The sequence below is a fragment of the Streptomyces sp. NBC_01750 genome, assembly GCF_035918095.1.
Lineage (GTDB): Bacteria > Actinomycetota > Actinomycetes > Streptomycetales > Streptomycetaceae > Streptomyces.
Genome location: NZ_CP109137.1, coordinates 1428996 through 1484060, shown reverse-complemented (window position 1 = coordinate 1484060; position 55065 = coordinate 1428996). Strand labels below are relative to the sequence as shown.

The following is a 55065-nucleotide window of genomic DNA, read 5'->3' as shown; positions in this document are numbered from 1 at the left end:
GGGGGCCCCAAGAGCGATGGCTGGGCGTTGCTGGTGCTGATGCTCAGCGGTGTCACTGACTATCTCGACGGCAAGCTTGCCCGCCGATGGAACCAGATCAGCACCCTCGGTCGGCTTCTGGATCCGGCCGCCGACCGTCTCTACATCCTCTCCACCCTCGTCGGACTGACCTGGCGCGAGATCCTACCCATCTGGCTCACCGCGGCCCTATTGGCTCGGGAACTGATGCTGCTGGTGATGGTGGGTATCCTCCGCCGGCACGGTTATCCGCCGCCCCAGGTGAACTTCCTGGGCAAGGCAGCCACGTTCAACCTGATGTATGCCTTCCCGTTGCTGCTCCTCAGCGACGGCAACGGGTGGCTTGCGTCACTCGCTGCTATTTTCGGATGGGCGTTCGCGGTATGGGGTACAACACTGTATTGGTGGGCAGGGATCCTCTATGTGGTCCAGGTCCGCCGCCTCGTCAAGGCGGATGCAGTAGCCGATTGACCTCGTCGATGCGTTGCCGTGCAGTGTTGCCGGCCGCGCATGACGCCAAAGCGGCTCTTTGGACGGGTGAAGTCGGCTAGACCGTCGTCTCTTCAAGGAGGACGCTTCCGACATGAAGGCCGTCGTGATGGCCGGTGGCGAAGGAACTCGACTTCGCCCCATGACCTCGAGTATGCCCAAGCCGCTCCTGCCGGTGGTCAACCGGCCGATCATGGAGCATGTGCTGCGGTTGCTCAAGCGGCATGGGCTCAATGAGACCGTCGTAACCGTGCAGTTTCTCGCCTCGCTCGTCAAGAACTACTTCGGCGATGGTGAAGAGCTCGGGATGGAGCTCACCTATGCCAATGAGGAGAAGCCACTCGGCACTGCGGGGAGCGTGAAGAACGCCGAGGAGGCGCTGAAGGACGATACGTTCCTCGTTATCTCCGGTGATGCGCTGACCGACTTCGACCTCACCGATCTGATCGCCTTCCACAGGGAGAAGGGCGGACTGGTCACGGTCTGTCTGACCCGGGTGCCGAATCCACTGGAATTCGGTATCACCATCGTGGACGAAGGTGGAAAGGTCGAGCGATTCCTGGAGAAGCCGACCTGGGGACAGGTTTTCTCTGACACCGTCAATACCGGCATCTATGTCATGGAGCCCGAGGTATTCGACTATGTCGAGGCCGATGTTTCCGTGGACTGGTCCGGTGATGTGTTCCCGCAGCTCATGAAGGAAGGCAAGCCGATCTACGGCTATGTCGCCGAGGGCTACTGGGAGGACGTGGGGACGCACGAAAGCTACGTAAAGGCACAGGCGGATGTCCTCGAGGGCAAGGTCGATGTGGAGATCGACGGGTTCGAGATCTCGCCGGGTGTCTGGGTCGCGGAAGGGGCGGAAGTACACCCCGACGCCGTGCTCCGCGGTCCGCTGTACATCGGCGACTACGCCAAGGTCGAAGCCGATGTGGAGATCCGCGAGCACACGGTCGTCGGGTCCAACGTGGTCGTCAAGAGCGGCGCCTTTCTCCATAGGGCCGTGATCCACGACAACGTCTACATCGGTGATCATTGCAATCTCCGGGGCTGCGTGATCGGTAAGAACACCGACATCATGCGTGCCGCGCGCATCGAGGACGGCGCCGTGATCGGCGACGAGTGCCTCGTGGGCGAAGAATCGATCATCCAGGGCAATGTGCGGGTCTACCCGTTCAAGACGATCGAGGCAGGCGCCTTCGTCAATACCTCCGTCATCTGGGAGTCGCGGGGCCAGGCGCATCTCTTCGGAGCTCGCGGAGTCACCGGAATCCTCAATGTGGAGATCACGCCCGAGCTGGCGGTACGGCTGGCGGGTGCGTACGCCACCACCCTCAAGAAGGGGGCGACGGTCACCACGGCGCGTGACCACTCCCGGGGTGCCCGCGCGCTGAAGCGGGCCATGATCTCAGCGCTGCAGACCAGTGCCATCGATGTACGGGATCTGGAAAACGTGCCGCTGCCGGTCGCGCGACAGCAGACCGCGCGGGGAAGCGCCGGCGGCATCATGATCCGTACGTCGCCGGGTGTGCCGGACTCCGTGGACATCATGTTCATCGACGAGCGCGGAGCGGACCTCTCGCAGGGCGGGCAGCGAAAGCTGGACCGGGTGTACGCGCGCCAGGAGTACCGGCGTGCGTTCCCGGGCGAGATCGGGGATCTGCACTTCCCGTCCAGCGTCTTCGACTCGTACACCGGCTCACTGCTGCGCAATGTCGACACCTCGGGCATCGCCGAATCGGGGCTCAAAGTCGTCATCGACGCGTCCAACGGCAGTGCCGGACTTGTGCTGCCCAACCTGCTCGGACGGCTCGGTGTGGACGCCCTGACGATCAACCCGGGGCTCGACGAGTCGCGGCCCACCGAAACGGCGGACACCCGCCGCTCCGGGATGGTGCGGCTGGGCGAGATCGTGGCCTCCGCGCGGGCGGCCTTCGGTGTGCGCTTCGACCCCGTCGGCGAGCGGCTGTCCCTCGTTGACGAGCGGGGGCGGATCGTCGAGGACGATCGCGCACTGCTGGTGCTGCTCGACCTGGTCGCGGCCGAACGGCGCAGCGGGCGGGTGGCGCTGCCGGTGACGACCACCAGGATCGCCGAGCAGGTGGCGGCGTACCACGGCACTCAAGTGGAGTGGACGACCACATCGCCCGACGATCTGACGCGTGTGGGCCGGGAGGAAACCACCATCTTCGGCGGAGACGGCCGTGGTGGCTTCATCGTTCCGGAGTTCAGCAGTGTCTTCGACGGCTTCGCGGCCTTTGTCCGGCTGGTCGGCCTGGTGGCTCGTACGCAGCTCACGCTGAGCCAGATCGACGCCCGGATTCCGCGGGCGCATGTGCTGCGGCGTGATCTGGCGACGCCGTGGGCGGTCAAGGGTCTCGTGATGCGACGTGTCGTCGAGGCGGCCGGCGACCGGGATGTCGATACGACCGACGGTGTGCGGATCGTCGAGCCCGACGGCCGCTGGGTCATGGTGCTTCCCGACCCCGCGGAGGCCGTCACTCATCTGTGGGCCGAGGGTCCGGACGACGCCTCGGCGCAGGCGCTGCTCGACGAGTGGTCCGCCGTCCTGGACAGCGCAGGTCTCTAGCGTGGGGCCGGTGTGTCGGGAGTTGTCCGTGGACGGCTTCCGGCACACCGGTGGGGCCATTCGGCGGTAGCAGCCGCGACGTGCGACGATGTGCGGCATGTCGCAGCAGCCCCCCGTTCGGAGCACCGGCTCTCCACCTCCGCGTCCCGATGCGTCCATGTCGCTGCTGACGAACGTTATGGAGCACAGCCTCGACGACGGATACGCGGAGGCGACGGCCCGCCGGGCGGCGGAAGGCGGCGGGCTGCCCCGTCCGCTGCGTGCGAAGCTCGGTCTCGCCGCCGGCCTGGTACTCGCGGCCCTGGTCGTGACCGTCGGAGCCGCGCAGGCGCGGATATCCGCACCGGTCGTGGCGAAGGAGCGCGAGGAGCTCATCGACCGTATCGACGCGGAGACCACCGCGGCGGACGAGCTCGAGCGCAGTGTCGACACGCTCCGTGAGCAGGTGGGGGCCCGGCAGCGGAAGGCGCTCAAGACCGGGGGCGGGGGCCAGGGGGAACTCGTAGCGCTGCTCTCCGGTGCCACAGAGGTCCAGGGGCCGGGCGTGAAGCTCGTCGTCGACGACGCGAAGGACACCGAGCAGGGCGGCGACGGCCCGCGGGAGAGCAGCGGCTTCAACGACACGGGCCGGGTGCGGGACCGCGATATGCAGCGGATCGTCAACGGCCTGTGGGAGTCCGGCGCGGAGGCTGTCGCCATCAACGGTCAGCGGTTGACCGCCCTGTCTGCGATCCGTGCGGCGGGCGACGCCATACTGGTCGACAACAAACCGCTGGTGCCGCCGTACACGGTGCTTGCGGTGGGGGACGGGAAGAAGTTGAGCACCGCCTTCCAGGACAGTGCCGACGGGCAGTATCTGCACGCGTTGCAGGAGAACTTCGGTATCCGCACGAGCATTTCCAACCAGGAAAAGGTGCGTCTGCCGGCGGCGCCCAGCTTGATCGTACGTACAGCAGAGCCGAAGACCGCCGACGCCGGAAAGGGCACCGGGCAGGGTACGGCTGACACAGGGAAGGGCACATCGTGATCGCCGTACTGGGCCTCGTCGTGGGAGTCGTGGTCGGACTGTTGGTCCGACCCGAAGTACCGGCGGTGGTCGAGCCCTATCTGCCGATCGCCGTCGTCGCGGCTCTCGACGCGGTATTCGGTGGCCTGCGGGCCATGCTCGACGGCATCTTCGTCGACAAGGTCTTCGTTGTCTCCTTCTTGTCGAATGTGGTGGTGGCCGCGCTGATCGTGTTCCTGGGCGACAAGTTGGGCGTCGGTGCCCAGCTGTCCACGGGCGTGGTGGTCGTGCTCGGTATCCGGATCTTCTCCAACGCTGCCGCGATCCGCCGGCATGTGTTCCGGGCGTGAGGCAGATGAACAGCGAAGAAAACCCGAAGGGCGAGGAGCCGGAGGCGGTGGCGCCCCCTGCCGAGGAGCAGACCGGTGAGCAGCCCGGCGAGCAGTCTGGTGAGCAGACCGGCGAGCAGACCGGCCGGCAGCGGCTCGTCGCGGTGTTGTGGCCGCCGCGGGTCACGCGCGCTCAACTCATCGTCGCCGTGCTGCTGTTCGTCCTCGGTCTTGGACTCGCCATCCAGGTCCGTTCGAACAGCGACAACAGTGCGCTGCGTGGCGCCCGCCAGGAAGACCTGGTGCGCATCCTGGACGAGCTCGACAATCGCACCCAGCGGCTCGAGGACGAGAAGCAGCGTCTGGAGGATCAGCGCACCGAGCTGGAGAGCAGCTCCGACCAGGCCGAGGAAGCGCGCAAGCAGACGCTGCAGAAGGAACAGCAGCTGGGCATCCTGGCCGGCACAGTCGCGGCGCAGGGACCGGGCATCACGCTGACCATCGAGGACCCGTCCGGCACCGTCGAGTCGGACATGCTGCTCGACACGATCCAGGAGCTGCGGGCCGCGGGTGCGGAGGCGATCCAGGTCAACGACACCAGGGTCGTGGCGGACACGTATTTCACCGGCACCGGCGGCGACATCCAGGTGGACGGCAAGCGGATCTCCGCGCCGTACACGTTCAAGGTCATCGGCAAGCCGCAGGATCTGGAGCCCGCCCTGAACATCCCGGGCGGTGTGGTGCAGACGCTGGAGAAGGAGCAGGCCACGGCCACGGTAGCGCGGTCGGAGAAGATCGTTGTGGATGCGTTGAGACCTGCGAAGCGGCCTGACTACGCTCGGTCGTCATCGCAGTGAGGCGGAGAGTATGAGGTCCGGCGGACGAGGGCATGAGGGTTCGGGGGGTCGGCACATCACAAGCGTGGCGCGTGGTGGAAACTGTCTTGCGGTTTCGGACGTTGTGATGATGTCCGGGTCGGCAGGTCTGATCATTGAGGGTTCGTCCTGCCCCACGGGCGGGTCTATTTCGGTCAAGGGGAATCGCCCGTGAAGTTGTTTGGGAAGTTGTTCGGCAAGAGCGCACGCGAGGACGGCGGCAACGCCCGGCACCGCGCGCCACGCCACGGCCAGAGTGAGGAGCAGGGCGCGGAGCGGCCGCTCTTCCGGGATGAGGTGGGTGGTCCGGGTGGTGACATTTCGGGCGGTCAGGGCGCGTCATCTGTTGACCCTGCCGGTCCCGGCCGCATAGGTTTCGGGGAACCATCAACCTCAAGTACGGGTGGAGGGTTTGCCTCCGACCCGTATGCGACCAATCCCCACGCGGGGCAGCCGCGGCAGGAGGACCCGTCCATGTCGGCCTTGGTTTGTACGAGGTGTGGGCACCGCAATGCCGAGGCCAGCCGGTTCTGCTCCAACTGCGGTGCGCCGCTGCGGGGCGGAGCGCCGGCGGAGCGCGCCTCGGAGACGACCTCGACGATCTCCATCTCCGGCATCGAGGCCTACGACGCCGAGGTGACCGGACAGACCGCCGTTCCTTCGCTCTCGCCCGAGGCTCAGGCGGCCGTCGACGCGCTGCCGCTCGGCTCGGCGCTCCTCGTGGTGCGCCGCGGTCCGAACTCCGGCAGCCGCTTCCTGCTGGACGGTGAGCTGACCACGGCCGGCCGTCACCCGCAGAGCGACATCTTCCTCGACGACGTGACGGTCTCGCGGCGTCACGTGGAGTTCCGCAGAGGGCCGGACGGCCGTTTCGGCGTCGCCGACGTCGGCAGTCTGAACGGCACGTATGTCAACCGCGAGCGGATCGACTCGGTCCTCCTGTCGAACGGCGACGAAGTCCAGATCGGCAAGTACCGGCTGGTCTTCTACGCCAGCCAGCGGGGCGTGTGACCTCCCCCAGACTCCGTCCGGGGGGACCCCCAGGAAGGTACATGCTACGAACACCGACGGGCGGTGCCGGTCACGGCACCGCCACCGCGGGCAACCGGCTGATGAGTATCGGCACGGTGCTCAGTCAGCTGCGCGACGAGTTTCCCGAAGTCACCATCTCCAAGATCCGTTTTCTGGAGGCCGAAGGACTGGTCGAGCCGCGGCGGACACCGTCCGGGTATCGCAAGTTCAGCCCGGAGGACGTGGAGCGGCTGGCACAGGTGCTGCGGATGCAGCGGGACCACTATCTTCCGCTGAAGGTCATCCGGGAGCATCTCGACGCCCTGGGGCGCGGTGAGCAGGTAAAGCTGCCCGCGCAGGGCGCGCAGCGGGAACTGCTCGACGGCCCCTGGGATTCGGAGCCCGAACGTCCGACCGCTGCCCGGGTGGGTCGCGCGGAGCTTCTCGCGTCCGCCGAGGTGAGCGAGGACGAGGTGGCCGAGTGGGAGTCGTACGGCCTTCTCGCGGCGGACGAGGACGGCGCCTACGACGCCGAGTCGGTCACGGTGGCCAGGCTTGTCGCGGATCTGGGGAGATTCGGACTCGAGCCGCGGCATCTGCGTGCCATGAAAGCCGCTGCCGAGCGTGAGGCCGGGCTCGTGGAACAGGTGGTTGCACCCTTGCGGCGGCACCGCAATCCGCAGACCAGGGCCCATGCCGAGGCGACCACGAAGGAGCTTGCGGCCCTTTCCGTACGGCTCCATGCGGCCCTTGTGCAGACGGCGCTCGGGGTACGGCTCCACTGATCATGGGGGAGCCCGACTACCCAAACCGGTCGGGCACGTCCTAGGGTTGCTGTGTGAACGAGCTCGACGTTGTGGGTGTCCGGGTCGAAATGCCCTCGAACCAACCGATCGTGCTCCTGCGTGAAGTGGGAGGCGACCGGTACCTCCCCATTTGGATCGGTCCCGGGGAGGCGACCGCCATTGCCTTTGCCCAGCAAGGCATGGCTCCTGCCAGGCCGCTGACCCATGACCTCTTCAAGGATGTGCTGGAGGCGGTGGGTCAGGAGCTCACCGAGGTCCGCATCACTGACTTGCGTGAAGGGGTCTTCTACGCGGAGCTGGTCTTCGCCAGCGGAGTCGAGGTGAGCGCCAGACCGTCCGACGCCATAGCGCTGGCCCTGCGCACCGGTACGCCGATCTACGGCAGTGACGGGGTGCTCGACGACGCGGGAATCGCGATCCCGGACGAGCAGGAGGACGAGGTGGAGAAGTTCCGCGAGTTCCTCGATCAGATCTCGCCGGAAGACTTCGGCACCAACAGTCAGTGACCGCCCAGCCGGGCTCTGTTGGCGCATTCGAGCAGCCTTTCCCCGAATAGGGGCACGGGAAACCACTCTCAAGGTGATTATCACTCGGCGTGCCGAGTGTGGCGATCGTTGACGCACCCCGGGCGACTGCCTACCGTCGAGATGGCAGGTCAAGGACGGAGGTCGGCGTGAGCAGCAGCGGCGACGGTACGGCGGCGGGCGGGCCGTATCCGCTTCACGACAGTGCGGCCGACCTCTCTACGGAGACGATCGGCTACCGCGGGCCCACCGCGTGTGCGGCGGCGGGTATCACCTATCGGCAGCTCGACTACTGGGCGCGTACGGGCCTGGTCGAGCCCAGTGTGCGGTCGGCGTACGGCTCCGGAACCCAACGGCTCTACAGCTTCCGCGACGTGGTCGTTCTCAAGATCGTCAAGCGTTTCCTGGACACCGGCGTCGCGCTGCAGAACATTCGTGCCGCGGTGCAGCATCTGAGAGCCCGCGGCTTCACGGATCTCGAGCGTATGACGCTGATGAGCGACGGCGCGACGGTCTACGAGTGCTCCTCGCCCGACGAGGTGGTCGATCTGCTGCAGGGCGGCCAGGGCGTCTTCGGGATCGCCGTGGGCGTGGTCTGGCGGGATGTCGAGGCCGCGCTCTCGCAACTGCACGGCGAGCGGGTCGACACCGGCGAGACCCTGGTCGGGAACAATCCCGCCGACGAGCTGGCCAGGCGCAGGCGCGACCGGGCCGTCTGAAGCGCCCGTTGTCAGTGGTGTAGGGCAGCATCGGAGATGTGAGAACCGCGCCGACGATTCTGCATCTGGACATGGATGCCTTCTTCGCCGCCGCCGAACAGGCGGCGAAGCCGAGTCTGCGCGGGAAGCCGGTGGTGGTCGGCGGGCTCGGGCCGCGCGGAGTCGTCGCCACCGCCTCGTACGAGGCCAGACGGTTCGGCGTGCACTCCGCGATGCCGATGGCGCAGGCCAGGCGGCTGGCGCCGAACGCCGCGTATCTCGTGCCGCGCTTCTCCCTCTACCGGGCGGTCAGCGAGCAGGTGATGGAACTGCTTGGCAGACTCTCGCCGCTGGTGGAGCCGCTGAGCCTCGACGAGGCCTTCGTGGACCTGGAGGCGGGCGGCTCGGCCGACGACTCGGCGTCGGCCAGGGCGACCGGTGAGCGGCTGCGCGCCGATATCCGAGCGGTCACGGGGCTCACCGGTTCGGTCGGGCTCGCGGGGTCCAAGATGCTGGCCAAGATCGCCTCCGAGCAGGCGAAGCCCGACGGTCTGGTCCTCATAGAGCCCGGCACGGAGCGAGAGCTGCTCGGGCCGATGTCCGTGCGTACGCTGCCCGGGGTCGGGCCGGCGACCGGGGAGCATCTGCGGCGGGCCGGAATGACAACCGTGGCCGATCTGGCGGAGGCGGGCGAGGACGAGCTCGTACGTCTACTGGGCAAGGCACACGGAGCCTCGCTGTTCCGGATGGCGGTGGGGCACGACGACCGGCCGGTGGTGGCCGAGAGGGACGCGAAGTCGGTGTCGGTGGAGGACACCTTCGATGTGGATCTGCACGACCGGGTACGGGTGCGGATCGAGGTGGAGCGGCTCGCCGAGCGGTGTGTGCAGCGGCTGCGGTCGTCCGGGCACTCGGGGCGGACCATCGTGCTGAAGGTGCGGCGGTACGACTTCTCGACCCTGACGCGCTCCGAGACGCTGCGCGGGCCGACGGACGACCCCGCGGTGGTGCGGGAGGCCGCCGGGCGGCTGCTGGAGGCTGTGGACACCACGGGCGGGGTTCGGCTGCTGGGAGTGGGCGTGACCGGGCTCGCGGACTACACGCAGGAGGATCTGTTCGCCCAGGCCGCAGCCGGTGAGCAGGCCGAGGCCGGGGAGCCGGACGGCGGTCCGGAGCCGCACGAGGCCGGCGAACGGGCCGGCGAAGGGGCCGGCACCGCGGGGGCGGAACACCAGCCGCCCGCCGAGCGGCGCTGGCCGGCCGGGCATGACGTACGGCATGCCGAGTACGGGGCAGGGTGGGTGCAGGGCAGCGGGGTGGGGCGGGTCACGGTGCGGTTCGAGGAGCCGTGGTCGCGGCGGCCGGGGCGGGTGCGCACCTTCATGGTCGACGACCCGGACCTGGAGCCGGGCGATCCGCTACCGCTGGTGGCACCGCCCGCGACAGCGGACGCCGCTCAGTCCTCCCGGCCCGCCAGCCGGCCGAAGTCCCGGTCGGGTCGGGAGCCGGGGCCGGAGCCGGAGTCCCCGTCGGACGGGCCGGAGGGGTCGGAGGACGCGGCGGGCGTCTCGGGAGCTTCGGGGAGTTCGAGTCCGTAGTGGTGGTAGAGCTGGAGCTCCTGCTCGGGGGAGAGATGGCGGCCGACACCGAAGTCGGGGGCATCCTTGATCAGCGCGCGCTCGTACGGGACGTGCAGGGTGTCTTTGACGACCTTGCTGGGCTCGAGCGGGACGAAGGCGTCCCGGCTGAAGAGGCCCGTGCGCACGGCCGCCCACTCGGGCGCCCCTGTCGCATCGTCCAGATACACCTCGTCCACAGTCCCGATTTTGGTGCCGTGGCTGTCGAACGCCTTGCGGCCGATCAGGCTGCGCGGATCGATATCGGTCTGCACGGTCCCTCCAATAGGTCGCAACGGGTGTTTAAATACTACAAAAGTGCACATCGGAGGTATCGGCCACTCGAGCGATCGACGACGAGGCGCGCTGGTACGCTGGCTAACGGCTGCTGACCCCGTGCGGGAGAGTCCTCCGGTGAAAGTACCGGCGGCGCCGAAGGAGCAAATCCTCCCCGGAATCTCTCAGGCCCCTGTACCGCACGGACGAGGTCACTCTGGAAAGCAGGGCGGGCGTCGGACGGCATCCGCTCTCACCGACGGTGAAAGTCGGCGTGCCCTGTGCGCGTCGGTGAAGCTCTCAGGTTGAGATGACAGAGGGGGAGGCCGTCCGGGCATCCGCGCCGTGGTGCCCCTCGTAGGTCGTGTCTGACCAGGAGGCCTCCTTAATGACCGCCAACCGCATTCCGCTCTCCCAACTGGAGCGAGGCACCCCCTTCGAGCAGCGCCACATCGGGCCCGACGCCGGGGCTCAGGCCAAGATGCTCGCGCAGGTGGGCTACGGCTCGCTCGACGAGCTGACCTCCGCCGCGGTGCCCGATGTGATCAAGAGCGCCGAGGCGCTGAACCTCCCGGGCGCCCGCACCGAAGCCGACGTTCTCGCCGAGCTGCGCACCCTCGCCGACCGCAATCAGGTGCTGGCGCCGATGATCGGCCTCGGCTACTACGGCACCTTCACGCCGCCGGTCATCCTGCGCAATGTCATGGAGAGCCCGGCCTGGTACACCGCGTACACGCCGTACCAGCCGGAGATCTCGCAGGGCCGGCTCGAGGCACTGCTGAACTTCCAGACGATGGTGGCCGATCTGACCGGCCTGCCCACCTCCGGCGCATCGCTGCTCGACGAGGCCACCGCCGCCGCGGAGGCCATGTCGCTGGCCCGCCGCGTCGGCAAGGTCAAGGACGGCGTCTTCCTGGTCGACGCCGACGCACTGCCCCAGACCCTCGCGGTGATCCGGACCCGCGCCGAGCCGACCGGTGTCGAGGTCGTCACGGCGGATCTGAGTGAGGGCATTCCGGCCGAGATCGCCGAGCGCGGCGTCTTCGGCGTACTGCTGCAGTACCCGGGTGCCTCCGGTGCCGTACGGGACATCAAGCCCGTCGTCGAGCAGGCGCACGAGCTCGGCGCGATTGTCACGGTCGCCGCCGATTTGCTGGCCCTGACCCTGCTCACGTCGCCCGGTGAACTGGGTGCCGACATCGCCGTCGGCACCACCCAGCGCTTCGGTGTCCCGATGGGCTTCGGCGGTCCGCACGCCGGCTACATGGCGGTACGTGACAAGTTCGCCCGCAGCCTGCCGGGGCGCCTCGTCGGCGTCTCCGTGGACGCGGACGGCAACAAGGCCTACCGGCTCGCGCTGCAGACTCGTGAGCAGCACATCCGCCGGGAGAAGGCCACCAGCAACATCTGCACCGCGCAGGTGTTGCTCGCCGTCATGGCGGGGATGTACGCGGTCTACCACGGTCCCGAGGGCCTGCGGTCGATCGCACAGCGCACCCACCGCTATGCCGCGCTGCTCGAGGCGGGACTGCGGGCCGGCGGTGTGGACGTCGTACACGGTTCCTACTTCGACACGGTGACCGCCCGGGTGCCGGGCAGGGCCGCCGAGGTCGTCGCCGCCGCACGCGAGGGCGGAGTGAACCTGCACCTCGTCGACGCCGACCAGGTCTCCATCTCCTGCGACGAGACAACCGGTCGTGAGCAGCTGTCCGCCGTCTGGTCCGCCTTCGGTGTCGAGGGCGACATCGAGGCGCTCGACGCGACCACCGCGGAAACGTTGCCCCAGGCCCTGCTGAGGACCGACGACTACCTCACGCACCCCGTCTTCCACGAGCACCGTTCCGAGACCGCGATGCTGCGCTACCTGCGCAGGCTCGCCGACCGTGACTACGCCCTGGACCGCGGCATGATCCCGCTCGGCTCCTGCACCATGAAGCTGAACGCGACCACCGAGATGGAGCCGGTGACCTGGCCGGAGTTCGGGCAGATGCACCCCTTCGCGCCGGTCGAGCAGGCCGCCGGGTATCTCACGCTCATCCATGAGCTGGAGGAGCGCCTCGCCGAGGTCACCGGGTACGACGCGGTGTCCATCCAGCCCAACGCCGGTTCGCAGGGCGAGCTCGCGGGCCTGCTCGCCGTACGCGCGTACCACCGCGCCAACGGCGACGCCCAGCGCACCATCTGCCTCATCCCCTCCTCCGCGCACGGCACCAACGCCGCCAGCGCCGTGATGGCGGGCATGAAGGTCGTCGTGGTGAAGACCGCCGACGACGGCGAGGTGGACATCGAGGACCTCCGCGCCAAGATCGAGCAGTACCGCGACGAGCTGTCCGTGCTGATGATCACGTACCCGTCCACGCACGGTGTGTTTGAGGAGCACGTCGCCGACATCTGCGCGCAGGTGCACGACGCCGGCGGCCAGGTGTACGTCGACGGCGCCAACCTCAACGCGCTGGTGGGTCTCGCCAAGCCGGGCAAGTTCGGCGGCGACGTCTCGCACCTCAATCTGCACAAGACCTTCTGCATCCCGCACGGCGGCGGCGGTCCGGGCGTCGGCCCGGTCGGGGTACGGGCGCACCTCGCCCCCTACCTCCCGAACCACCCGCTCCAGCCGACCGCGGGACCGGAGACGGGCGTAGGGCCGATCTCGGCCGCGCCGTGGGGCTCGGCAGGCATCCTGCCGATCTCCTGGGCGTACGTACGTCTGATGGGTGGCGAAGGCCTCAAGCGCGCGACGCAGGTCGCCGTGCTCGCGGCCAACTACATCGCCAAGCGCCTTGAGCCGCACTACCCGGTGCTCTACACGGGTCCGGCCGGCCTGGTCGCGCACGAGTGCATCGTGGACCTGCGGCCGCTGTCGAAGGCGACCGGCGTCAGCGTCGACGACATCGCCAAGCGTCTGATCGACTACGGCTTCCACGCGCCGACGATGTCCTTCCCGGTGGCCGGCACACTGATGATCGAGCCCACCGAGAGTGAGGACCTGAACGAGATCGACCGCTTCTGTGCCGCGATGATCGCGATCCGCGGCGAGATCGAGAAGGTCGCGTCCGGCGAGTGGCCCGCGCAGGACAATCCGCTGAGCAACGCCCCGCACACGGCGGCGGCGCTCGGCGGGGAGTGGGAGCACGCCTACAGCCGGGACGAGGCCGTCTTCCCGGCCGGAGTGAGCGCCGCGGACAAGTACTGGCCGCCGGTGCGCAGGATCGACGGTGCGTTCGGCGACCGTAACCTCGTCTGCTCCTGCCCGCCGCTGGACGAGTACGACAACTGACGCGGGGAGCGCATGCATCGGGGCCGGTGCGGAGAGAAGTCTCCGGCCGGCCCCCTTGTCGTACCGACGGCGCCTCAGGCGGCCGTCATCACCTGCCCGGTCTCCCGTGCCCGGTGCGGAGCGATGATCTGCCCGTCGGGCAGAAGCTCACCGGTGTCCTCGAAGAGCAGGACGCCGTTGCACAGCAGGCTCCAGCCCTGCTCCGGGTGGTGCGCCACGAGTCGGGCCGCTTCCCGGTCGGCTGAGTCGGATGTAGGGCAGAGTGGCTGGTGCTGGCACATGGGTGGGTTCTCTCGCTGCGTTGTAGTGAGTGTCCTGCGGCTTGATGAGGTGTTCATGGCCGCCCCCCGTATCTGTCGGTCGGCTCCCAGTGTTGCCCCACGGGCGTCAATCCGCAGGGATTTCGCGGCAGCTCTTCTTACTGGTTAATGACGTATCACCCAGGCGGACGGTTCAGCTCAACTCCACTGTCCTTTCGGGTGGTTCAGGGGGGCCGGTATGGGCTAGTCCGGATGGAGCAGACGTGCGCCCCGCGACCGGCTGGTCACGGGGCGCGACGTGCGGTTTTCAGGCGGGTGAGCCGAGCAGCGGGGCAGGCGCAAGCCGCAGTGTCATCACCGGCAGCAGATCGGCGACGCGGTGCGGACGGTGCGCCGCGATGCCGGGTGGCGCCGGAGCCAGCGGTACCAGTACGTCCGTCGGCCGGGGGGTGCCGGCCGAGGCGTCGGCGTCCGTGTCGCCGTGCAGCCAGAGGGTGAGCATGTAGAGCTCCGGAATGGACAGCAGGCGCGGCTGGAAAGGGGTGTGCATCGACTCGGCCTGGCGCAGCGCCCGTTCGGTGGAGCTGAGGTAGGGGCCTTCGAAGAAGTGCGAGAAGGCCCAGCCGTCGGGGGTGAGCATCGTTTCCGCAGCGGCCACGGCTCGTTCGCCGCTGCGGATCAGGAAGCGCCAGCCGGCGAGGCGGGTGTAGGGGGCGCCGCCGCTCGGCACGATCTGGTCCAGTACGTGGACGGGTAGCGGGAGTTCGGGGCTCAGCGGGCCCTGGGCGGACCTGAGAGCGGGTGTGCGAGCTTCGCGGACGGCGGTGGGAGAACCGAGCGCCGTGAGGACGGTGCGCAGGGCAGGCGCGGGAGCCGGGGGGACATGCAGCGGCATGGTGGGTCGCCTCTCACTTCGGAGACACGTTGGAGCGTGGGCAGGTGCGGACGGCACTGTCAGCGTGCGGGGCCAGAGGGGGGCCGGAAAGGCCACCGGGCGCCAACTCTCTACCTCGTTTGCCGAGTTTATACGACACGTGTTCTCGCAGTGTTTCTGCTAGCGGTCGCACGTATTTCCGGCAAGGTGGTATCAGGCCCTTCTCCGGCGGCCTTTCTACCGATATTTCGTGAAGGCGGGGCCGCGGCCTGGGATTTTCTCTTCGGCGCGGACGGCTGGAACCGGTCGGTGTTTTTCACCAGGCATCGGGCAGTGGTAACTGCGTACTGCACCATGCCTAAGGAATGTGCCACTGGAGCCTCTGCCCACACTACCGGTCGCGCGCTGAGCGCGGGGCGTTATAGATCAGTCAGTCTGGGCATTATCGTCGGTGAGGCGAGCGGTCGATGCTCTGTGGTGCCCACTCGAGGAGGGACGCTTCGATGGGGGAGAAGGTCGTGGCAGGCGGAGCGGACCTGTCCGATCGGCAAAGGTACCGGAGGAAGCTGCAGCAGTGCCTCGCGGGACTGGGGCGGCTGCTGGCCGAGAAGAGGTTCGACCGGCCCAAAAATCTCATGGGTCTGGAGATCGAGCTGAATCTCGCAGGTGCCGACGGGCTGCCGCGGATGATGAATAAGGAAGTCCTGGAGCGTATCGCGAGCCATGATTTCCAGACCGAGCTCGGGATGTTCAACCTGGAAGTAAATATCGTTCCGCACCGGCTGGCCGGGCGCGTGCTCGATCAACTCGCCGAGGAGCTGCGCACCGGCCTTGGATATGCCCACCGAAAAGCGAACGAGGTCGGCGCGGGGATCGTGATGATCGGAATTCTTCCGACGCTCGCCCAGCACGACCTGGTCTCCGCGAACCTCTCGGACGTCGACCGGTACACGCTGCTCAACGACCAGATCGTCGCCGCACGCGGCGAGGACTTCGCGCTCGAGATAGAGGGCGTGGAGCGGCTGAGCTGTACCTCGACGTCGATCGCTCCCGAAGCCGCCTGCACCTCCGTGCAACTGCACCTCCAGGTGACACCCGGACGCTTCGCCGATGTGTGGAACGCCGCGCAGGCGGTGGCCGCGGTACAGGTCGCGGTCGGCGCCAACTCGCCCTTCCTGTTCGGCAAGGAGCTGTGGCGCGAGTCGCGGCCACCGCTGTTCCAGCAGGCCACCGACACCCGCCCGCCCGAGCTCCAGGCCCAGGGCGTACGGCCCCGGACCTGGTTCGGCGAGCGGTGGGTGGACTCCGCGTACGACCTCTTCGCGGAGAATCTGCGCTACTTCCCGGCGCTGCTGCCGATCTGCGACGACGAGGACCCGCTGCGGGTGCTCGACGACGGCGGTGTGCCCGGGCTGCAGGAACTCGTCCTGCACAACGGCACGGTCTACCGCTGGAACCGGCCGGTGTACGGAGTCGCCGACGGCGTACCGCATCTGCGGGTGGAGAACCGCGTGCTGCCCGCCGGCCCCACGGTCACCGATGTCATCGCCAATGTCGCCTTCTACTACGGGCTGGTGCGCGCGCTCGCCGAGGAGGCCAGGCCGGTGTGGACCCGGCTGCCCTTCGCCGTCGCGGCCGAGAACTTCGACACCGCGTGCCACCACGGCATCGACGCGGAGCTTCTGTGGCCGCGTCCCGGCCGAGGCGGCGGTATCACACGGGTGCCGGCCGTCAAGCTCATACGCGACGAACTGCTGCCGCTCGCCGCGGCGGGGCTCGACGCATGGCATGTGGAGCCCGCGGACCGCGACTTCTACCTCGGCGTCATCGAGGAGCGGTGCCGACGGCGTGTGAACGGGGCTTCGTGGCAGGCGGATACCTACCACCGGGCGCTGGAGGCCGGGCTGGAGCGGGATGCCGCCCTCGCCGCGACCACCCGCCGCTACTGCGAGCTGATGCACGAGGGCGAGCCGGTGCATACCTGGCCGGTCGGCTTCCCCGGCCCTCACTCCTGAGCGGCTCGTCCCGTCTGCCCGACCGCGACGATCACCGTGAGGATCACGGCCTGGATCACGGCCTGGATCTCGGCGGGGTCGCTCACCTGGTGCGCCCGCCGCCCGCTGCCCGCTGCCCTGGCGATCTGGCGATCTGGTAGACCTCCTGCCGGCCGGTGCCGGGCCGACGGTGATGGCGATCATAGGCACCGGGCGCTCGGGTCCGTGAGCTCCTTCAGCCGGGTGATCAGCCGCGCCGCGCGACGACGAGCATCGTGGCGATGGCGACCGTGCGGTGGCGTACGCGTGGTCGGGACCTGCCTACGTCCGTCGTGTCGTCGTCGGGCAAGCTGTGACGTCCCATGCGGTGGCGCCCCTCCTTGGACGGTGAACTGAGGAAAAGGGGACCGGCGTCATCTCAGTGCCGCTCGTCCCCCAGCCTGTCGCACGCGAATTTCGCACCTGCTTTCGAGACCCTGGCGGGGCGAGGATGGGGATGAGACGGGATTACTCAACTGGAGGCAGGCGTGCAGGCGGAGGCGGGACGCGTGGCTGATTCTCTTCCTCAAGAGGGCATGTCGCGGAGGATCTTGCGGTCCGAGACGCTCCTTGTACTGGCCCTCTCGCTGGGCGCGAGCGGAGTGTCGTCGCTGATCAGCTTTATCGGATCGGTGACGAAACCGGGCGGACTCAAGGACCAGGCGGCGACGCTGAACAAGTCGTACGCACCCGGGCGGCCGTGGCTCGATCTCACCTGGCAGCTCTTCGATATCGCGACGGCGCTGGTGCCTGTCCTGCTCGTCGCGCATCTGCTGCTGCGGGAGGGCGCCGGTCTGCGCTCGATCGGCTTCGACCGGACCAGACCCTGGTCCGACCTGGGGCGGGGCGCGCTGATCGCGGCGGGCATCGGCAGCGCCGGGCTGGCGTTCTACCTTGTGGCGCGCGCCGCCGGGTTCAACCTCACCGTGGTGCCCGAAGCGCTGCCCGAGGTGTGGTGGAAGTACCCGGTGCTGATCCTCTCGGCGATCCAGAACTCCGTACTGGAGGAAGTGATCGTCGTCGGGTATCTGCTGCGCAGACTCGGGCAGTTGGGCTGGACACCGATGGCCGCGCTGGTGGCGAGTTCGGTGCTGCGCGGCTCGTACCACCTCTACCAGGGCATCGGCGGCTTCGTCGGCAACATGGTGATGGGTGTGGTGTTTGTGCTGCTCTACCGGCGGTGGGGCCGGGTCGGGCCGCTGGTGGTGGCACATGCGCTGCTGGACATCGTGGCCTTCGTCGGCTACGGGCTGCTGGCCGGGAAGGTGGGGTGGCTGCCCACTCCGTGACCGGGGGCGGGCTCAAGGGGCATACGGCGAGTGCCTGTACGCCCCTTTCCCGTACGCCCCTTGGTGTGCGCGGCCCGGCGTATGCCGGTGTCAGGGTGCGGTGAGCAGTTCGCCGTCGATGACGGTCACGGCCCGGCCGGTCAGCAGGGTGCGGTCGCCGCGCAGGGAGGTGCGGACCAGGCCGGAGCGGGCGGAGGCCTGGAGGCCGGTCAGTTCGCCGCGGCCGAGGCGCGCCGACCAGAACGGCGCGAGGGCCGTGTGCGCGCTGCCGGTCACCGGGTCTTCGTCGATGCCGACCCGCGGGAAGAATCCGCGCGAGACGAAGTCGTAGCCGGAGGCAGGGTCCTCGGCGGCGGCCGTGGCGATGATGCCGCGCTCCGAGTGCGCCACGAGAGCGGGGAAGTCCGGCGTCAGCGTGCGCACGGTCCGCTCGTCGGCCAGCTCGACCACCAGATCGCCGATGTGCGCGCCCGTGTCATGGACGGAGATCACCTTCGCGCCCAGGGCGTCGGCGACGCCGTCCGGGATGTCGACCGGGGTGAGCGGGGACGTGGGGAAGTCGAGGGTGAGCGTGCCGTCCTCGTGGGCGGTGGCGGACAGGATGCCGCAGCGCGCGGCGAAGCGCACCGTTCCGCTCGCGGTGCCCGTGGTGTGCAGGACATGCGCGGTGGCCAGCGTGGCATGTCCGCACATGCTGACCTCGGCGGCCGGTGTGAACCAGCGCAGCGCCCAGTCGGCCTCGCCGCCCAAGGGGAGGGGATGGGCGAAGGCGGTCTCCGAAAGGTTCACCTCCCTCGCCACCTGCTGGAGCCAGGAGTCGGCGGGGAAGCGGTCGGAGTCCAGCAGCAGGACTCCGGCGGGGTTTCCGGCGAAGGGACGGTCGGTGAAAGCGTCGACGATTCGAATCCGCATGCCGTGACCGTAGGGGCTGGGCAAAGTCGCAGGCCAAGGCCAATTCGGGGTTGTTGGACCGATTGGGCGTTGCCAGGCGATGCATTCCGATATATCGTTGACGCATCGCGACAGATCAACGATGGAAGGAGCGTAGCGATGCGTTCACATGGACACGGTCAAGGGCACGAACACGGGCATGGGCACTGCGGGCCCGGCCATCAGGGTCGGGGCGACTTCGAGGGGCGGCGCGCGGCATTCGGTCCGTTCGGGCCGCCGTTCGGTGGGCCTTTCGGGGGCGGACGCGGTCGTGGCGGTGGCCGGGGGAGGGCGCGGCGGGGTGACGTGCGTGCTTCGATCCTGGCGCTGCTGAAGGACCGGCCGATGCACGGTTACGAGATGATCCAGGAGATCGGCGAGCGCAGCGGCGGGGCCTGGCGGCCCAGCCCCGGCTCGGTCTACCCGACGCTCCAGCTGCTTGAGGACGAAGGTCTGATCACCAGTGCGAGCGACGGCGGCAAGAAGCTGTTCACGCTCACCGACTCGGGGCGTACCGAGGCCGAATCGGGGCCGGAGGCTCCGTGGGAAGAGGCTGGGCGCGGAGTCGACTGGGAAACGGTCAACGAGATCCGGCAGGCCGGGTTCGGCCTGATGGAGGCGTTCGGCCAGGTCTGGAAGACCGGCACCACCGAGCAGCGGCAGAAGGCCGTCGCCGTCATCAATGAAGCCCGTAAGAAGCTCTATCTGATCCTCGCCGGCGAGCACTGACTCGTTGGCGCGAGAAGGGCCCCGCGCAGTCGCGCGGGGCCCTTCCCGCGCGTCCGGTGTCAGGCCATCAGTCCGCCCAGCTTTCGCAGCGATTCGTTCAGCGCGGCGGTCGCCGAGTCCTTGAGCTTGCCGGCCATCAGCGACACGGCGGCGCCGGTGAACTCTCCGTCGATCCGGACCTGCGTCGCGTCTCCGTCAGGGGTGAGCGTGTAGCGGTTGCCGACACTGACGCCCATCGGTCCCTTGCCCCTGATCCCCAGCACCCGGCCGGCCTCGAACTCGTCCACGGTCCAGGCCACCTCGGCGGGAAAGCCCATGAGCTTCATGTTCTCCTCGTACGTGGCTCCCAGTTCCAGCGTCGCCGGGCCGCCCTGGGGGAAGCTGGTGTGGGTGGCGTTCCACTGGCCGTAGGCGGTGAAGTCCGTCAGCTGGGCCCAGACCTTCTCGGCCGGCGCTTCGATGCGGGCCTCGGCACTGACTTCGGCCATACGACCACCCCTTCTCGTCGGGTTACGGTGTCGCGGAACGTAGCCGTACCTGTCCGAACATTCAATACTGATGAATAGTCAGATCGTCTCGACCGGTCGGAATGGCAAGGCGGCGCGCGGACTTCGAGGAGAACTGTCTCAATCTCATCCGTAAGGAGGAGAAACCGGTCGTGCGTGCCCAACTTCTGCGGGATGTGCGAATGGGACCCGGCGGGGACGCTCGAGCCCTGGCGAAGTGATGGGGTGGGAGACGTGCACAGCCCTACCCCGCGGGTGCCCCGGCAGCCGACCGCCATCCGTACAGAGACCGACGCCAGACTCACCGCGGAGCTGGCCCTGGTGGTAGCGGGTGCGCGCAGAAGGGCGCTGCGCGACGGCGACCGGCAGATCGACACGGCCCATCTCCTGCACTCGCTGATCGAGTCGGTCCCCGAGGTGCGGACCGTCGTCGGCGACGGGCCGCAGGTCGCGCGGGTGCTCGGCTATCTCGTCCAGCGGAGTATCGGCTACGGCCTGCGCTGGCAGGGTTCGGTGGAGGATTCCGGCACGGTTGCCGTTGTGCGGGATGCGGATGCGGATGCGGATGCCTCGGGGTGGTCGCCGTCGGCGGTCACCGCCATGGAGGGCGCGCTGGAGCGGGCCCGGCTGCGCGGCGACGCACAGGCCGGCGGCATTGATCTGCTCGCCTGTCTCGCCGCGGATCGCGAGAGCAGGGCGGTGGAGGTGCTCGGGCGGGCCGGGGTGGACGCGGCGCTGCTGGCCGGGCGGATAGCCGAGATGTCTCGACATGTGTCACAGGGATGACGGTGCTGACTCGCGCTGACATGATGTGCCGATGCACGCGCCTTTGGGAAAGAGCGCCGGCCTGGGACTCGCCCTGGGCTCGGCGTTCGCATTCGGTGGATCAGGTGTCGCGGCCAAGCCGCTGATCGAAGCGGGTCTCGACCCGCTGCATGTGGTGTGGTTGCGCGTGGCCGGTTCCGCGCTGATCATGCTGCCGGTCGCCTGGCGCCACCGTGACCTGGTGCTGCGCAGGCCGGCGCTGCTGGTCGGCTTCGGGCTCCTCGCCGTCGCGGGTGTACAGGCCTGCTACTTCGCGGCGATCTCCCGGATCCCGGTCGGTGTCGCGCTGCTCGTCGAATACCTCGCACCCGCGCTCGTCCTCGGCTGGGTCCGCTTCGTCCAGCGCCGGCCCGTCACCCGGGCCGCGGCGGTCGGTGTGGTCCTCGCCGTCGGCGGTCTCGCCTGTGTCGTGGAGGTGTGGGCGGGGCTCACCTTCGACGCCTTCGGGCTGATGCTCGCGCTGGCCGCGGCATGCTGCCAGGTCGGCTACTTCGTCCTCGCGGACCAGGGCAGCGATGGGGACGACCCGGCGGATCCGCTGGGTGTGATCGCGTACGGACTGCTCATCGGCACGGTGGTGCTGACCGCTGTGGCGCGGCCGTGGGGCATGGACTGGTCGCTGCTGGGCGGCCGCGCCGACGTCGGCGGTACGCAGGTGCCCGCGGTGCTGCTGCTCGGCTGGGTCGTACTGATCGCCACGGTGGTCGCGTACGTCACCGGAGTCATCTCGGTGCGCAAGCTGTCGCCACAGGTGGCGGGCGTAGTGGCGTGCCTGGAGGCGGTCATCGCGACCGTGCTGGCGTGGGTGCTGCTGCGGGAGCATCTGTCGGCGCCGCAGATCATCGGTGGCGCGCTGGTCCTGGTGGGGGCGTTCATCGCGCAGTCGCAGGCACCGAAGGCGCCGTCGCGGCCGGTGGCGGGCGGTGGGCCGGAAGACGGGCCGGCCCGGTCGGCCGGGGCCGGGGCGGAGTTGTCGGTCCCGCACGGGGCGACGTAGGGTGGCGATCATGCATTCGACCGTACTTCCGCCGCCTGCCGCATAGCGCGGGCGGCAGTTCTCTGACGAAGACCGGGCTCGGGGTGTCCCCGAGCGGTTTGTCGCTGCCCGCGTGACGTAGCGAAGCGACCACCATCCCGTTCTTCACACGGAGAAGTCACGTGTCGGATCTTTCCACCCCTCTTGCTTCCGCTTCCGCTGCCGGCGTGCCCTCGCCCGTCGGGCGGAGCCTCCTCTATCTGATCGTCGCCGGAGTGGCGTGGGGGACCGCCGGCGCGGCCGCCTCGCTGGTCTTCCAGGTGAGCGACATGGGTCCGCTGGCGCTGTCGTTCTGGCGCTGCGCGGGCGGACTGGTGCTGTTGCTCGGCGCGCTGGTATGGCGGTCGCGCCGGGCCACGGCCGGTGCCGCTGCCGGGAGTCCCGCGGAACCGCGGCGCCGACGGCTGCTTCGGATTCTCGCTACGGGTATCGGGCTCACCGTCTTCCAGAGCGCCTACTTCGCGGCCGTCCAGGCGACGGGCCTCGCGGTGGGCACTGTCGTCACGCTGGGCGCGGGCCCCGTGCTCATCGCGGTGGGCGCGCGGCTGACGATGGGGGAGCGGCTCGGGCGGGGCGGCGTCATCGCCGTCACCGGGGCGCTGGTGGGCCTGATGGTCCTGGTGCTGGGCGGAGAGGGTGGGACGGTGCGACCGGTGGGGATCGCGCTCGCGGTTCTCGCGGCCGCCGGGTATGCGGCGATCACACTGCTGACGCGGTGGCTCGGCCGTGACGGCGGCGGCGATTCGCTCTCCACGACGGCGTGGGCTTTCGCTATCGGGTCGGTGGGGCTGCTGCCGATGGCGATCGCAGAAGGGCTGCTGCCGCACACGGCCGAACTGGGGCGTGTGGTGTGGCTGCTGGCGTACGTGGCGGCGGTGCCGACGGCTCTTGCGTACGCGCTCTACTTCGCGGGGGCGGCCGCCGTCCGGGCCGCGACGGTTTCGGTGATCATGCTGCTGGAGCCGGTGAGCGCGGCGGTCATCGCGGTGACGGCGCTGGACGAGCAGCTCACGGCGGCGACGGTGGTGGGGACCTTGTTGCTGCTGGCGGCGGTGGCGGGGCTCGCGGTGGCGGAGGCGCGGGTCGCGGTGGTACGGAGAAGGACGGCGGTGCCGGCATAGCGGCCGGTGCGGGGTGCGGGGTGAGGAGGCAAGCACCCCTGCACCGTGCACCTCGCATGCCGACCGAGCCTGCCCGTCAGCGTGCCGTGAGGTACTCCGGGACCGCGATCGAGCCGTCGAGATCCCGCGCCGGGATCGGGGTGCCGTACGTGGTGAGCAGCGGGACCACTCCCGTCCAGTGAGGGAGCGTCGCGTCCTCCGGATCGTCGTTCGGGCCGCCGGTGCGGATCTTGGCGGAGACCTCCGTCAGGTCCAGGCGCAGAACCGCCGTAGCCGCGAGCTCCTTCGCGTTCGCCGGGCGCGAGTCGAGTGAGCGTCCCGCCACGACGTGGTCCACCAGGGCGTCCAGGGCAGAGCGCTTCTCCTCGGGGTCGGTGACCTGGTGGGCCGTACCGTGGACCACGACCGAGCGGTAGTTGAGCGAGTGGTGGAACGCGGAGCGGGCGAGGACCAGGCCGTCGACATGGGTGACCGTGAGGCAGACGGCGAGGCCCGGGTCGGCCTCGCCCGCCATGCGCAGCGGCCGCGAACCCGTCGAGCCGTGGACGTACAGGTGATCGTCGACCCGGGCGTACAGCGTCGGCAGGACGACGGGCGCGCAGTCGCGTACGAAGCCGAGATGGCAGACGTATCCCTCGTCGAGTATCGAGTGGACCAGCTCATGGTCGTACGCGGCCCGCTCCCGGGCACGGGTGGGGACGGTGCGATCGGTCGGCTCGTAGGCGTCCGGCATTGCGTACTCCATTGCACTAGTGCATAATCCTCTTTGTGCTAGGAGAGTATCGGATCGTTGGCAGGCGTGCATCGGAGATTGCCGCGAGCGTCGAGCGCGCGGTCGGCGCGGGTGAACTGGAACCGGGGCAACTGCTGCCACCCATGAGAGAGTTGGCGTCCGAACTCGGCGTCAACCCGAACACGGTCGCGTCCGCGTACCGGACCCTGCGCGACCGGGGAGTGATCGAGACCTCGGGACGCAAGGGCAGTCGGGTCCGCCCGCGGCCGGCCAGCACGTCGCGCGGAACGATCAGGGTCGAGGCGCCACCGGGCGTACGGGACCTGGGCCAGGGGAATCCCGACCCCGCGCTGCTGCCACCACTGCACGACGCGCTCGCCGCCGCGGCCCGGCGCAATGCGGAGGAGCCCGGACTGTACGGACAGGCGCCCGTCGACGCGGATTTCGCCCGCCTCGCGCGAGCCGCAATGGACGACGACGGCGTGCCCGACGGGCAGGTCGCCGTCACCTCCGGATCGCTCGACGCCATCGAGCGCGTCCTCGCCGCGCATCTGAGGCCCGGTGACGCGGTCGCCGTCGAGGACCCCGGCTGGGGAAGCCTGCTGGACCTGGTGCCGGCGCTGGGGCTGAAGCCCGTGCCGGTGGCGCTCGACGACGACGGGCCGCTGGCGAGCGAGGTCGAGAAGGCGCTGACCGCCGGGGCCAGGGCGCTGATCGTCACCGACCGGGCGCAGAACCCGACCGGCGCCGTGGTGAGCGCGGAGCGCGCGCGTGAACTGCGGGCCGTACTCGCCCGGTTCCCCCGGACCCTGCTCATCGAGGACGACCACGGCCACGCCATCGTCGATCTGCCGCTGCACCCTCTCGCCGGAGTGACGGACAGCTGGGCCCTCGTACGCTCCACGGCCAAGGCCTACGGCCCTGATCTGCGTGTCGCCGTGCTGACCGGCGATGCCGTCACGGTCGACCGGGTCATGGGACGGCAGCGGCTCGGACCCGGCTGGGTCAGCAGGCTGCTGCAACGCGCGGTCGTACACCTGTGGACGTCGCACGCGGTGGATTCGCATGCCGTCGCGCGCTCGTACGGGGAACGGCGTGACGCGCTCGTACGGGCGCTCGCGGAGCGGGGGATCGAGGCTCATGGGCGCAGCGGGATGAATGTCTGGGTGCCCGTCCCGGACGAGACCGGGGCGGCGGCGCGTCTGCTCCATGCCGGCTGGGCCGTCGCGCCGGGGGCACGGTTCAGGATGGCGGCGCCTCCCGCCGTGCGGATCACCGTCTCGGGCCTGACGATGGACGACATCGGGCCGGTCGTCGACGCGGTGGCGTCGGCGACCGGCCCGGCGCCCGCCCGCAGTTACGGCTGAGCTGCAGGTGCGGGCGCCTTGGGGCGGCTCTGGGTGAGCGCCGCGCCCGCGAGGACGATCAGCGCGTCCACCAGTGTGTTCCGGCCCAACTGCTCGTCCAGGACCGCGACGCCGGCCGCGGTGGCGCTGACCGGGATGAAGCAGGTGACCATCTGCGCGGTCGCCGGGCCGACTTCGGCGACCAGGCCGTACCGGAGGAGCAGCGCGAAGCCGGTACCCAGCGCACCGTCACACCCGGGCTCGGACGCGACCGGGTGCCCGAGGGCGTACGGATGGTGCCCGTACGGCAGCGGATGCGCAGGCACATCACGCGGTGTGGCGGACCGACGCGGACCGCCGCCCCTCGATCCGGGCCGCGGTCGAGGCGCTGCGCGAGGCCGCCGTTCGGCCGGATCCGAGGGATCCGGCGGATCGGCCGCGTGAGGCAGGTCAGAGGGCTGACAGCTTCCTGAAGTCCCAGGACGCGATCGTGTCGGGAGTCAGCCGCAGCCAGGCGTGCCTGCCGTCGTGCGGCATCTCGTCCATGCCGAAGTTCTTCCGCGCGAACAGCCTTTCGGGCACGTCCAGTTCGGAGCACGGCTCACCGGTGCGCGGGGCCTCGCCCACGAAGACGGCGGTGCCGGAGAGCTCGACGCCGCGCAGTTCGCCGTACTCCTCGCCGTCGTCGACCACGACGGCGAGCCTCGGATCGTGCCGCAGCTCGGCCCAGCGGCGGCTGCGCGTGATGGAGTACAGCCACAGCGAGGTCCCGTCCCAGGCGAACCACAGTGCGCTGACATGCGGACGGCCGTCCGCGGAGACGGTGGCCACCCGGCAGGTGCGCTGCTCGGCCAGGAACTCGTCCAGCTCGCCGGGCGTCATCATGATGCGACGGCCCCGGCGTTGTGTGACGGCCATGTGCGGCCCCTCCCTGTAACTGACCAAGTGTCAGGAATCATGGGGGCTCTTCCTTCATCACGCAATGGTGGCTACTCTCGCCGCGCTGACTCAGTGGCGTCTCGGCGGCAGGCCCGGTGACGGTCCGGGTCCCGGTGACACGAGGGGGAGCTGTGCCGACCTTCGAACAGCTGGCGGAGCAGCTCGACCCGACCAGCACGGCGCTGCTCACCGTCGAGTGCCAGCAGGGTGTCGTGGGCAAGGACAGCGCCCTGCCCGAACTCGCCGCCGAGGCCCGCTCGTCCGGCGCGCTCCACAACGTGGCACGTCTGGTCGCGGGCGCTCATGAAGCGGGCGTACAGGTGCTGCACGCCGTCGCCGAGCGGCGCCCCGACGGCCGAGGCGCCAACCACAACGCCCGGCTCTTCCGGGCTGCCGGGCGGCTGCCCGTCCAGCAGCACACGGGCTCGACGGCCGTCCGTATCGCCGCGCCGATCGAAGTCGCCGACGAAGACCTCGTCGTACGGAGACTGCACGGCCTGTCACCCATCGCGGGCACCGACGTCGACGCCCTGCTGCGCAACCTCGGCTGCCGCAGCCTGCTGATCACAGGGGTCTCGGCGAACATCGCCATCCCCAACGCCGTCTTCGACGCCGTCAACCTCGGCTATGCGGCGGTCGTTCCGGGCGACGCCATCGCGGGGGTCCCCTCCGACTACACCCCCGCGATGATCCGTAACACGCTCGCGCTCGTTGCCACGATCACCACCACCGACGATGTGCTCGCCTGCTGGAAACGGCCGCGCCGCGTCAGGCGAGCTTGATCGAGCCTCCGTCGACCGTGATCGACGCGGTGGGCAGCGCAGTAGTGGCCGGCCCGGTCTTGACGCTGCCGTCCGACGCGTCGAACTGGCTGCCGTGGCACGGGCAGTGGATGACGCCGTTGGATACGTCCTTCACCGCGCAGCCCTGGTGAGTGCACTTGGACGAGAACGCCTTGAACTCGCCCGGCTTCGGCTGAGTGACCACCACATTGCCGATGACCTTGCCGCCGCCCTCGGGGATGTCCGTGGTCTTGGCGAGCACCTTGCCGACGGCGTCCCCGCCTGCGTCCCCGCCGGCCGGCTGCGCGCCCACCGTCTGCCCGCCGTCGTCCGAGCCGCCGCACGCGGTCAGCGCGACGGCGAGGCCGGCTCCGCCCACCGCGGCGACGACGGTACGGCGTGCGACGATCCGCGCGGGTCCCTGCGATCCGGTCATGCCGGCTCCCTTTCGACGGCCGGCCCCTCGTCGGCCGGTTCTTGACGTTGTACGCGACGGAGAGCTGCAATGTTCATTCTCAAGGAATTCTTGGAGGAAGCCGACCGCGAATGACAGAAGTCCGGCAACCGTGTCCTCCTGAGTGACCGGACGGCTCCCTCCGGAGAGCGGGAATACGGAGTGATCACCGGAACTGCCCCACGTACTGTGGGGCAATGCTTTCCGAAGTCACAGCGACCCGCTACGTCACGCCCTTGCGTGAAGGCGGCTCGCTCCCGGGGATCGTCGAGGCCGACGATCTCGGAACGTACGTCATGAAGTTCACCGGCGCGGGACAGGGCCGCAAGACGCTCGTCGCCGAGGTCATCTGCGGACAGCTGGGCCGCAGGCTCGGGCTGCGCGTGCCCGAGCTGGTCAGTATCCAGCTGGACCCGGTCATCGGACTCGGCGAGCCCGACCAGGAGGTGCAGGAGCTGCTGAAGGCGAGCGGCGGGCTGAACCTCGGGATGGACTTCCTGCCCGGTTCGCTCGGCTTCGATCCGCTCGCCTACGAGGTGGACGCGACCGAAGCCGGCAAAGTCGTCTGGTTCGACGCGCTGATCAACAACGTCGACCGCTCGTGGCGCAACCCCAACATGCTGGTGTGGCACGGCGACCTGTGGCTCATCGACCACGGCGCCACCATGATCTGGCACCACAACTGGCCGGGCGCCCAGGCCTCCGCGGCCAAGGCCTACGACGCCTCGGACCATGCTCTCGCTCCGTTCCGCCCCGACATCGCGTCGGCCGCCGCCGAACTCGCGCCGCTCGTCACCGAGGAGCTCCTCACCGGGATCGCCGCCGAGGTCCCCGACGAATGGCTGGTCGACGAGCCGGGCTTTGAGTCCACCGGCGCGCTGCGCCGTGCCTATGTCGAGGCGCTGCTGCCGCGCGCCGCGACGATCCACACGCGCATCAGCCTGGATGCTCCGGCCAGGGAGAGGCCCTCGCAGGCCCCGGGCTGGCTGACGGATCACCTCACGCCGTGGCCGCACGCCACCAAGAAGGACCGGGGCGGCGCCAAGTGAGTGACCGCGATGTCTTCGAGTACGCGCTGCTGCGCGTGGTCCCGCGGGTCGAGCGCGGCGAATGCTTCAACGCGGGTGTGGTGGTCTACTGCCGGGCCAAGTCCTTCGTGGCCGCCCGCACCCATCTGGACGAGGCGAAACTCAAGGCGCTGGATCCGCGCGCCGATGTCATCGGTGTGCGTGCCGCACTCCACGCCGTCGAGGGCGTCTGCCGCGGCGGCGAGGACGCGGGCCAAGCCGCGCGTGACGACGCCGGACGCCGCTTCCGGTGGCTGATCGCGCCGCGCTCCACCGTCGTACAGCCGGGCCCGGTCCACACCGGACTGACCGCCGATCCGGAGGCCGAGGTGGAGCGGCTGCTCGACCTGCTGGTGCGCTGACGGTGCGCCGATGGGGTGCTGAGGAAGGGCTCGCGGGGATGTGACATGCGCCGTTGATCCCCGGCGCCGTTGACACCGCGTGCCAGGGCTTCTAGCGTCTCGACTGCTGAAGGTACTAAGCGGTTGCTCAGCGATCGAGAGCCGACGGCAGAGGGTTTCCAGAGTTTCCAGGGCGAGGAGAACCAGCATGTCCACCACCGAGCAGCGCGTCGCCGTCGTGACCGGGGGCGCGCGCGGCATTGGCGCCGCCACCGCGGTACGACTGGCGGCGGAAGGCCGCGCCGTAGCCGTGCTCGACCTCGACGAGGCCGCCTGCAAGGACACCGTCGAGAAGATCACCGCGGCGGGCGGCAAGGCCCTCGCGATCGGCTGCGACGTGTCCGACAGCGCCCAGGTGGAGGCCGCCGTGGCGCGCGTCGCCGCCGAACTCGGCGCGCCCACGATCCTCGTCAACAACGCGGGTGTGCTGCGCGACAACCTGCTCTTCAAGATGAGCGAGTCCGACTGGGACATCGTGATGAACGTGCACCTCAAGGGCGCGTTCCTGATGGCCAAGGCCTGTCAGAAGCACATGGTGGACGCCGGATTCGGCCGCATCGTCTCGCTCTCCTCCAGCTCGGCGCTCGGCAACCGGGGCCAGGCCAACTACTCCGCCGTCAAGGCCGGTCTGCAGGGCCTGACCAAGACTCTCGCCAAGGAGCTCGGCAAGTTCGGCATCACCGCCAACGCCGTCGCCCCCGGATTCATCGTCACCGAGATGACGGCTCAGACGGCCGCGCGCATCGGCATGGGCTTCGAGGAGTTCCAGGCCGCCGCCGCCACCCAGATCCCGGTCCAGCGTGTCGGATGGCCCGAGGACATCGCCAACGCCATCGCCTTCTTCACGGGCGAGGAGGCCGGCTTTGTCTCCGGCCAGGTCATGTACGTGGCCGGCGGACCGCTCAACTGAATCGGGAGACGACGAACATGACCGCAGAGGTACAGGACAGCGGAAAGGTCGCCCTGGTCACGGGCGCGAGCCGCGGTATTGGTTACGGCATCGCGGAGGCGCTCGTCGCCCGTGGCGACCGGGTGTGCATCACCGGTCGGGGTGAGGACGCGCTCAAGGAGGCCGTGGAGCAGCTCGGCTCGGACCGGGTGATCGGCGTCGCGGGCAAGGCCCATGACGAGGCCCATCAGGCGGCCGCCGTCGAGCGCACCATGGAGGCGTTCGGCCGCGTCGACTTCCTGGTCAACAACGCCGGCACGAATCCGGTCTTCGGCCCGATCGCCGAACTCGACCTGAATGTGGCGCGCAAGGTCTTCGAGACCAATGTGATCTCGGCGCTCGGCTTCGCGCAGCAGACCTGGAAGGCCTGGCAGAAGGAGAACGGCGGCGCGATCGTGAACATCGCCTCGATCGCCGGCGTCTCCGCCTCGCCCTTCATCGGCGCGTACGGCATGAGCAAGGCGGCCATGGTCAATCTGACCCTGCAGCTCGCGCACGAGTTCGCCCCGGCCGTGCGGGTCAACGCGATCGCACCCGCAGTGATCAAGACCAAGTTCGCCCAGGCGCTCTATGAGGGACGTGAGGCCGAGGCGGCCGCGGCCTATCCGCTGGGGCGGCTCGGAGTGCCTGAGGACATCGGCGGAGCGGCCGCGTTTCTCACTTCCGAGCAGTCGGGCTGGATCACGGGGCAGACACTGGTGGTCGATGGGGGTATCTTCCTGAATGCCGGTGTGCACTGACGCACACAGAGGCGCACTGAGCCGGTTTGTTCCTGATTGAGCCAAGTGCCCCGCCGGGCCACCAGGTTGACCCGGCGGGGCGCTGCGGTATGGTCGGCCGACCCATGGCTGAACGAGGAGCGTGCACGTGTTCTACCGGACCTGTCTGCAGGCCGCTGCAGCCCTAGCGTCCATATCTCTGCTGGCCGGATGCAGCCTGTTTTCGGGTGAGAGCACCGAGCGCGAGCAGAAGATTACGGTCGGTACGATGAGTGAGCCCACCACCCTCGATCCGGCCGCAGCCTGGGACGGCTCATGGGAATTGCTGAGTAATGTCTTCCAGACGCTGGTGAGCTTCCCGTCCGGCAGCGCGGCGCCGCAGCCCGATGCCGCGGAATCCTGCCGCTTCACCGACTCCAGCAACAAGCTCTTCGAGTGCGAGCTGAAGCCTGACCTCGCCTTCTCCAACGGCGACAAGCTCGACGCCGCGGCGGTCAAGTACTCCATCGAGCGGATCCAGAAGATCGATGCGAAGGGTGGCCCGAACGGTTTGCTCGGCTCGCTCGGCAGTGTCCAGACCGCCGGCGACCGCATCGTGAAGTTCAGCCTCAAGACGCCGGACGCCACGTTCCCGTTCATCCTGGCCACGCCCGCCATGTCGATCGTCCCGCCCAAGGAGTACCCGGCTGACAAGCTCCGCGAGGACGGCGGGCTGACCGGTTCGGGGCCGTATGTCCTGAGTTCGTACAAGAAGGGCGACCGGGCCGAGCTGACCAAGAACTCCAAGTACGTAGGGTTCGCCAAGCTCAAGAACGAAGCAGTCGACATCCGCTACTTCCAGGACTCCGACGTGATGGTCGGAGCCCTCAAGAAGAAGGAGATCGACGCGATCTACCGTGGTCTGACCGCGGCGGAAGTCGTCAAGTTCCAGTCGAAGCAGCCGGAGTACGACAGCCTCCAGCTCGTCGAGACGGTCGGCGCCGACATCCGCTACCTCGTCTTCAACTCCAAGGACCCCATGGCGGGCAAGCTCGCCGTACGCCGTGCGATCGCCCAGGTCGTCGACCGCGGCGCGCTGGTGGCCAAGGTCTACCAGGGCACGGCCGAGCCGCTGTACTCCATGGTCCCCAAGGGCATTTTCGGCCACACCACCGAGTTCTTCGACCGCTATGGCGAGCCGGATGTGGACAAGGCGCGGGCCATCCTCAAGAACGCCGGCATCACCACCCCGGTGCCGATGAAGTTCGGGTACTCCTCCGACCGTTACGGCTCCGCCTCCAAGCCCGAGTTCGAAGAGCTCAAGCGGCAGCTCGACTCCTCCGGCCTGTTCACGATAACGGTGGAGGGCAGGCCCGAGAAGGACTTCCAGAAGGCCTACAAGGCCGGCGAGTACCCCGCATTCGGACGCGGCTGGTTCCCCGACTTCCCGGACCCGGACAACTTTGTGGCGCCGTTCGTCGGCGAGAAGAACGCGCTCAGCATGCCGTACCAGAGCCCCGAGATCACCGACCAGCTGCTGCCCGCGTCCCGGCGCCAGAGCGACCGCGGTGCGGTCACCAAGCAGTTCGAGCGGGCACAGGAGATCATCGGCGACGATGTCCGGCTGCTGCCGCTGTGGCAGGGCAAGATGTACGTCGCCTCCAGCGAGGAGATCGGCGGCGGCGAACTCGCGATCAACCCGCAGACATTCATGCAGATGTGGCAGCTGTACCGCAAGGCCAGCTGGTAGACCCCGTTGTCAGTGGCCCCCAGTAGGTTCTGTGGTCAAGAACTGATCACATACCGGAGGTTGTTGACGTGACCGACACCGACATGCTGCCCGAGTCCTGGCGTGGCGTCCTCGACGAAGAGCTGCAGAAGCCCTACTTCAAGGAGCTCACGGAGTTCGTGGAGGAGGAGCGGGCGAAGGGGCCGGTCTACCCGCCGCGCGAAGAGGTGTTCGCCGCGCTCGACGCCACCCCGTACGAGCGGGTGAAGGTGTTGATCCTCGGCCAGGATCCGTACCACGGAGAAGGGCAGGGGCACGGCCTCTGCTTCTCCGTGCGGCCGGGTGTGAAGACCCCGCCCTCCCTGCGGAACATCTACAAGGAGATGAAGGAGGAGCTCGGCCACCCCATCCCGGACAACGGCTATCTGATGCCGTGGGCCGAGCAGGGTGTTCTCCTGCTCAACGCGGTGCTGACGGTGCGGGCCGGCGAGGCCAACTCGCACAAGGGCAAGGGGTGGGAGAAGGTGACGGACGCGGTGATCAGCGCCGTTGCCTCCCGGCCCGACCCGGCGGTGTTCGTCCTCTGGGGCAACTACGCGCAGAAGAAGCTGCCGCTGATCGACGAGGAGCGGCATGTGGTGGTGAAGGGTGCGCACCCCTCGCCTCTGTCCGCGAAGAAGTTCTTCGGCTCCCGTCCGTTCACGCAGATCAATGAGGCGGTCGCGGCCCAGGGGCACGAGCCCATCGACTGGCGGATCCCGGACCTCGGCTGAGCGTTCGCGCACCCGGCTGACAGGCTCGGGCAGCTGCCCGAGCCTGTGCGGCAATGTCCGTGGCGGCGGCTAGCGTCGTGATCCGCGGCGTCGGTATCAGCGGCTGACCCCGCGGGTCGCAATTCGCTGCACGGACGTGGGAGGCCAAGTGAGGGAGCAGCAGGAGGCATCGGGGGACGCCGTCATGACCCGGATCGGGCAAGTGATCATGCTGCTGCACGGCGGGGACCGCGAGGAGGCGCGCAATCGTTTCGGCGCGCTCTGGGCGGAGATCGGCGAGGACGGTGATCCACTCCACCGCTGTACGCTCGCGCACTACATGGCGGACACCCAGGACGACCCCGGCGACGAGCTCGCCTGGGACCTGCGGGCTCTGTCGGCGGCCGACGGCCTGAGCGAACAGCGGCTGGCCCAGCACCAGGAGACGCTCGCGGTGCGAGCCTTCTATCCCTCGCTGCATCTCAATCTCGCGGCCGACTATGTGAAGCTGCAGCGCCCGGAGGCGGCGCGGGTCCACCTCGACCGGGCGCGCTCGGCGACGGACGCCCTGGGGGACGACGGATACGGAAACGGCGTCCGTGCCGCTATCGACCGGCTGGAGCGCGGGTTGCGCGGCGAGTGAGACTCAATTCCCGTAGGCCTCGCGGCAGATCCGGGCCTCGAGGCTGTCGGGCGACAAGTGGGCGTAGTCCTCGCCCAGCGCACAGACGTCCGTCCGGGCGGCCGACGGTGCAGGTGGTACGGGTACGGGGGCGGGCGGCTTCGCGGTCCCGGGTTTCGCCGGTCGGGGCTCCGGCCGCTCGCGCGGCACATGTCCGGCGACGGGTGGCGGCGGGGGAGCGGTGCTCCCGGCCGGAGGCGTCGCGGCCGGAGACGGGGGCTCAAGGACCTCGCGGGCGGGGCCCTGCGCGATCTGCGCCTCCACGACGTGTGCCGGGCTGCCACTCGGCGGCGGTGGTGGAAGTGCGGGCGCGGGCCGCGGCTCGACGGCCACACAGCCGGTGACAGTCCAGGCGGCCACTGCTACCAGGACCTTTGCGGCGATTCTCGTTCGGTGCACCCGCGCAACTCTGCTGTGCGCGGGGGCACTTTCAAAGGCGGACCGGCACTCTGTGGTCCGCACGGGTGACGGCGGTCAGTGCGGTCGTACGCCGTCGGTCGGCGTCATTCGCCGGTCGCGCCGTCGATCCGCTCGCGGACGAGGTCGGCGTGTCCGTTGTGGCGCGCGTACTCCTCGATCATGTGCGTCATGATCCACCGCAGGTTGAAGGTCTCCCCGCTGCGGTGCTTGCCCGTACCCACATCGTCGAGCGTCCGGGACGCGGCAAGCTCACGGGCCCGTGCGATCTCGGCCTGCCAGGTCGCGTACGCCTCGGCGTAGGTGTCCTGCTCCGTGACGTGGAAGTCGCCGTCCCGGTCGTCGTTGGAGTAGAGGTACTCGGCACCCTCCCCGGCCAGGATGTTGCGGAACCAGCCCCGCTCGACCTCCGCCATGTGCCGTACGAGTCCGAGCAGTGAGATCTCGGAGGGCGGCACGGACAGCTGCCGCAGCTGCTCGTCGTTCAGCCCGGCGCACTTCACTTCCAAGGTCCCGCGGTGGTAGTCGAGCCAGCCCTCCAGCATGTCGCGCTCGCCCGCGGTGGTGGAAGGTTCGGTGCGTTCAGGTGTCGTCATGGCGGTCATCCTGAACCACCGGACCTCGTGCCGCCACGGGTTTATCCGCCGAGCATCCCGCGCAGCAGCTCTCGGAATCCGGTGCGCAACTCCGCCGGTTCCGGGACGGCCGCGTGGTGCGACCCCGCCGCGCAGGAGAACATCAGCCCCTCGCACCAGGCCGTCAACGACAGTGCGTGGCGCTCCGGTTCGGCGGAGCCTGCCGCGGCCATCAGTGCTGTGAGCTGCTCGCGGAACTGCCTGCCGGTCGCGTCGTAGAACTCTCGCAACTCAGGCCGGCGTGTGGCCTCGAGGGCCAGTTCGTAGCGGGCGACGAGCAGTTCGCGATGGCGGGTCAGATAGCGGTGGAGCGCGAGTGCGAGCGCGTCGGGCAGGCCGTCCGTTCCGCCGTCCGGTACCGGCGGCCCGTCCGGGGTCAGGACGGCCGCCTCACGCTCCGCCAGCCGCCGTACCGCGGCCTCGAGGAGCGCCTGCCGGGTGCGTGCGTAGTTGGACGTCGAGCCCTGCGGGAGCCCGGCGGCCCCGTCCACCGCCCGGTGGGTGAGGCCGCGCATCCCGCGCTCGGCGAGCAGTCCCAGCGCGGCGTCGGCGATCAGTTCGGCACGGGAGGTGCTCGTGGTGGTGCGTGCGGCCATGAGCTCAACCTACCCCTTCGACTACAGCTGTAGTACGGTGTAGGACACTACAGGTGTAGTTAGCGCATCAGCCGTCACGTGCGTCATGCGCCTCAAACGCATCGAGGAGGAGCCGTGCCCGGACCGCGAGCCGTCGTCATCGGAAGCGGAATCGGTGGACTGACCGCCGCCGTGGCCCTGCGTCTGAGCGGCTGGCAGGTCACCGTCCTGGAGCGCGCCGCATCCCTGGAACCGGTCGGCGCCGGTATCGGCCTGGCCCCCAACGCCCAGCGCGCCCTCGATGTCATCGGCCTCGGCGACGACATCCGCGACCTGGCCGCCTGGCAGGGCGACGGAGGCATGTTCGGTCCGGGCGGCCGCCGGCTGTCGCGTACGAACAGCGCCGCCGCGGCCGAACGCTTCGGCGGACCCCTGGTCCTGGTCCACCGCGCCACCCTGATCGACCGGCTCACTGCCCGGCTGCCCGCCGACGCCGTGCGCACCGACAGCCCCGCCGCGCTCGCCGACCCGGGAGTCGCCGGCGGCCGCCCCGCCCGGGTCACCACTGCAGGCCAAGAGATCGAGGCCGACCTGGTCATCGGTGCCGAGGGCATCAACTCCGCCGTGCGCCGTCTTCTGTTCCCGGGGCACCCCGGACCCTCCTACTCCGGACTCACCACCTGGCGAGTGGTCGTCCCCGCGCCCGGCCTGCCCTTCGAACCCCACGAGACCTGGGGACCCGGCGCGCTCTGGGGCACCCAGCCGCTCAAGGACGGCCGGATCTACGCGTACGCGGCGGCCGTGGCCCGCGCCGGAGCCCGCGCGGCCGACAACGAGCAGGCCGAGCTGCTGCGCCGCTTCGGCTCCTGGCACGACCCCATCCCCGCGATCATCTCGGCCGCCGAACCCGGCCTCGTACTGCGCCACGATGTCCACCACCTCATCGAGCCGTTGCCCGCCTTCCACCGGGGCCGCACCGTGCTCCTGGGCGACGCCGCCCACGCCATGGCCCCCACGCTCGGTCAGGGCGGCAACCAGGCCATCGAGGACGGCATCGTCCTCGCCCACCACGCGGCGCCCGACGGCGACTTGGCCGCCGGCCTCGCCGCCTACAGCGCCGAACGGCTGCCGCGCACCACCGCCGTCGTCCGCAAGTCCGCCCGGATCGCCCGGCTGGTGTCCCTGACCAGCCCCCCGGCCGTCGCGGTGCGCAACACCCTGATGTCCACGGTCTCCCGGCTCGGCCCCGGCCTCGTCCTGCGGACCTTCGACGGCATCGCCGACTGGCGGCCGCCGCAGCGCACGTATGCTGCCGGAGCACAGGACGCAGCAGAAGGACAATCGGCACAGCGCCAAGGGAGGCCCCTGTGAAGGTCGGCTGCATCGGGCTCGGCGACATCGCGCAGAAGGCCTATCTGCCGGTGCTCACCACTCTGCCCGGGGTCGAACTGCACCTGCAGACCCGCACTCCGGCCACCCTGGCACGGGTCGCCGATACCCATCACATCCCCGCCGAGCGGCGCCACACAGACCTCGGCTCCCTCCTCGCCGCGGGCCTGGACGCCGCCTTCGTGCACGCTCCGACCTCCGCGCACGCCGAGATCGTCACCCGGCTCCTGGAGGCGGGAGTGGCGACGTACGTCGACAAGCCGCTCGCCTACGAACTGGCCGAATCGGAGCGGCTGGTGGGCCTCGCCGAGGAACGCGGCACCAGCCTGGCCGTGGGCTTCAACCGCCGTCTCGCGCCCGGCTACGCCCAGTGCCTGGAGCACCCGCGCGAGCTGATCCTGATGCAGAAGAACCGCGTCGGCCTCGCCGAGGACCCGCGCACCCTCGTCCTCGACGACTTCATCCACGTCGTCGACACCTTGCGTTTCCTGGTGCCGGGACCGGTCGACCACACCGACGTGAGGGCGCGGATCGTCGACGGGCTGATGCACCATGTCGTGCTGCAGCTGTCCGGCGACGGATTCACCGCGATCGGGACGATGAACCGTATGAGCGGCTCCACCGAGGAGATCCTCGAGGTGTCGGGACAGGACACCAAGCGGGAGGTCCGCAACCTCGCGGAGGTCGTCGACCACAAGGGTCAGCCGAGCGTACGGCGGCGCGGCGACTGGGTGCCCGTCGCCAGGCAGCGCGGCATCGAGCAGTCGGTGTTCTCCTTCCTCGACGCCGTGCGGGCCGGAAAGCTGCTCACCGCCCAGGATGCGCTGCGGACTCATGAGTTGTGTGAACAGGTGGTGCGGCAGTCCCTGGACCAGGCCGCCTGAAGGACCGCGTGCCCTCGACGGCGCACAGGGCCGCGAGGACGGCGAGCGCTCCGTAGACCGGCCAGTCGCCGAACCTGACGTACAGCGTCCTGCCGCCGGCCAGTGGGACGTCGTAGACGGCGCTGGTGCTGCTGTCCGTGCCGAGCGGCCGGCCGACCCGGCCGCCGCCGGGACCGTACACCGCACTGACACCGGTGAGCGTCGCGTGGACCATCGGACGCCCGCTCTCCGCCGCCCGGAGCGCCGCCAGCGAGGCGTGCTGCTCCGGCGCCCAACTCCCCTGGAACGACGAGGTTGCCGACTGTGCGATCAGCAGCTGCGCGCCGTCCCGGGTGAGCCGCCGGCTCATGTCGGGGAACGCCGACTCGAAGCAGACCAGGGGCCCGAGCCGCAGCCCGCTCTCACCGGCGCCCGGCAGCACCATCACCACCGGGCGGCTGCCGCGCAGCCGGTCCTCGCCCGCGGCCTTGCCCACCGAGGTCGCCCAGCCCAGGACCGCACGGGCCGGTATGTACTCACCGAAGGGGACGAGCCGCATCTTGTCGTAGCGGTCGCCCGTCGGGCCTTGGGGACCGACGAGGACCGAGCTCTTGAAGATTCCGGTCGGGCCGGAATCATCCTGACGCCGGGCGTCCACGTTGACCAGCACCTCGGCGCCGACGGTGCGTGAGAGAACGGCGATCCGTGCCGCGAGATCGGGCCGTTCGCGCAGATCCGCGCCGACACTGCTCTCGCCCCAGACGACCAGATCGACGTCCTGGCCCGCCAGTTGGCGGGTGAGCTCCTCGCTGCGGGCGAAGCGCCGGTCAGTGCTGCCGATGCCGTCGACGACCCCCGGCTGCACGACGGCGATCCGGGCCCGGCCCGACTGCTCGGGCTGCGGGACCCAGATCCAGGCCGCGGTTGTGGTGAGCGCGCAGATGACGCCTCCGCCCACTGCCGCGGTACGGGCCCGTGGTACCGCGACCAGCACGGTGAACGCCGTATTCACCGCGAGCACCAAAAGACTCACCAGCCACACGCCACCCACCGATGCGAGCCGTAGAGCAGGAGAGACCTCCCACTGACTGGCCCCGAGCAGACCCCAGGGGCCGCCCAAACCCTCCCAGGACCGGGCCAGTTCGATCATGAGCCAGCCCGAGGGGACAGCGGCGAGGGCGGCCGCTGCGCGGACCGGCGACGGCGACCCGCCGAGCAGCCGCCACACCAGCCACCCCCACGGCGCCCACATCAGCCCGAGCAGCGCCGCCAGCACTACGAGGAACACATGCAGGCTCGGCACCAGCCAGTGGTGCACGGCGATCATGAAACCGATGCCGCCCAGCCAGCCGTCGACCGCCGCACGGCGACCTGTGGGCGCGGACCGGACAAGGAGCATCCACGGCACCAGCGCGATATACGCGAACCACCACAGGGACGGCTCCGGGAAGGCAAGCACCGGCAGCGCCCCTGCCGCCACCGCGGCCGCGCCGCGCCACCAGGGAGACGACAGCTTCTGCCGCGGGCGCTCCCACCGATCGCGCCCATCGAACCGCTCCCGCCGGGCGGGCGGAATCCGCATGCCGCGCCTCCTCGTCCTGCCTGGAAGGGCCCGCGAGCAGTGTCCCCTCCAGTGTGCGGGAGCGGGACCGGCACCGACAGTGCGCCCTGGTGTGTCAGCTCCCCGCGGGTGCCCCGGTGGCCCGCCGCCACTTCTCGTGGATCACCACGGTGCGCAGCCGCCAGCCCGCGTCCGTACGCAGCAGGCTGAAGGCATACCGCCCGCCGGAGACGAAGTCGTCTCCCGACTCCAGCCGCATCGGGTTCACATAGTCCGCCTGCACCTCGGCACGGTCGCCCGGATAGCCGCCCAGGTCCTGGATGTGCAGCCGCCGGTTGACGATGAGGTGCTGGCGTACGGGAAAGAGCCGCATCGTCTCCGCCATCCAGTCCGCGACTTCGGCGGCCGGGCCCTCGATGCCGCCCGAGCTGCGGTAGTCAGCACGCCCTTCGTCTGCGAACAGAGCCCGGTAGGCGCCCCAGTCGGCATCGTCCACGGCCACCGCGTAACTGGTGATCAATTCATCGATGGTCAGCCGGTCCATCACGGTCGCGAGATCCACGCGCTGCGTCATCGGGTCAGTTTCGGGCAGCGCGGGCCCCACGCCAAGGGCTGTGCACGCCAGTCACCCGCACTTGGTCGGCAAACGGTCGATCTCGGTCGGTTCGGCGTCCGGGAAGCCGGGCGCGTCGAGGCCCCGCAGGGCCCGCAGCGGTTCCCGCCGTTCATCCGTGAGGACATCGGGGCCGGACAGCGTCCGGCGGCCATCCGTGAATCGGCCGGCACTCCGGTGAGACGAGGGTCCGTCAACTGCCGCTACGCGAAGGTCCGTCAACCGCCCCCCGCGCGAGCGGTCGGACGGCGACCAGGACGTTCCGGAGTGCCGGTCGTCCTCGGGGAGGTGAATCATCCGCCGTGCCCCGGCCACCGGCGGCCTCTCGCGGACCCGCGGATCGTGCGCGGCACCCGCCATACTGCCCACATGCGCATCGATTACGACCCCGCCCAGTGCGACCGCGACACCTTCTACCGGCTGCTCACCGCCACCGTCGTCCCGAGGCCGATCGCCTGGGTGTCCACCACGTCCGCCGAGGGAACCGACAACCTCGCCCCGCACTCCTTCTTCACCATCTCCTGCGTGTCGCCGCCCATCGTGCAGTTCACGTCGGTCGGCCGTAAGGACTCGCTGCGCAATATCGAGGACACCGGCGCCTTCGTGGTCAACTTCGCGCCCGAACCGCTCTTCGAGCAGATCAATGCGACAGCCACCGACTTCCCGCGCGGCATCAGCGAGTTCGACGCGGTCGGCGTCGCCCGTGAGGCGAGCCTGCGCGTGAAGCCGCCGCGTGTCGCGGCCTCGCCGGTGGCGCTCGAGTGCGAGCTGCACAGCACCGTACGGCTGGGCGACTCCACCGTCGTCTTCGGCCGGGTGGTGCACGCGGCGATCAGGGAGGAGGCCGTGGTGGACGGGCACCCGGAGGTGACGAGGCTCGCGCCGCTCACCCGGCTGGGCAAGAACGAGTGGGGCACGTTCGGCGGCGTACGTGAGATCGCCCGTGTCCCCTACAAGCAGTGGCAGGAGGACGAGGAGGACGCGGCCCGATGACCGGTCCCGCCGCGGCCGTCAGCGTTTGACCGCTCGCAGGACGACGAACTTCGGGTCGCTCGCGACGACTTCGCAGTTGCCGAAGAGGCGCCGCAGCTTCGCGTGGTAGCCGAGGTGGCGGTTGCCGACGACCCACAGCTCGCCTCCGGGACGCAGCACACGGCGCGATCCGCCGAACATCCGGCGGGCCGTCGCGTCCGTTGTCGCCTGGTGCGAGTGGAACGGCGGATTGTTCAGTACCAGGTCCACGGTCGCGTCCGGCACACCGGACAGCCCGTCGCCCACCACGAACTCCGCCTTGGCGTCCGAAGCGACGTTCTCCCGGTAGGTGGCCTCGGCCGAGGCCACCGCCGAGAACGATTCGTCGACGAACGTCACCGTGGCCTCCGGATTGGCCAGCGCGGCGGCCGTCCCGATCACGCCGTTGCCGCAGCCCAGATCCACAACCCGCTCGGTGCCGCGGCGCTCCGGCAGGCTGCGGAGGAAGAACCTCGTACCGATGTCGAGACGCTCGGCGCAGAAGATGCCCGCGTGGTTGGTGACGCTCCGGCCCGCGAGCGCGCCGACGTCGGCAGGCAGCGCATACCGCAGCGGCCAGGGGCTGGGGACCCGGGCGAGCTGCGGATCGGGCGTACAGAAGATCAGCCGCGCCTTCTTCACCGCCAGCGAGGTCCGCGTCGGACCGAGGATCCGCTCGAACAGCTTCAGTGTGGAGGTGTGGATCTCGGTGACCATCCCCGTACCGATGACGACGGTGTCCGGGTGGACGGCGGGCGCCAGACGGTGCAGCTGATCCTCCAGCAGCGCGAGACTCTTGGGCACCCGGATCAGCAGTACGTCGATCCGCTCCGGCGGCAGGTCCCTGACCGACGCCAGCCGCACCGCGTCCGCGTCGATCCCGTTGCGCGCCAGATTAGCCCGGGTCGCCTGCTGGCCGAGGAAGGAGTCGGTGATCTGTACGGGACTGTGCTCCGCCAGCGAGGTGACCAGGGCGCCCCACCGGTCGCCGACGACGACCACGGTGCCCGAGAGGTCCGCGGGCCCGGCGTCATCGATCCCCTCGAGCCGCCGGAGAAGGTACTCATCGGCGGCGGACCAGGCCCGGAGCTGGTCGCGAGGCTCCTCGGGGAAGCGGGCGAGGTCGAACCCGCCCCATGACGTCGTCAAACGGTTCATTGTGCGCTCAGGCTAGCCGAGTGATTGCTCAAGCCGCGTACCCCTGGTGCGCGCGGCCGCCGCGCCATTCGACAAGGTGCGGATCGTCGAGGATCATGTCCGCGTCCTCGAGTCCGGCCCGCCGCAGGAACTCGATGAGGTCCTTGTCGCTGTGCGCGAGACCGACGACTTCTCCGCGCACCGTCACACGCCGCCCGCCTCCGGGGGACGGCGGATCCACGACGATCGGTGCCTGCCAGGCCATGTCCCCAGAGTGCCCCGGAGCCGCCGGGACCGCAGGTCGAGGGGTGCGCGCGGTGCTCGTCCAAAGTCAGGCTGCGGGGTGGATGTCATCGAGCGCCACCGCGGCCCACTCCACCACGAGCGCCTCGTACTCCTGACGCCGGTCGTCGGGCAGCTCCCCGTCCGCCCACAGCTCACGGATCCGGGCGTTCAGCTCGGTGGCGGACAACACGGTTTCCGACGGGCGAGGAGAGGGGGACATGCCCACAAGGTACGGCCTCGGTACGACGGCCGTCTTCACCGCGACCGCAGGCGTCAACCGGCCGACTCACCCGCGTGCGGGCTCAGCGTGTCACTTCCGACCAGGATGAACAGCGCGATTCCCAGCAGGATGCGGTAGATCACGAACGGCATGAAGCTCTTCGTAGTGATGAACTTCATGAACCACGCGATCACCGCGTAGCCCACCGCGAAGGCAATGACCGTCGCGAAGATCGTCTGCGGCCAGGACACATGCCCGCCCTGGCTCGCGTCCTTCAGCTCGAAGACACCGGAGGCCAGGACGGCCGGGATGGCCAGCAGGAATGAATAGCGGGCCGCCGCCTCACGGGTGTAGCCCATCAGCAGACCGCCGCTGATCGTGGCGCCCGAGCGGGAGACGCCGGGGATCAGGGCCATCGCCTGGCAGAGGCCGTAGATCAGACCGTCCTTGACGCCCAGCTCCTGGAGTGTCTTGCGCTCCTTGGCGGCGCGGTGCTTGCCGCCCGCCTCGTCGCGGGCGGCCAGACGGTCGGCGATGCCGAGGACGATGCCCATCACGATCAGGGTCGTGGCGATCAGCCGCAGATCACGGAAGGGTCCCTCGATCTGGTCCTTGAAGGTGACGCCGAGCACACCGATCGGGATAGAGCCGACGATGACGAGCCAGCCCATCTGGGCGTCATGATCGCTGCGCATCGCCTTGTTCGTGAGCGAGCGTGACCAGGCGGAGACGATCCGGACGATGTCCTTGCGGAAGTAGATGAGAACGGCCGTCTCCGTGCCGATCTGGGTGATCGCCGTGAACGCCGCGCCCGGGTCCTGCCAGCCGGCGAACGCGGCGGTGAGTCGCAGATGTGCGCTGGAGGAGATCGGAAGGAACTCGGTCAGCCCCTGGACGAGCCCGAGGATGAATGATTCGAACCAAGACATCGAAAACTACGCCACCCAAGAAAAGATCACGGTCTGACGGCGCGTAGCGTTCCCGATCATGCGCCAGTTGTGAGGAGCGTAGCGTCCTTGGGTTATGGGCAGTGTGGCAGCCCCTGCGGGATTCGACGGACGGCACCTCAGCCGGCGCCCGGCCCCGTCCGCGGCGATGCTTCCAAGGCGGCGGCGCCCACGGCTCGGTGATCTTCGACGGGAGCGGCGCCGCGCAGCCCGTGCCGCTTGCGCCAGGCGACCACGGCAGCGCCCGCGCCGGTCAGCACGATGAAACCCATCGCGATCAGGAACGCCGGTGACGTCGGCGAACCCGCCCTGCTGCCCGCCACCACATACGCCGCCGTGTTCGGGACCGAGCCGAGGCCCGTCGCCAGCAGGAAGGCCATGCAGCCCATGCGGGACACGGCCGCGCAGTAGTTGGCAGCGGCGAACGGCACACCCGGAAAGAGTCTCAGCGCCAGCATCGAACGGAAGCCGTGCCGGCTCAGCTGAGTGTCGGCGGCCTTCAGCCAGCGGCCCCGCAGCAGCGGCCGCAGCGCGTCCTGGCCCAGCACCCGGCCGAGCGCGAACGCGATACCTGCCCCCAGCACCGTCCCCGCCAGCGCCGAGACAAAACCGGCCTGGGAGCCGAAGAGCGCTCCTGCCGCCAGGTTCAGCAGCGGCCTCGGTACGAACGCCGCGGTGCACGCCCCGTACGCGACACCGAACATCACCACCGCGGCGCCGCCGCTCAACTGCGGCGGCCAGCCTGCCGAGAGCAGCCGCTGCGGCTCGTACAGCACCACCGTCACCGCCGCCGCGGCCAGCACGGCGACGAGCAGCGACAGCCGCGACCACGGCGAGAACAGCGCCCTGGTACAGCGGATGGCGAGGCCGGAGGACGGCCTGGGGACGGGCTCGAGCATCCGGGGAGACTAACCGACACAGGGACCTGATCGCCGTAATGTGAGCCTCATGAGCCCGGCCGTCCCCCGCAGCGATCTCGCCGACACCGTCATGGAGCGGCTGACCGCGGTGTACCCGACCGGCGCTGACCCGACGCGGGCCGCGGAGGCCGCCGCCTATATGAAGGACATCGCGCCCCACCTCGGGATCTACACATCTGCCCGCCGCGCCCTCTCACGCACTGTCCTCCAAGGCACCCCGCGCCCCGACGAGGCGGACTGCACGGCGATCGCGCTGCGCTGCTGGGAGCTGCCCGAGCGGGAGTACCAGTACTTCGCCGTCGACTATCTGCGCCGGCATGTGGGGCGCTGCTCGTCCGGCTTCCTGCCGGTCGTTCGCCGGCTCGTCGTCGCCCTCTCCTGGTGGGACACCGTCGACGCGCTCGCCTCGCACGTCGTCGGCCCGCTGGTGAAAGCCGACACCGAGCTGAAGTCCGCCATGGACACCTGGATCGACGACGACAACCTGTGGGTCGCACGCACCGCGCTGCTGCACCAGCTCCGCTACAAGGACGCGACCGACACCGAGCGGCTCTTCCGCTACTGCCTGACCCGCGCCGACGACCCCGACTTCTTCATCCGCAAGGCGATCGGCTGGTGTCTGCGCGAGTACGCCAAGACCGATCCGGACGCGGTACGCGACTTCGTCGACGGCGCCCGCGACCGGCTTTCGCCGCTGTCCGTCCGGGAGGCCACGAAGCACCTGTGACCTGCTGAACTCCCGTACGAGGAAAACCATTCGACGCAGCCGCGGCCGTGAGCGAATATCAACGACATGTTCCGGTACGCCTTCCTCGCAGCGCCGTCCGCAGTCGCGGACGCGCCGAAGGCTGCCGCATTCCCCGCAGCGGCCGCGGCCGCTGTCGCAGCGCCCCTCGGCGGCGCCCGAAGCTGACCCTTCCCGGATCGTCCGGCGGACCCCGCAGGGGGAGGGTCGGCAAGGCCCAGGGGTTCCCATCACGCTTCGAGTTCCGAGGGAATCAGCCATGCCCAAGACGGCATACGTACGCACCAAGCCGCACCTCAACATCGGCACCATGGGCCACGTCGACCACGGCAAGACCACGCTGACCGCCGCCATCACCAAGGTCCTCGCCGAGCGCGGGACCGGCACCTTCGTGCCCTTCGACCGCATCGACCGGGCCCCGGAGGAGGCCCTGCGCGGTATCACCATCAACATCGCGCACGTCGAGTACGAGACCGACACCCGGCACTACGCGCATGTGGACATGCCAGGCCATGCCGACTACGTCAAGAACATGGTGACGGGAGCCGCCCAGCTGGACGGGGCGATCCTCGTCGTCTCCGCGCTCGACGGTGTCATGCCGCAGACCGCCGAGCATGTCCTGCTCGCCCGCCAGGTGGGCGTCGACCACATCGTCGTCGCCCTCAACAAGGCGGACGCGGGCGACGACGAGCTCACCGACCTGGTGGAGCTGGAGGTACGCGAGCTGCTGACGGCCAACGGCTACGGAGGTGACGCCGCACCGGTCGTCAGGGTCTCCGGGCTGAAGGCGCTGGAGGGCGACCCCCGCTGGACCGCCGCAGTCGAGGCGCTGCTCGACGCCGTCGACACCTATGTGCCGATGCCCGTCAGGTACACGGACGCGCCGTTCCTGCTCCCGGTGGAGAACGTCCTCACCATCACCGGGCGCGGCACGGTCGTCACCGGAGCCATCGAGCGCGGCACGGTCCGCGTCGGCGACCGCGTGCAGGTACTCGGCGCGGACACGGAGACGGTGGTCACCGGGTTGGAGACCTTCGGCAAGCCGATGGACTCCGCCGAGGCGGGCGACAATGTCGCGCTGCTGCTGCGCGGGGTGCCACGGGACGCGGTGCGCCGCGGCCATGTGGTGGCCGCGCCCGGCAGCGTCGTACCGAGTCGCCGGTTCACCGCGCAGGTGTACGTCCTGTCGGCGCGGGAAGGCGGCCGCAACACTCCGGTCTCCACCGGCTACCGGCCGCAGTTCTACATCCGCACGGCGGACGTCGTCGGCGACGTCGACCTCGGTGGGACGGCCGTCGCGCGCCCCGGCGACACGGTCACCATGACCGTCGAGCTGGGCCGTGACGTGCCGCTGGAGGCCGGGCTCGGCTTCGCGATCCGTGAGGGCGGCCGCACCGTCGGCGCCGGCACGGTGGTCGAGCTGGTCTGACCTGCCTGCCCGCCTCCCGTACCCCACGGGAGGCGGGTTCGGCGCTGTGCGCCGGACTGACCGGATGGGGGATACGGCCCCTGGGGGAGCTGGCGCTTGGCGCCCGCGCGGGGCCGGACCAGGCCGCGGGTGCGTCGGGGCATTCGCCGCGCTCTGAGCACAATGAGTGCGTGAACGAGCAGATACCCGTCATCCGCGAGGTCGACGGAGGCACCGCCAAGCTCATGCCCGATGTGGACCGGGAACGGGCCTGGCTGCTGACCGTCGACGGTGCGCCCCAGTCGTACGTCGATCTGGACGCGCCCACGCATCTGGAGTTCGAGTACGTACGGCGGCTCGCCCATATCGTCGACTCCGTCGCGGACGAGGGCGCTCCGCTCGATCTGCTCCACCTCGGAGGCGGGGCACTGACGCTGCCCCGCTATGTGGCCCGGCTCCGCCCCGGCTCGCGCCAGGACGTGGTGGAGGTGGACCGTGGGCTGCTGGCGCTGGTCGCCGAGCAGCTGCCTCTGCCGGACGGATCGGGCATCGAGGTGCACGGCGCGGACGCCCGCGCCTGGGTCGAAGCGGCTCCTGAGGACTCGGTGGATGTGCTGATCGCCGATGTCTTCGGCGGCTCCCGGGTTCCTGCCCATCTCACTTCGGTCGCGTACGCGCGGGCGGCGGAACGGGTGCTGAGGCCGGAGGGTATCTACGCCGCGAACCTCGCCGACGGCGCGCCCTTTGCCTTTCTCCGCTCCCAACTGGCCACCTTCGCCGCCGTGTTCGAGGAGCTCGCGCTGATCGCCGAACCTGCCGTACTGCGCGGCCGCCGCTTCGGCAACGCCGTGCTGATCGCCTCGCAGGCCCCGATCGACACGGCAGGCCTGGCCCGCCGCACCGCCTCCGACGCCTTCCCGGCCCGGGTCGAGCACGGACCGTCGCTGAGGCGGCTCATCGGGAACGCGACGGCGGTACGGGACGCGGATGCGGTGGCCTCACCCGAGCCGCCCGACGGCGCCTTCAGTATCGGCTGAGAGCCTCCGGGTGGCCGCGGCACGGCGCGGCCGTGCCTGCGGCGATGGCCAATTGAGTGGCACAAGGTCGAATAGCCACGGGGCTGCTGAAACAGCCGCGCGTCACCTGAATCGCTCGCCGGGGAAGTGTCTCGCTTTCCGGTGGAGTTGAAGGCATTCTGCGCCCCCTCGGCCGCCGCGCCCGGCGGCGCATCACGGAAATTCCCACTGTGCTACTGGATTTCACAAGGTGCCGCGAAGGCCGGAGAGAGCCGCCCCGCCCCGCCTGCCGACGCCAGGGCTCCGTACGTCACCCCCACTCGTCAACTCCCCGCACACAAATACTTGGCAATCAAGCGGTGCATCCGGACTGACCGAAATGCGCGGCGCGATTGCGAATAGCGGAGGGACTGATTTCGGACTGTCTCGGGGGCAGTTGACAGACCTACGGTCGCAACTGCTCCGCGTATTGACCGGTGAATTCCGGCAATGCGCGTCCGAATCGACCTTTGGGGGTTTCACCCGTGCGCAGTCTGAGACACGCACTTCTGCCGTTGGCCACTGCCGCATTGCTGGCATTGGTCGGGGCGGGTCCCACCATGGCGGAACCCGCCCCCACCGGGCCCGGATCCGCCGCGGTCCCCGCCGGAGCCGCGACCACCACCACCTCCACCCCGCGGCTCGCAGGAGGTGCGCCGGTCGACTCGCCGGCCGCCGCCGCGGCACTGGCCCGCTACTGGACACCGGAGCGGATGAGAACAGCCATCTCGCTCGACCGGACAGCCGGGTTGCCGCGCGCCGCCGAGAGCAAGGCGGGACCCACCGGAAAGCCGGGATCGACCGCGCCCGCCCGTGGGCGGTCGGACACGGTCAGGCCGCTGATCAACGAATCCGCCGCGGTGGGCAAGGTGTTCTTCACCAACCCCAGCAACGGACTCAACTACACCTGCTCCGCCAGTGCCCTCAACAGCGCCTCCAAGCAGATGCTGATCACCGCCGGGCACTGCGTACACGGCGGCAGCGGCGGCACTTGGATGACAAACTGGACGTATGCGCCGCGCTACCGCTCCGGTGCCCGCCCCTTCGGCACCTTCGCCGCCAAGCAGTTCCGCACCTTCAACTCCTGGATCAGCAGCAGCGACCTCGGCCGGGACGTGGCGATGGTGACCACCTGGCCGCTCAACGGCAACAAGATCGTCAATGTCACCGGCGGTCACGGACTGAGCTGGAACTATTCGCGCACCCAGGCCGTGACCGTGATGGGCTACCCGGGCAACCGCGACGGCGGCGAGCTCCAGTGGGCCTGCACGGGCACGACGCGAGCGGTCAGCGACGGCCGCATCGAACTCCAGTGTGACTTCGGAGGTGGATCGAGCGGCGGCCCGTGGCTGCGGGAGTTCAACGACTCCAACGGTCTGGGGTATGTCAACGGAGCGATGAGCACGCTCGCCACAGGCGGCTGGAACCGGAGTTCGTACTTCGATGACGCGGTCAAGGCGATGTTCGACGCCCAGGGCGGCGTCACCTGACAACCCGACGGGAGCAGTCCGATGCGTCGCAGTAGCTTGAGCCGATGGGGCACCGCCCTCGTCCTGCTCGCCGCTGTCGTGGCGGCGGCCGCATGGCGTAGCGCGGCGGCCGCCCAGGCCCCCAGGCCGAAGCCGGACTCCGGGACCACCAGCAGCGATGTGCGGCAGAGCCCCGACGAGGTGCGGGACTACTGGACGCCGGAACGGACGAAGGAGGCCCGGCCCGCACCGATGCCGGAGGACGGCTGAGGACGGCGTTGCCGGACCGGTAGGGCCGGGGCGGGCGCGGGTGGTGCGGGCAAGTCACGTGACCCCGCGCCCGTTCGGACCTCAGGCCGACGCCGACTCCGGTGGCGCTCCGGACGTCGGTTCTGGTGGCGCTCCTGACTTACCCGGCCGGAGTGTCCGCCAGCCGCACGGTGCTCAGTATCTGCGCGATGGTCGCGTCCGGAACCTCGTCCGGGACGCCCTTGTTGGCGTAGAGGACCCAGCTGGTGAAGTCGCCCTTGCTGTTCTTGAAGGAGAACGCGATCGACTTACCGTCGGTCTCGCACTTGTTGTCCTTCTTGACGCCGAGGGCGGTGGCCGTCGCGACACTGCCGGAGAGACCGGACTTGGAGGTGTACGGCTTGGCCTTGGTGATCTTGACCGTGCCCTTGGGCTCCGTCTGCGCATAGCCGGCCCACACCCAGTTGCCGGCCTCGTTGTAGGCGGCCGTGGCACTGTCGGCGGCACCCTTGCCACCCTTGGTACCGACCGTACCCAGGCCCCATTGCTCGGGCTTGCCGTCCTTGTCCGTGTCGAACGTGCACCACTTGCTCTTGTAGTGCGCCGGGGACGACATGACGACGACCGGAGTGCCGTCCTTCTTCTTCTCGTCCTCGAAGAACGTGCTCGTTCCTGATCCGGACACCTCCCACGCGGGCGGGACGTCGAACTGCGTACCGTGCTTGGGGTTGGTGACGACCTTCCAGCCCGCGATCGTGGGCTTGGCCTCCTCATTCCCGCGCGGGTTCTCGGTCGGCGAAGCGGGAACCTGACCGGGGTTCGCGGACCCCGGCGTCTTGGAGGCGCCGGCCTCCTTGCCGCCCTCGTCGGTCGTGCCCTTGTCCTCGCCGTTCAGCACGAAGACGCCGGTGATCACCGCGGCCGCGACGACGGCGGTGGCCGCGACGATCGCGACGATCGTCGTCGTCTTCTTGTTGTCCTGCGGCGGCTGCGGCCCACCCGGCGGCTGCCCGGGTACGGCGTACTGCGGCGCGGTCGGCTGCTGGTACGGGTTGGGCTGCTGGTATCCCGGCTGCTGGTATCCCGGCTGCTGGTAGGGATTCGGCTGTTGGTACCCCGGCTGCTGGTACGGGTTCTGGTCCTGCGGGTTCTGCTCGCCCCCGGGCGGCTGCTGTCCTGGCCACATGGCGAGCAACGATAGAGGTGCCGCCCCACCGTTGCCACGGCCACCCCCGGCAGGGGATGGCCAAGCCGAGCTACTCATGGGTAACATCGCCTTCCATGAGCGCTGATCAGATGTCCGTCGGCGAGATGCTCGCCGCGACGGTTCCCATGGCCAGGACCTTGAACCTGGAGTTCCTCGAGACCACGGCCGAGCGTGCCGTCGTCCGTATGCCGGACCAGGCCGACTTCCACAACCACGTCGGCGGACCGCACGCCGGAGCGATGTTCACGCTCGCCGAGACCGCCAGCGGCGCCATCGTCATCGCCGCCTTCGGCGACCAGATGACCCGTGCCGTGCCGCTCGCCGTCAGGGCGGAAATCGGCTACAAGAAGCTGGCGATGGGCGTCGTCACCGCGACCGCCACCCTCGGCCGTCCCATCGCGGACGTTGTCGCGGAACTGGACGCGGGCAAGCGCCCCGAGTTCCCGGTCGTCATCGCCATCCAGCGCGAGGACGGCGCGGTGACCGGTGAGATGAGCATCGTCTGGACGCTGCGTCCCAACGCCTGAGGCTGGTCACATGCCGAGCAGGTAGGCTGCCCGGCGTGTGCCGACGGGGCGCACGCCGGGCAGCCGATGCCCTGCGAACTCAGGAGGAACCGGCGTTGCACGTCCAGGAGTGGCTCGAGACCGTCCCCGCGGTGAGCGTCTATCTCCTGGTGGGGGTGGTCATCGGGCTCGAGAGCCTCGGCATCCCGCTGCCGGGCGAGATCGTTCTTGTCAGCTCGGCGCTGCTCGCCTCCCAGCACGGCGACATCAATCCGTACATCCTCGGTGGCTGCGCGTCCGCCGGCGCCATCATCGGTGACTCCATCGGGTACGCCATCGGCCGCAAGGGCGGTAGGCCCCTGCTGGCCTGGCTCGGCGGGAAGTTCCCCAAGCACTTCGGCGAGGCCCAGATCGCCATGGCGGAGCGCTCGTTCGAGAAGTGGGGCATGTGGGCCGTCTTCTTCGGCCGCTTCGTCGCGCTGCTGCGCATTTTCGCGGGGCCGCTCGCGGGCGTACTGCGCATGCCGTACTGGAAGTTCCTCATCGCCAATGTCCTCGGCGGGATCCTCTGGGCCGGCGGCACGACCGCCGTCATCTACTCCGTCGGCGTCGTCGCGGAAGCCTGGCTCAAGCGGTTCTCCTGGCTGGGGCTGGTCCTCGCGGTCCTGATCGGGCTCACCTCGATGCTCGTCCTGAAGAACCGCGCCAAGAAGGCCGCCGCGCAGTCGCAGACCCAGCCGGCGGGGACCGAGCCGGAGCCCGTGCCCACCGCCGACTGAACCGGTCCCGCGGCCGGACCGGTCAGGCCTCGTGCGCCGCGCGGTGCTCCTCGGCGAGATCCACATAGACCGCGGCGTTGAGTCTGATGCCCTCGAGCTCCTCCTCGGTCAGCTCCCGCTTGACCTTGGCCGGCACGCCCGCGACCAGCGATCCCGGCGGGACCCGCATCCCCTGCGGCACCAGCGCCTGAGCCGCGATCAGCGAACCGGCACCGATGTGCGCGCCGTTCAGCACGGTGGCGCCCATGCCGACCAGTACGTCGTCCTCGACGGTGCAGCCGTGCAGTACGGCGTTGTGGCCGACCGAGACGCCCTCGCCGACGGTGACCGGGAACCCAGGGTCGACATGCACTGTGCAATTGTCCTGAATATTGCTGCCGGCGCCGATGGTGATCGGCCCGCCGTCGCCGCGGAGCACGGTCTGGTACCAGACGCTCGACCCGGCAGCCAGGGTGACATCGCCGACGACCACGGACGTCGGTGCGGTGAACGACCCCGGATCGACCTTCGGGGTCCGGCCGCCCACGCCTGAAATCAAAGCCCGCTCCGCCATGCCTGCTCCTTGGTGCTCACCGGTCTCGCGTAGATGCACCGTAGGCGACCGGACGGGCGGTACTCACGGGAGGGGTACTCGGCGGGCCTGGGGAGACACTCGCCCGTGCCTCGGCACGAGGGCGCCGGATCGGTCGCCCGCCGCAACCGATGACGGGTGGGGGGAAGATCACAGCACGCCGTGATGATCAGTTCACGTGCACCGACTACCGTGTGCGGGTGCCGAAGAACAGAAACACGTTCTCATCGCTCACCACCTGGCGGCGTCGCGTCCTCGCGTCCGCCGTCCACCGCGGCTGGCGCTGGGTGCAGGAGGCGGGCGCCGTCACCGCCGAGCACCCCGGACGGCTGCGTTTCCGCCGGCTCGGCTCCGGCACCCGGCTCGCCTTCCCGCAGGGCACCGTCTTCGGTGAGGCCTGGATCGAGCTCGGCGACCACTGCATCATCGGCGAGCAGGTCACCCTCACCGCGGGGATGATGCCGGGACTCGATCTGGGCGCCGACCCGATCCTGACCCTGGGCAACGGTGTGGTCCTGGGCCGCGGCAGCCATGTCATCGCCGACACCAGGGTGACCATCGGCTCGGACACATACTGCGGCCCGTACGTCTACATCACCTCGACCAACCACAGCTACGACGACCCGCACCAGCCGGTCGGCAAGCAGTGGCCGCGCACCGAGCCGGTGGAAATCGGCCCTGGTTGCTGGCTGGGGACCGGCGCGGTGGTCCTGCCCGGCGCGCGGCTCGGCCGCAATGTGGTGGTGGCCGCAGGCGCGGTGGTACGAGGCGAGGTGCCCGACCACTCGGTGGTGGCCGGCGCCCCCGCCCGGGTCGTACGGAGCTGGGATCCGGTCCGCGGCTGGGAGCCTCCGCTGCGTACCCCCACTCCCGTACCGATTCCGGAAGGCGTCACTCCGGAGCAGCTGCTGGCGCTCGCGGACCTGGAGCCGGACGGCTCTTAGCCGCTCGCGAGCAGCACAGTGCCCACGAGTGCGAGACCGGCGCCGGTCGCCTGGACCACGCGCAGCCGCTCCTTGAGGATCAGGAGTGCGGCGAGCACCGTGACCACCGGGTAGAGGTTCGCGAGGACGGCGGCGATGGTGACGGGGCCGTGCTGAGCGGCGATGGAGTAGGTGCCGTTGGCCGCGACATCGGCGAGGCCCACAAAGGCGAGAGCCGGCAGCGAGGACAGGATGACCCGCATCCCGCCGTTCGCGGGCAGGGCCCGGGCGCCGCGCTTCACCGATACGTACAGCGCCGCGCCACCGACCGTGACATTGGTGACGCGCTGGACGAAGAGCGCGAGGAAGAGCCCGGTGATGGTGGTCGAGGCCTCGGCGATCAGGGCCATCACCGCACCGAAGCCGAAGGCGGCGAGCAGCGTCAGCAGGATCGCCTGCCGCTGCACCGGTGCACCGCGCAGCTGGGGGCCGCCCGCCAGCACGATGCCGGCCACGGCCACCGCGATACCGGCGAACTGGAGCAGTCCGGGCCGCTCGCCGATGATCAGCCCGAGGCTGACGGGCACGGCGACGCCCAGCGATCCCAGCGGCGAGACCACGCCCATCGGGCCCAGCGCGAGTGCCTTGTAGAAGCACAGCATCGCCACCGGGCCGACCGTGCCCGCCGCGACGGCGTACCAGAGCTGCGGTCCCGCTTCCTGCACGCCGCCGGTCGCGAGGACGATCGAACCCAGCACCACGACCGCGATCGACTGTGAGGCGACGACGACCGTGAGTGCCGGGACGCGTCGCGTCAGCAGCCCGCCGCCGAAGTCGGCCAGCCCCCAGAGGACGCTGGTGGCCAGGGCGAAGAGTGCGGTCATGACAGGCCCTCGCAGTACAGTGCAGTGAACGTTTGGGTGCACCACACCGTAGTGCAGTCTATTGAACTCTGTCATCCATGATATTGGACGGAAAGTGTCGGACCTCGACCAGCTCACGCAGTCGCTCGCCCGTAATCTCAAGCGCTGGCGCGGCGAGCGGGGGTTCACTCTCGACGCCCTCGCCGCTCGGGCGGGGGTCAGCCGCGGCATGATCATCCAGATTGAGCAGGCGCGTACGAATCCGAGCGTCGGGACGACTGTGAAACTCGCCGACGCTCTGGGCGTCAGCATCACCACGCTCCTCGATTACGAGCAGGGCCCGCAGGTCCGCGTCGTACCTCCGGAGCAGGCCGTACGCATGTGGTCCACCTCGACCGGCAGCTACACCACGCTGCTGGTCGGTACCGAGCGCCGCGGGCCGCTGGAACTGTGGGCCTGGCGGCTGATGCCGGGCGACGAAAGCGCCTCCGATCCACATCCCGACGGGACGGTCGAGCTGCTCCATGTCACCGCGGGCGAGCTCACCCTCCTCGTCGACGGCGAGCCGCACTCCCTGCCGGCGGGGACCTCCGCCACCTTCGAGGCGAACGTGCCGCACGCCTACCGCAACGACGGTGAGGAGACGGTCGAGATGACCATGGCGGTCTCCATCCCACCCGTACGCTGAGACGGCCAATCGCGGGCGGGACGACGGCTGTTAGCGTTGCATGCATGCGCGCCCCCATCGGAAGCTTCGACGACGCCCGGGCCGCCGTCGACTGTCTCGGCCTACTGCCCCGGCCGGTCGTCGACGCAATCAGCCGCTGGAGTGGAGATGTCCCCCTCGAGCAGCTGATCTATGTCGACACCGACCCGGAGATCGCTGACACCGCGGCCTTCGTGGAGCACTACGGGCAGGAGCTGCTCGACGAGTCGGCGAACTGTGTGGTCGTGGCGGGCAAGCGTGGCGGCGAGTCCACGCTGGCCGCCTGCGTCGTCCTCTCGGGGACGCGGGTCGACGTCAACGGCGTCGTACGCCGGCAACTGGGCGCACGCAAGGCCTCGTTCGC

59 protein-coding genes, 3 pseudogenes and 1 riboswitch (2 of these 63 running past the window's edge) are annotated in these 55065 nt (G+C 69.5%); of the genes and pseudogenes, 40 read left to right on the top strand and 22 right to left on the bottom strand.

Annotation, left to right across the window (positions count from 1 at the left end):
* The 10 genes and pseudogenes from OG966_RS06585 to OG966_RS06540 all read left to right on the top strand — a co-directional run.
* Positions 1 to 489: the 3' portion of a CDP-alcohol phosphatidyltransferase family protein gene (locus OG966_RS06585; protein ID WP_326648489.1), read on the top strand. The gene continues 120 nt to the left of window position 1, outside the view; the window shows 489 of its 609 coding nt (coding positions 121–609); its start codon lies beyond the left edge, outside the window; it ends in the stop codon at positions 487 to 489.
* Between the two features lie 112 nt (positions 490 to 601).
* Positions 602 to 3097 carry a mannose-1-phosphate guanyltransferase gene (locus OG966_RS06580; RefSeq protein ID WP_326648488.1) on the top strand — a complete coding sequence of 832 codons (2496 nt, stop codon included), beginning with the start codon at positions 602 to 604 and terminating at the stop codon, positions 3095 to 3097.
* 97 nt (positions 3098 to 3194) lie between these two features.
* Positions 3195 to 4124 (top strand): DUF881 domain-containing protein, encoded by a 930-nt coding sequence (locus tag OG966_RS06575; RefSeq protein WP_326648487.1) that lies wholly within the window; start codon positions 3195 to 3197, stop codon positions 4122 to 4124.
* Positions 4121 to 4453, top strand: a complete 333-nt coding sequence (locus OG966_RS06570) for a small basic family protein (protein ID WP_003970459.1) — start codon at positions 4121 to 4123, stop codon at positions 4451 to 4453. Before OG966_RS06575 ends, OG966_RS06570 begins: the two co-directional genes overlap by 4 nt.
* Positions 4454 to 4458: 5 nt before the next feature.
* Entirely contained in the window at positions 4459 to 5289 is an 831-nt protein-coding gene (locus tag OG966_RS06565) for a DUF881 domain-containing protein (RefSeq protein WP_326648486.1), read from the top strand.
* Between the two features lie 147 nt (positions 5290 to 5436).
* Positions 5437 to 6318, top strand: a complete 882-nt coding sequence (locus OG966_RS06560; protein WP_326655100.1) for an FHA domain-containing protein — start codon at positions 5437 to 5439, stop codon at positions 6316 to 6318.
* A 41-nt stretch (positions 6319 to 6359) separates the two neighbouring features.
* Positions 6360 to 7103: a transcriptional regulator FtsR gene (gene ftsR / locus OG966_RS06555; protein WP_326648485.1), complete on the top strand. Its 744-nt coding sequence runs from the start codon at positions 6360 to 6362 to the stop codon at positions 7101 to 7103.
* Positions 7104 to 7156: 53 nt separating this feature from the next.
* Complete coding sequence (locus OG966_RS06550; RefSeq protein ID WP_006123076.1) at positions 7157 to 7630, top strand: bifunctional nuclease family protein; 474 nt, start codon at positions 7157 to 7159, stop codon at positions 7628 to 7630.
* 167 nt (positions 7631 to 7797) lie between these two features.
* Positions 7798 to 8367, top strand: coding sequence for a MerR family transcriptional regulator (locus tag OG966_RS06545; RefSeq protein ID WP_389183412.1), 570 nt, complete (start codon positions 7798 to 7800; stop codon positions 8365 to 8367).
* A gap of 38 nt (positions 8368 to 8405) precedes the next feature.
* Positions 8406 to 9872: pseudogene (locus OG966_RS06540) on the top strand (DNA polymerase IV); the annotation flags it as partial.
* Here OG966_RS06540 and OG966_RS06535 read toward each other — a convergent pair.
* On the bottom strand, positions 9803 to 10249 hold the full coding sequence (locus tag OG966_RS06535) for a PRC-barrel domain-containing protein (RefSeq protein ID WP_406733941.1): 447 nt from the start codon (positions 10247 to 10249) through the stop codon (positions 9803 to 9805). The pseudogene OG966_RS06540 and the gene OG966_RS06535 sit on opposite strands and share 70 nt — an antisense overlap.
* A gap of 102 nt (positions 10250 to 10351) precedes the next feature.
* Positions 10352 to 10449, top strand: a riboswitch (glycine riboswitch).
* A gap of 177 nt (positions 10450 to 10626) precedes the next feature.
* On the opposite strand from OG966_RS06535, the gene gcvP reads away from it, so the two are divergent.
* Entirely contained in the window at positions 10627 to 13512 is a 2886-nt protein-coding gene (gene gcvP / locus OG966_RS06530; RefSeq protein WP_326648483.1) for an aminomethyl-transferring glycine dehydrogenase, read from the top strand.
* A 74-nt stretch (positions 13513 to 13586) separates the two neighbouring features.
* Here gcvP and OG966_RS06525 read toward each other — a convergent pair whose 3' ends face one another.
* Positions 13587 to 13793: a DUF5999 family protein gene (locus OG966_RS06525; RefSeq protein WP_326648482.1), complete on the bottom strand. Its 207-nt coding sequence runs from the start codon at positions 13791 to 13793 to the stop codon at positions 13587 to 13589.
* A gap of 286 nt (positions 13794 to 14079) precedes the next feature.
* Entirely contained in the window at positions 14080 to 14667 is a 588-nt protein-coding gene (locus OG966_RS06520) for a hypothetical protein (protein ID WP_326648481.1), read from the bottom strand.
* Positions 14668 to 15149: 482 nt separating this feature from the next.
* On the opposite strand from OG966_RS06520, the gene OG966_RS06515 reads away from it, so the two are divergent.
* Positions 15150 to 16661, top strand: a complete 1512-nt coding sequence (locus OG966_RS06515) for a glutamate-cysteine ligase family protein (RefSeq protein WP_326648480.1) — start codon at positions 15150 to 15152, stop codon at positions 16659 to 16661.
* Positions 16662 to 17167: 506 nt separating this feature from the next.
* Positions 17168 to 17968 carry a CPBP family intramembrane glutamic endopeptidase gene (locus OG966_RS06510; RefSeq protein WP_326648478.1) on the top strand — a complete coding sequence of 267 codons (801 nt, stop codon included), beginning with the start codon at positions 17168 to 17170 and terminating at the stop codon, positions 17966 to 17968.
* Positions 17969 to 18058: 90 nt separating this feature from the next.
* On the opposite strand, the gene OG966_RS06505 is transcribed toward OG966_RS06510, so the two are convergent.
* Positions 18059 to 18880: a PhzF family phenazine biosynthesis protein gene (locus OG966_RS06505; protein ID WP_326648477.1), complete on the bottom strand. Its 822-nt coding sequence runs from the start codon at positions 18878 to 18880 to the stop codon at positions 18059 to 18061.
* Between the two features lie 138 nt (positions 18881 to 19018).
* On the opposite strand from OG966_RS06505, the gene OG966_RS06500 reads away from it, so the two are divergent.
* Positions 19019 to 19627, top strand: coding sequence for a PadR family transcriptional regulator (locus OG966_RS06500; protein WP_326648476.1), 609 nt, complete (start codon positions 19019 to 19021; stop codon positions 19625 to 19627).
* 59 nt (positions 19628 to 19686) lie between these two features.
* Here OG966_RS06500 and OG966_RS06495 read toward each other — a convergent pair whose 3' ends face one another.
* Entirely contained in the window at positions 19687 to 20115 is a 429-nt protein-coding gene (locus OG966_RS06495) for a type II toxin-antitoxin system Rv0910 family toxin (RefSeq protein WP_326648475.1), read from the bottom strand.
* 252 nt (positions 20116 to 20367) lie between these two features.
* On the opposite strand from OG966_RS06495, the gene OG966_RS06490 reads away from it, so the two are divergent.
* From OG966_RS06490 to OG966_RS06480, 3 genes are all read left to right on the top strand, one after another.
* Positions 20368 to 20919, top strand: a complete 552-nt coding sequence (locus OG966_RS06490) for a Clp protease N-terminal domain-containing protein (RefSeq protein WP_326648473.1) — start codon at positions 20368 to 20370, stop codon at positions 20917 to 20919.
* A 31-nt stretch (positions 20920 to 20950) separates the two neighbouring features.
* On the top strand, positions 20951 to 21955 hold the full coding sequence (locus tag OG966_RS06485; RefSeq protein ID WP_326648472.1) for an EamA family transporter: 1005 nt from the start codon (positions 20951 to 20953) through the stop codon (positions 21953 to 21955).
* Positions 21956 to 22161: 206 nt separating this feature from the next.
* Positions 22162 to 23115 carry a DMT family transporter gene (locus OG966_RS06480; RefSeq protein ID WP_326648471.1) on the top strand — a complete coding sequence of 318 codons (954 nt, stop codon included), beginning with the start codon at positions 22162 to 22164 and terminating at the stop codon, positions 23113 to 23115.
* Positions 23116 to 23191: 76 nt separating this feature from the next.
* Here OG966_RS06480 and OG966_RS06475 read toward each other — a convergent pair whose 3' ends face one another.
* Positions 23192 to 23860, bottom strand: coding sequence for a pyridoxamine 5'-phosphate oxidase family protein (locus OG966_RS06475; RefSeq protein ID WP_326648470.1), 669 nt, complete (start codon positions 23858 to 23860; stop codon positions 23192 to 23194).
* Positions 23861 to 23883: 23 nt separating this feature from the next.
* Here OG966_RS06475 and OG966_RS06470 point away from each other — a divergent pair, with 23 nt between their 5' ends.
* The gene (locus OG966_RS06470; protein WP_326648469.1) at positions 23884 to 25215 is read left to right on the top strand and encodes an aminotransferase class I/II-fold pyridoxal phosphate-dependent enzyme; all 1332 of its coding nucleotides are present in this window, start codon (positions 23884 to 23886) and stop codon (positions 25213 to 25215) included.
* On the opposite strand, the pseudogene OG966_RS06465 reads toward OG966_RS06470, so the two are convergent.
* Positions 25206 to 25442: pseudogene (locus OG966_RS06465) on the bottom strand (EamA family transporter); the annotation flags it as partial. The gene OG966_RS06470 and the pseudogene OG966_RS06465 overlap by 10 nt on opposite strands.
* Between OG966_RS06465 and OG966_RS06460 the strand changes: the two are divergent.
* A pseudogene (locus tag OG966_RS06460) lies at positions 25443 to 25603 on the top strand (LysR family transcriptional regulator); the annotation flags it as partial.
* 41 nt (positions 25604 to 25644) lie between these two features.
* Here OG966_RS06460 and OG966_RS06455 read toward each other — a convergent pair.
* A complete protein-coding gene (locus OG966_RS06455; RefSeq protein ID WP_326648468.1) occupies positions 25645 to 26112 on the bottom strand; it encodes a pyridoxamine 5'-phosphate oxidase family protein in 468 nt (155 codons plus the stop codon).
* Positions 26113 to 26264: 152 nt separating this feature from the next.
* Here OG966_RS06455 and OG966_RS06450 point away from each other — a divergent pair, with 152 nt between their 5' ends.
* Positions 26265 to 26915, top strand: a complete 651-nt coding sequence (locus OG966_RS06450; protein ID WP_326648467.1) for a cysteine hydrolase — start codon at positions 26265 to 26267, stop codon at positions 26913 to 26915.
* Here the strand turns inward: OG966_RS06450 and OG966_RS06445 are convergent.
* Positions 26902 to 27351, bottom strand: coding sequence for a Rieske (2Fe-2S) protein (locus tag OG966_RS06445; RefSeq protein WP_326648466.1), 450 nt, complete (start codon positions 27349 to 27351; stop codon positions 26902 to 26904). The two genes, OG966_RS06450 and OG966_RS06445, sit on opposite strands and share 14 nt — an antisense overlap.
* A gap of 215 nt (positions 27352 to 27566) precedes the next feature.
* On the opposite strand from OG966_RS06445, the gene OG966_RS06440 reads away from it, so the two are divergent.
* The 7 genes from OG966_RS06440 to OG966_RS06410 all read left to right on the top strand — a co-directional run bounded on the left by OG966_RS06440 (position 27567) and on the right by OG966_RS06410 (position 33608).
* Positions 27567 to 28418: a HipA family kinase gene (locus OG966_RS06440; protein WP_326648465.1), complete on the top strand. Its 852-nt coding sequence runs from the start codon at positions 27567 to 27569 to the stop codon at positions 28416 to 28418.
* On the top strand, positions 28415 to 28798 hold the full coding sequence (locus OG966_RS06435) for a DUF3037 domain-containing protein (protein ID WP_326648464.1): 384 nt from the start codon (positions 28415 to 28417) through the stop codon (positions 28796 to 28798). Before OG966_RS06440 ends, OG966_RS06435 begins: the two co-directional genes overlap by 4 nt.
* A 187-nt stretch (positions 28799 to 28985) precedes the next feature.
* Positions 28986 to 29747 (top strand): 3-oxoacyl-ACP reductase FabG, encoded by a 762-nt coding sequence (fabG, locus tag OG966_RS06430; RefSeq protein WP_326648463.1) that lies wholly within the window; start codon positions 28986 to 28988, stop codon positions 29745 to 29747.
* Positions 29748 to 29764: 17 nt separating this feature from the next.
* Positions 29765 to 30526: an SDR family oxidoreductase gene (locus OG966_RS06425; protein ID WP_326648462.1), complete on the top strand. Its 762-nt coding sequence runs from the start codon at positions 29765 to 29767 to the stop codon at positions 30524 to 30526.
* Positions 30527 to 30653: 127 nt separating this feature from the next.
* A complete protein-coding gene (locus tag OG966_RS06420; protein ID WP_326648461.1) occupies positions 30654 to 32234 on the top strand; it encodes an ABC transporter substrate-binding protein in 1581 nt (526 codons plus the stop codon).
* A gap of 68 nt (positions 32235 to 32302) precedes the next feature.
* Positions 32303 to 32986, top strand: a complete 684-nt coding sequence (locus tag OG966_RS06415; RefSeq protein WP_326648460.1) for a uracil-DNA glycosylase — start codon at positions 32303 to 32305, stop codon at positions 32984 to 32986.
* Positions 32987 to 33134: 148 nt separating this feature from the next.
* Positions 33135 to 33608: a hypothetical protein gene (locus OG966_RS06410; RefSeq protein WP_326648459.1), complete on the top strand. Its 474-nt coding sequence runs from the start codon at positions 33135 to 33137 to the stop codon at positions 33606 to 33608.
* Between the two features lie 3 nt (positions 33609 to 33611).
* On the opposite strand, the gene OG966_RS06405 is transcribed toward OG966_RS06410, so the two are convergent.
* The 3 genes from OG966_RS06405 to OG966_RS06395 all read right to left on the bottom strand — a co-directional run bounded on the left by OG966_RS06405 (position 33612) and on the right by OG966_RS06395 (position 35295).
* Complete coding sequence (locus OG966_RS06405; protein ID WP_326648457.1) at positions 33612 to 34046, bottom strand: hypothetical protein; 435 nt, start codon at positions 34044 to 34046, stop codon at positions 33612 to 33614.
* A gap of 104 nt (positions 34047 to 34150) precedes the next feature.
* The gene (locus tag OG966_RS06400) at positions 34151 to 34660 is read right to left on the bottom strand and encodes a DinB family protein (RefSeq protein WP_326648455.1); all 510 of its coding nucleotides are present in this window, start codon (positions 34658 to 34660) and stop codon (positions 34151 to 34153) included.
* A gap of 41 nt (positions 34661 to 34701) precedes the next feature.
* Positions 34702 to 35295 (bottom strand): TetR/AcrR family transcriptional regulator, encoded by a 594-nt coding sequence (locus tag OG966_RS06395; RefSeq protein WP_326648454.1) that lies wholly within the window; start codon positions 35293 to 35295, stop codon positions 34702 to 34704.
* Between the two features lie 114 nt (positions 35296 to 35409).
* On the opposite strand from OG966_RS06395, the gene OG966_RS06390 reads away from it, so the two are divergent.
* The gene (locus OG966_RS06390; protein WP_326648453.1) at positions 35410 to 36645 is read left to right on the top strand and encodes an FAD-dependent monooxygenase; all 1236 of its coding nucleotides are present in this window, start codon (positions 35410 to 35412) and stop codon (positions 36643 to 36645) included.
* Positions 36642 to 37547: a Gfo/Idh/MocA family protein gene (locus tag OG966_RS06385; RefSeq protein WP_326648452.1), complete on the top strand. Its 906-nt coding sequence runs from the start codon at positions 36642 to 36644 to the stop codon at positions 37545 to 37547. The genes OG966_RS06390 and OG966_RS06385 overlap by 4 nt, the downstream gene beginning before the upstream one ends.
* Here OG966_RS06385 and lnt read toward each other — a convergent pair.
* Positions 37471 to 39108 (bottom strand): apolipoprotein N-acyltransferase, encoded by a 1638-nt coding sequence (gene lnt / locus OG966_RS06380; RefSeq protein WP_326648451.1) that lies wholly within the window; start codon positions 39106 to 39108, stop codon positions 37471 to 37473. The two genes, OG966_RS06385 and lnt, sit on opposite strands and share 77 nt — an antisense overlap.
* Before the next feature lie 94 nt (positions 39109 to 39202).
* Positions 39203 to 39661 (bottom strand): nuclear transport factor 2 family protein, encoded by a 459-nt coding sequence (locus OG966_RS06375; protein ID WP_326648450.1) that lies wholly within the window; start codon positions 39659 to 39661, stop codon positions 39203 to 39205.
* 408 nt (positions 39662 to 40069) lie between these two features.
* Here OG966_RS06375 and OG966_RS06370 point away from each other — a divergent pair, with 408 nt between their 5' ends.
* Positions 40070 to 40693, top strand: coding sequence for a flavin reductase family protein (locus OG966_RS06370; RefSeq protein ID WP_326648449.1), 624 nt, complete (start codon positions 40070 to 40072; stop codon positions 40691 to 40693).
* An 18-nt stretch (positions 40694 to 40711) separates the two neighbouring features.
* Here OG966_RS06370 and OG966_RS06365 read toward each other — a convergent pair whose 3' ends face one another.
* The 5 genes from OG966_RS06365 to OG966_RS06345 form a co-directional block, all read right to left on the bottom strand.
* Entirely contained in the window at positions 40712 to 41869 is a 1158-nt protein-coding gene (locus OG966_RS06365; RefSeq protein WP_326648448.1) for a methyltransferase, read from the bottom strand.
* A 28-nt stretch (positions 41870 to 41897) separates the two neighbouring features.
* On the bottom strand, positions 41898 to 42113 hold the full coding sequence (locus OG966_RS06360; protein WP_326648447.1) for a hypothetical protein: 216 nt from the start codon (positions 42111 to 42113) through the stop codon (positions 41898 to 41900).
* Between the two features lie 66 nt (positions 42114 to 42179).
* Positions 42180 to 42353 (bottom strand): hypothetical protein, encoded by a 174-nt coding sequence (locus tag OG966_RS06355; RefSeq protein WP_326648446.1) that lies wholly within the window; start codon positions 42351 to 42353, stop codon positions 42180 to 42182.
* A gap of 53 nt (positions 42354 to 42406) precedes the next feature.
* Entirely contained in the window at positions 42407 to 43282 is an 876-nt protein-coding gene (locus OG966_RS06350) for an undecaprenyl-diphosphate phosphatase (RefSeq protein WP_326648445.1), read from the bottom strand.
* A 137-nt stretch (positions 43283 to 43419) separates the two neighbouring features.
* Entirely contained in the window at positions 43420 to 44199 is a 780-nt protein-coding gene (locus OG966_RS06345) for a TVP38/TMEM64 family protein (RefSeq protein WP_326648444.1), read from the bottom strand.
* A 49-nt stretch (positions 44200 to 44248) separates the two neighbouring features.
* Between OG966_RS06345 and OG966_RS06340 the strand changes: the two genes are divergently transcribed.
* From OG966_RS06340 to OG966_RS06320, 5 genes are all read left to right on the top strand, one after another.
* Positions 44249 to 44947, top strand: a complete 699-nt coding sequence (locus tag OG966_RS06340; RefSeq protein WP_326648443.1) for a DNA alkylation repair protein — start codon at positions 44249 to 44251, stop codon at positions 44945 to 44947.
* Positions 44948 to 45224: 277 nt separating this feature from the next.
* Positions 45225 to 46394 carry an elongation factor Tu gene (gene tuf, locus OG966_RS06335; protein WP_326648442.1) on the top strand — a complete coding sequence of 390 codons (1170 nt, stop codon included), beginning with the start codon at positions 45225 to 45227 and terminating at the stop codon, positions 46392 to 46394.
* Between the two features lie 170 nt (positions 46395 to 46564).
* Complete coding sequence (locus OG966_RS06330) at positions 46565 to 47410, top strand: spermidine synthase (protein WP_326648441.1); 846 nt, start codon at positions 46565 to 46567, stop codon at positions 47408 to 47410.
* Between the two features lie 578 nt (positions 47411 to 47988).
* Positions 47989 to 48918 (top strand): trypsin-like serine peptidase, encoded by a 930-nt coding sequence (locus OG966_RS06325; RefSeq protein ID WP_326648440.1) that lies wholly within the window; start codon positions 47989 to 47991, stop codon positions 48916 to 48918.
* Positions 48919 to 48939: 21 nt separating this feature from the next.
* Positions 48940 to 49167, top strand: a complete 228-nt coding sequence (locus OG966_RS06320) for a hypothetical protein (RefSeq protein ID WP_326648439.1) — start codon at positions 48940 to 48942, stop codon at positions 49165 to 49167.
* Positions 49168 to 49306: 139 nt separating this feature from the next.
* On the opposite strand, the gene OG966_RS06315 is transcribed toward OG966_RS06320, so the two are convergent.
* Complete coding sequence (locus OG966_RS06315; protein WP_326648438.1) at positions 49307 to 50332, bottom strand: hypothetical protein; 1026 nt, start codon at positions 50330 to 50332, stop codon at positions 49307 to 49309.
* A gap of 110 nt (positions 50333 to 50442) precedes the next feature.
* On the opposite strand from OG966_RS06315, the gene OG966_RS06310 reads away from it, so the two are divergent.
* Entirely contained in the window at positions 50443 to 50880 is a 438-nt protein-coding gene (locus OG966_RS06310; RefSeq protein WP_326655098.1) for a DUF4442 domain-containing protein, read from the top strand.
* Positions 50881 to 50975: 95 nt separating this feature from the next.
* Complete coding sequence (locus tag OG966_RS06305; RefSeq protein ID WP_326648437.1) at positions 50976 to 51638, top strand: DedA family protein; 663 nt, start codon at positions 50976 to 50978, stop codon at positions 51636 to 51638.
* 22 nt (positions 51639 to 51660) lie between these two features.
* On the opposite strand, the gene OG966_RS06300 is transcribed toward OG966_RS06305, so the two are convergent.
* Positions 51661 to 52191 (bottom strand): gamma carbonic anhydrase family protein, encoded by a 531-nt coding sequence (locus OG966_RS06300; RefSeq protein WP_326648436.1) that lies wholly within the window; start codon positions 52189 to 52191, stop codon positions 51661 to 51663.
* A 218-nt stretch (positions 52192 to 52409) separates the two neighbouring features.
* On the opposite strand from OG966_RS06300, the gene OG966_RS06295 reads away from it, so the two are divergent.
* Positions 52410 to 53153, top strand: coding sequence for an acyltransferase (locus tag OG966_RS06295; RefSeq protein WP_326648434.1), 744 nt, complete (start codon positions 52410 to 52412; stop codon positions 53151 to 53153).
* Here OG966_RS06295 and OG966_RS06290 read toward each other — a convergent pair.
* Positions 53150 to 54016 (bottom strand): DMT family transporter, encoded by an 867-nt coding sequence (locus tag OG966_RS06290; protein ID WP_326648433.1) that lies wholly within the window; start codon positions 54014 to 54016, stop codon positions 53150 to 53152. The two genes, OG966_RS06295 and OG966_RS06290, sit on opposite strands and share 4 nt — an antisense overlap.
* A 94-nt stretch (positions 54017 to 54110) precedes the next feature.
* Here OG966_RS06290 and OG966_RS06285 point away from each other — a divergent pair, with 94 nt between their 5' ends.
* Positions 54111 to 54683 (top strand): helix-turn-helix domain-containing protein, encoded by a 573-nt coding sequence (locus tag OG966_RS06285; protein ID WP_326648432.1) that lies wholly within the window; start codon positions 54111 to 54113, stop codon positions 54681 to 54683.
* Positions 54684 to 54727: 44 nt separating this feature from the next.
* Positions 54728 to 55065, top strand: the 5' portion of a protein-coding gene (locus tag OG966_RS06280; protein WP_326648431.1) for a YbaK/EbsC family protein. The gene runs 217 nt beyond the window's last position; 338 of the gene's 555 nt are visible here — the first part of the coding sequence; the start codon lies at positions 54728 to 54730; its stop codon lies beyond the right edge, outside the window.

Bases quoted from the DNA above. Each gene is read 5' to 3' on its own strand.
- OG966_RS06580 (WP_326648488.1), top strand. From the start codon at position 602: ATGAAGGCCGTCGTGATGGCCGGTGGCGAAGGAACTCGACTTCGCCCC.
- OG966_RS06575 (WP_326648487.1), top strand. From the start codon at position 3,195: ATGTCGCAGCAGCCCCCCGTTCGGAGCACCGGCTCTCCACCTCCGCGT.
- OG966_RS06565 (WP_326648486.1), top strand. From the start codon at position 4,459: ATGAACAGCGAAGAAAACCCGAAGGGCGAGGAGCCGGAGGCGGTGGCG.
- ftsR (WP_326648485.1), top strand. From the start codon at position 6,360: ATGCTACGAACACCGACGGGCGGTGCCGGTCACGGCACCGCCACCGCG.
- gcvP (WP_326648483.1), top strand. From the start codon at position 10,627: ATGACCGCCAACCGCATTCCGCTCTCCCAACTGGAGCGAGGCACCCCC.
- OG966_RS06525 (WP_326648482.1), bottom strand. From the start codon at position 13,793: ATGTGCCAGCACCAGCCACTCTGCCCTACATCCGACTCAGCCGACCGG.
- OG966_RS06520 (WP_326648481.1), bottom strand. From the start codon at position 14,667: ATGCCGCTGCATGTCCCCCCGGCTCCCGCGCCTGCCCTGCGCACCGTC.
- OG966_RS06515 (WP_326648480.1), top strand. From the start codon at position 15,150: ATGGGGGAGAAGGTCGTGGCAGGCGGAGCGGACCTGTCCGATCGGCAA.
- OG966_RS06505 (WP_326648477.1), bottom strand. From the start codon at position 18,880: ATGCGGATTCGAATCGTCGACGCTTTCACCGACCGTCCCTTCGCCGGA.
- OG966_RS06500 (WP_326648476.1), top strand. From the start codon at position 19,019: ATGCGTTCACATGGACACGGTCAAGGGCACGAACACGGGCATGGGCAC.
- OG966_RS06495 (WP_326648475.1), bottom strand. From the start codon at position 20,115: ATGGCCGAAGTCAGTGCCGAGGCCCGCATCGAAGCGCCGGCCGAGAAG.
- OG966_RS06485 (WP_326648472.1), top strand. From the start codon at position 20,951: ATGCACGCGCCTTTGGGAAAGAGCGCCGGCCTGGGACTCGCCCTGGGC.
- OG966_RS06475 (WP_326648470.1), bottom strand. From the start codon at position 23,860: ATGGAGTACGCAATGCCGGACGCCTACGAGCCGACCGATCGCACCGTC.
- OG966_RS06455 (WP_326648468.1), bottom strand. From the start codon at position 26,112: ATGGCCGTCACACAACGCCGGGGCCGTCGCATCATGATGACGCCCGGC.
- OG966_RS06445 (WP_326648466.1), bottom strand. From the start codon at position 27,351: ATGACCGGATCGCAGGGACCCGCGCGGATCGTCGCACGCCGTACCGTC.
- OG966_RS06440 (WP_326648465.1), top strand. From the start codon at position 27,567: ATGCTTTCCGAAGTCACAGCGACCCGCTACGTCACGCCCTTGCGTGAA.
- fabG (WP_326648463.1), top strand. From the start codon at position 28,986: ATGTCCACCACCGAGCAGCGCGTCGCCGTCGTGACCGGGGGCGCGCGC.
- OG966_RS06425 (WP_326648462.1), top strand. From the start codon at position 29,765: ATGACCGCAGAGGTACAGGACAGCGGAAAGGTCGCCCTGGTCACGGGC.
- OG966_RS06400 (WP_326648455.1), bottom strand. From the start codon at position 34,660: ATGACGACACCTGAACGCACCGAACCTTCCACCACCGCGGGCGAGCGC.
- OG966_RS06395 (WP_326648454.1), bottom strand. From the start codon at position 35,295: ATGGCCGCACGCACCACCACGAGCACCTCCCGTGCCGAACTGATCGCC.
- lnt (WP_326648451.1), bottom strand. From the start codon at position 39,108: ATGCGGATTCCGCCCGCCCGGCGGGAGCGGTTCGATGGGCGCGATCGG.
- OG966_RS06375 (WP_326648450.1), bottom strand. From the start codon at position 39,661: ATGACGCAGCGCGTGGATCTCGCGACCGTGATGGACCGGCTGACCATC.
- OG966_RS06370 (WP_326648449.1), top strand. From the start codon at position 40,070: ATGCGCATCGATTACGACCCCGCCCAGTGCGACCGCGACACCTTCTAC.
- OG966_RS06365 (WP_326648448.1), bottom strand. From the start codon at position 41,869: ATGAACCGTTTGACGACGTCATGGGGCGGGTTCGACCTCGCCCGCTTC.
- OG966_RS06360 (WP_326648447.1), bottom strand. From the start codon at position 42,113: ATGGCCTGGCAGGCACCGATCGTCGTGGATCCGCCGTCCCCCGGAGGC.
- OG966_RS06355 (WP_326648446.1), bottom strand. From the start codon at position 42,353: ATGTCCCCCTCTCCTCGCCCGTCGGAAACCGTGTTGTCCGCCACCGAG.
- OG966_RS06350 (WP_326648445.1), bottom strand. From the start codon at position 43,282: ATGTCTTGGTTCGAATCATTCATCCTCGGGCTCGTCCAGGGGCTGACC.
- OG966_RS06345 (WP_326648444.1), bottom strand. From the start codon at position 44,199: ATGCTCGAGCCCGTCCCCAGGCCGTCCTCCGGCCTCGCCATCCGCTGT.
- OG966_RS06340 (WP_326648443.1), top strand. From the start codon at position 44,249: ATGAGCCCGGCCGTCCCCCGCAGCGATCTCGCCGACACCGTCATGGAG.
- tuf (WP_326648442.1), top strand. From the start codon at position 45,225: ATGCCCAAGACGGCATACGTACGCACCAAGCCGCACCTCAACATCGGC.
- OG966_RS06325 (WP_326648440.1), top strand. From the start codon at position 47,989: ATGGCGGAACCCGCCCCCACCGGGCCCGGATCCGCCGCGGTCCCCGCC.
- OG966_RS06320 (WP_326648439.1), top strand. From the start codon at position 48,940: ATGCGTCGCAGTAGCTTGAGCCGATGGGGCACCGCCCTCGTCCTGCTC.
- OG966_RS06315 (WP_326648438.1), bottom strand. From the start codon at position 50,332: ATGTGGCCAGGACAGCAGCCGCCCGGGGGCGAGCAGAACCCGCAGGAC.
- OG966_RS06310 (WP_326655098.1), top strand. From the start codon at position 50,443: ATGTCCGTCGGCGAGATGCTCGCCGCGACGGTTCCCATGGCCAGGACC.
- OG966_RS06300 (WP_326648436.1), bottom strand. From the start codon at position 52,191: ATGGCGGAGCGGGCTTTGATTTCAGGCGTGGGCGGCCGGACCCCGAAG.
- OG966_RS06290 (WP_326648433.1), bottom strand. From the start codon at position 54,016: ATGACCGCACTCTTCGCCCTGGCCACCAGCGTCCTCTGGGGGCTGGCC.